The sequence below is a fragment of the Acidobacteriota bacterium genome, assembly GCA_026393675.1.
Classification (GTDB): domain Bacteria; phylum Acidobacteriota; class Vicinamibacteria; order Vicinamibacterales; family JAKQTR01; genus JBAXOX01.
On the sequence record JAPKZQ010000028.1, the window covers coordinates 1 to 57671 of the forward strand.

Annotated in this window: 43 protein-coding genes (1 of these 43 running past the window's edge); 19 read left to right on the forward strand and 24 right to left on the reverse strand. The window is 65.8% G+C overall.

Annotation, left to right across the window (positions count from 1 at the left end; translation table 11 throughout):
• From NT151_07430 to NT151_07455, 6 genes are all read right to left on the reverse strand, one after another.
• Positions 1–808: RCC1 repeat-containing protein (locus NT151_07430; protein MCX6538746.1), on the reverse strand; the 808-nt coding region annotated here is incomplete at its 3' end.
• Positions 778–1029, reverse strand: a complete 252-nt coding sequence (locus NT151_07435) for a delta-60 repeat domain-containing protein (GenBank protein MCX6538747.1) — start codon at positions 1027–1029, stop codon at positions 778–780. The genes NT151_07435 and NT151_07430, both read right to left, overlap by 31 nt.
• Positions 1030–1687: 658 nt before the next feature.
• Positions 1688–3721 (reverse strand): M13 family peptidase, encoded by a 2034-nt coding sequence (locus NT151_07440; protein ID MCX6538748.1) that lies wholly within the window; start codon positions 3719–3721, stop codon positions 1688–1690.
• 318 nt (positions 3722–4039) lie between these two features.
• Entirely contained in the window at positions 4040–5767 is a 1728-nt protein-coding gene (locus NT151_07445) for a hypothetical protein (GenBank protein MCX6538749.1), read from the reverse strand.
• Positions 5768–6499, reverse strand: a complete 732-nt coding sequence (locus tag NT151_07450; protein ID MCX6538750.1) for an ABC transporter ATP-binding protein — start codon at positions 6497–6499, stop codon at positions 5768–5770.
• A gap of 94 nt (positions 6500–6593) precedes the next feature.
• Positions 6594–6803 (reverse strand): type II toxin-antitoxin system VapB family antitoxin, encoded by a 210-nt coding sequence (locus NT151_07455; GenBank protein ID MCX6538751.1) that lies wholly within the window; start codon positions 6801–6803, stop codon positions 6594–6596.
• A gap of 190 nt (positions 6804–6993) precedes the next feature.
• Between NT151_07455 and NT151_07460 the strand changes: the two genes are divergently transcribed.
• From NT151_07460 to NT151_07495, 8 genes are all read left to right on the forward strand, one after another.
• The gene (locus NT151_07460; protein ID MCX6538752.1) at positions 6994–8565 is read left to right on the forward strand and encodes a VWA domain-containing protein; all 1572 of its coding nucleotides are present in this window, start codon (positions 6994–6996) and stop codon (positions 8563–8565) included.
• A gap of 215 nt (positions 8566–8780) precedes the next feature.
• Positions 8781–9131, forward strand: a complete 351-nt coding sequence (locus NT151_07465) for a metalloregulator ArsR/SmtB family transcription factor (protein MCX6538753.1) — start codon at positions 8781–8783, stop codon at positions 9129–9131.
• A complete protein-coding gene (locus NT151_07470) occupies positions 9128–9697 on the forward strand; it encodes an NADH-quinone oxidoreductase subunit B family protein (GenBank protein ID MCX6538754.1) in 570 nt (189 codons plus the stop codon). The genes NT151_07465 and NT151_07470 overlap by 4 nt, the downstream gene beginning before the upstream one ends.
• Positions 9694–11751 (forward strand): proton-conducting transporter membrane subunit, encoded by a 2058-nt coding sequence (locus tag NT151_07475; GenBank protein MCX6538755.1) that lies wholly within the window; start codon positions 9694–9696, stop codon positions 11749–11751. The genes NT151_07470 and NT151_07475 overlap by 4 nt, the downstream gene beginning before the upstream one ends.
• A 15-nt stretch (positions 11752–11766) precedes the next feature.
• Positions 11767–12837, forward strand: coding sequence for a respiratory chain complex I subunit 1 family protein (locus NT151_07480; protein MCX6538756.1), 1071 nt, complete (start codon positions 11767–11769; stop codon positions 12835–12837).
• Positions 12838–12843: 6 nt separating this feature from the next.
• Positions 12844–13500 (forward strand): hypothetical protein, encoded by a 657-nt coding sequence (locus NT151_07485; protein MCX6538757.1) that lies wholly within the window; start codon positions 12844–12846, stop codon positions 13498–13500.
• A gap of 4 nt (positions 13501–13504) precedes the next feature.
• Complete coding sequence (locus NT151_07490) at positions 13505–14971, forward strand: proton-conducting transporter membrane subunit (GenBank protein ID MCX6538758.1); 1467 nt, start codon at positions 13505–13507, stop codon at positions 14969–14971.
• Positions 14968–16602: an NADH-quinone oxidoreductase subunit C gene (locus tag NT151_07495; GenBank protein ID MCX6538759.1), complete on the forward strand. Its 1635-nt coding sequence runs from the start codon at positions 14968–14970 to the stop codon at positions 16600–16602. Before NT151_07490 ends, NT151_07495 begins: the two co-directional genes overlap by 4 nt.
• A gap of 62 nt (positions 16603–16664) precedes the next feature.
• Here NT151_07495 and ppk1 read toward each other — a convergent pair whose 3' ends face one another.
• The 11 genes from ppk1 to nadA all read right to left on the reverse strand — a co-directional run bounded on the left by ppk1 (position 16665) and on the right by nadA (position 34611).
• Positions 16665–18884 (reverse strand): polyphosphate kinase 1, encoded by a 2220-nt coding sequence (gene ppk1 / locus NT151_07500; GenBank protein ID MCX6538760.1) that lies wholly within the window; start codon positions 18882–18884, stop codon positions 16665–16667.
• Positions 18881–20437: an HD domain-containing protein gene (locus NT151_07505; GenBank protein MCX6538761.1), complete on the reverse strand. Its 1557-nt coding sequence runs from the start codon at positions 20435–20437 to the stop codon at positions 18881–18883. Before NT151_07505 ends, ppk1 begins: the two co-directional genes overlap by 4 nt.
• A gap of 190 nt (positions 20438–20627) precedes the next feature.
• Complete coding sequence (locus NT151_07510; GenBank protein MCX6538762.1) at positions 20628–22844, reverse strand: hypothetical protein; 2217 nt, start codon at positions 22842–22844, stop codon at positions 20628–20630.
• A gap of 157 nt (positions 22845–23001) precedes the next feature.
• Positions 23002–23691: a response regulator transcription factor gene (locus NT151_07515; GenBank protein ID MCX6538763.1), complete on the reverse strand. Its 690-nt coding sequence runs from the start codon at positions 23689–23691 to the stop codon at positions 23002–23004.
• On the reverse strand, positions 23691–25781 hold the full coding sequence (locus NT151_07520) for a sensor histidine kinase (protein MCX6538764.1): 2091 nt from the start codon (positions 25779–25781) through the stop codon (positions 23691–23693). The genes NT151_07515 and NT151_07520 overlap by 1 nt, the downstream gene beginning before the upstream one ends.
• A 171-nt stretch (positions 25782–25952) precedes the next feature.
• Positions 25953–28160 carry a tetratricopeptide repeat protein gene (locus NT151_07525; GenBank protein ID MCX6538765.1) on the reverse strand — a complete coding sequence of 736 codons (2208 nt, stop codon included), beginning with the start codon at positions 28158–28160 and terminating at the stop codon, positions 25953–25955.
• A 93-nt stretch (positions 28161–28253) separates the two neighbouring features.
• The gene (locus NT151_07530; protein MCX6538766.1) at positions 28254–28937 is read right to left on the reverse strand and encodes a response regulator transcription factor; all 684 of its coding nucleotides are present in this window, start codon (positions 28935–28937) and stop codon (positions 28254–28256) included.
• Positions 28934–31018 (reverse strand): HAMP domain-containing sensor histidine kinase, encoded by a 2085-nt coding sequence (locus tag NT151_07535; GenBank protein ID MCX6538767.1) that lies wholly within the window; start codon positions 31016–31018, stop codon positions 28934–28936. The genes NT151_07530 and NT151_07535 overlap by 4 nt, the downstream gene beginning before the upstream one ends.
• 77 nt (positions 31019–31095) lie before the next feature.
• Positions 31096–32652 carry an L-aspartate oxidase gene (gene nadB, locus NT151_07540; GenBank protein ID MCX6538768.1) on the reverse strand — a complete coding sequence of 519 codons (1557 nt, stop codon included), beginning with the start codon at positions 32650–32652 and terminating at the stop codon, positions 31096–31098.
• Positions 32653–32674: 22 nt separating this feature from the next.
• Positions 32675–33559: a carboxylating nicotinate-nucleotide diphosphorylase gene (gene nadC / locus NT151_07545; protein MCX6538769.1), complete on the reverse strand. Its 885-nt coding sequence runs from the start codon at positions 33557–33559 to the stop codon at positions 32675–32677.
• 116 nt (positions 33560–33675) lie between these two features.
• Positions 33676–34611, reverse strand: a complete 936-nt coding sequence (gene nadA / locus NT151_07550; protein ID MCX6538770.1) for a quinolinate synthase NadA — start codon at positions 34609–34611, stop codon at positions 33676–33678.
• Positions 34612–34654: 43 nt separating this feature from the next.
• On the opposite strand from nadA, the gene NT151_07555 reads away from it, so the two are divergent.
• From NT151_07555 to NT151_07575, 5 genes are read left to right on the forward strand one after another with little or no spacing between them, the layout of a single operon-like run.
• Entirely contained in the window at positions 34655–34843 is a 189-nt protein-coding gene (locus NT151_07555) for a DUF5808 domain-containing protein (protein MCX6538771.1), read from the forward strand.
• Positions 34844–34855: 12 nt separating this feature from the next.
• Positions 34856–36304, forward strand: a complete 1449-nt coding sequence (locus tag NT151_07560; GenBank protein MCX6538772.1) for an alpha/beta fold hydrolase — start codon at positions 34856–34858, stop codon at positions 36302–36304.
• A gap of 31 nt (positions 36305–36335) precedes the next feature.
• The gene (locus tag NT151_07565; protein ID MCX6538773.1) at positions 36336–36785 is read left to right on the forward strand and encodes a CoA-binding protein; all 450 of its coding nucleotides are present in this window, start codon (positions 36336–36338) and stop codon (positions 36783–36785) included.
• Positions 36782–36991: a hypothetical protein gene (locus tag NT151_07570; GenBank protein MCX6538774.1), complete on the forward strand. Its 210-nt coding sequence runs from the start codon at positions 36782–36784 to the stop codon at positions 36989–36991. Before NT151_07565 ends, NT151_07570 begins: the two co-directional genes overlap by 4 nt.
• A complete protein-coding gene (locus NT151_07575) occupies positions 36988–38352 on the forward strand; it encodes an amidase (GenBank protein MCX6538775.1) in 1365 nt (454 codons plus the stop codon). Before NT151_07570 ends, NT151_07575 begins: the two co-directional genes overlap by 4 nt.
• 27 nt (positions 38353–38379) lie before the next feature.
• On the opposite strand, the gene NT151_07580 is transcribed toward NT151_07575, so the two are convergent.
• On the reverse strand, positions 38380–40356 hold the full coding sequence (locus tag NT151_07580) for an O-antigen ligase family protein (GenBank protein ID MCX6538776.1): 1977 nt from the start codon (positions 40354–40356) through the stop codon (positions 38380–38382).
• Positions 40357–40514: 158 nt separating this feature from the next.
• On the opposite strand from NT151_07580, the gene NT151_07585 reads away from it, so the two are divergent.
• From NT151_07585 to NT151_07600, 4 genes are read left to right on the forward strand one after another with little or no spacing between them, the layout of a single operon-like run.
• Positions 40515–41333, forward strand: coding sequence for an ABC transporter permease (locus NT151_07585; protein ID MCX6538777.1), 819 nt, complete (start codon positions 40515–40517; stop codon positions 41331–41333).
• On the forward strand, positions 41333–42103 hold the full coding sequence (locus NT151_07590) for an ABC transporter ATP-binding protein (GenBank protein ID MCX6538778.1): 771 nt from the start codon (positions 41333–41335) through the stop codon (positions 42101–42103). The genes NT151_07585 and NT151_07590 overlap by 1 nt, the downstream gene beginning before the upstream one ends.
• Before the next feature lie 41 nt (positions 42104–42144).
• Complete coding sequence (locus NT151_07595) at positions 42145–43140, forward strand: glycosyltransferase family 2 protein (GenBank protein MCX6538779.1); 996 nt, start codon at positions 42145–42147, stop codon at positions 43138–43140.
• 57 nt (positions 43141–43197) lie between these two features.
• Positions 43198–44982, forward strand: coding sequence for a hypothetical protein (locus NT151_07600; protein MCX6538780.1), 1785 nt, complete (start codon positions 43198–43200; stop codon positions 44980–44982).
• A gap of 17 nt (positions 44983–44999) precedes the next feature.
• On the opposite strand, the gene NT151_07605 is transcribed toward NT151_07600, so the two are convergent.
• Together NT151_07605 and NT151_07610 are read right to left on the reverse strand one after the other, a co-directional pair.
• The gene (locus NT151_07605) at positions 45000–47990 is read right to left on the reverse strand and encodes a hypothetical protein (protein MCX6538781.1); all 2991 of its coding nucleotides are present in this window, start codon (positions 47988–47990) and stop codon (positions 45000–45002) included.
• Between the two features lie 445 nt (positions 47991–48435).
• Complete coding sequence (locus NT151_07610) at positions 48436–49299, reverse strand: glycosyltransferase family 2 protein (GenBank protein ID MCX6538782.1); 864 nt, start codon at positions 49297–49299, stop codon at positions 48436–48438.
• A 140-nt stretch (positions 49300–49439) separates the two neighbouring features.
• On the opposite strand from NT151_07610, the gene NT151_07615 reads away from it, so the two are divergent.
• Positions 49440–52370, forward strand: coding sequence for a M12 family metallo-peptidase (locus tag NT151_07615; GenBank protein ID MCX6538783.1), 2931 nt, complete (start codon positions 49440–49442; stop codon positions 52368–52370).
• Between the two features lie 17 nt (positions 52371–52387).
• On the opposite strand, the gene NT151_07620 is transcribed toward NT151_07615, so the two are convergent.
• The 3 genes from NT151_07620 to NT151_07630 form a co-directional block, all read right to left on the reverse strand.
• The gene (locus NT151_07620) at positions 52388–54754 is read right to left on the reverse strand and encodes a hypothetical protein (GenBank protein MCX6538784.1); all 2367 of its coding nucleotides are present in this window, start codon (positions 54752–54754) and stop codon (positions 52388–52390) included.
• 5 nt (positions 54755–54759) lie between these two features.
• A complete protein-coding gene (locus NT151_07625; protein ID MCX6538785.1) occupies positions 54760–55323 on the reverse strand; it encodes a hypothetical protein in 564 nt (187 codons plus the stop codon).
• 228 nt (positions 55324–55551) lie between these two features.
• On the reverse strand, positions 55552–56259 hold the full coding sequence (locus tag NT151_07630; protein MCX6538786.1) for a glycosyltransferase family 2 protein: 708 nt from the start codon (positions 56257–56259) through the stop codon (positions 55552–55554).
• 100 nt (positions 56260–56359) lie between these two features.
• Between NT151_07630 and NT151_07635 the strand changes: the two genes are divergently transcribed.
• Complete coding sequence (locus NT151_07635; GenBank protein ID MCX6538787.1) at positions 56360–57439, forward strand: alpha/beta hydrolase family protein; 1080 nt, start codon at positions 56360–56362, stop codon at positions 57437–57439.
• An 89-nt stretch (positions 57440–57528) separates the two neighbouring features.
• Here NT151_07635 and NT151_07640 read toward each other — a convergent pair whose 3' ends face one another.
• Positions 57529–57671, reverse strand: the 3' portion of a protein-coding gene (locus NT151_07640) for a hypothetical protein (protein MCX6538788.1). 61 nt of this gene lie beyond the right edge of the window; the window shows 143 of its 204 coding nt (coding positions 62–204); the start codon falls outside the window, past its right edge — the gene reads right to left on this strand; it ends in the stop codon at positions 57529–57531.

Genomic DNA, 57671 nt, shown 5'->3' on the forward strand with positions numbered 1-57671 from the left:
CGCCCAGTTGCCCACTGTTGTTGTAGCCCCAGCACTTCACGCCGCCGCCGCTCGTCACCGCGCACGTATGGAAGTAGCCCGCGGTCACCGCGATAACCCCGCTCGTCAACCCGCTCACGTCCACCGGCGTGAGATGCTGCGTCGTCGTGCCGTGGCCCAGCTGACCAATCGAGTTGAGGCCCCAGCACTTCACGCCGCCGCCGGCGGTCAGTGCGCACGTGTGGTAGCCGCCCGCGTCTACCGCGCTGACCCCGCTCGTCAACGCGCTCACATCCACCGGCGTGACCCGCTGCGTCGTCGTGCCGTCGCCCAGCTGCCCCAAGTTGTTAGAGCCCCAGCACTTCACGCCGCCGCCGCTCGTCACCGCGCACGTATGGCTCGTGCCGTCGCCCAGTTGCCCACTGTTGTTGTAGCCCCAGCACTTCACGCCGCCGCCGCTCGTCACCGCGCACGTATGGAAGTAGCCCGCGGTCACCGCGATAACCCCGCTCGTCAACCCGCTCACATCCACCGGCGTGAAACGATGCGTCGTCGTGCCGTCGCCCAGCTGGCCATATTGGTTAGAGCCCCAGCACTTCACGCCGCCGCCGCTCGTCACCGCGCACGTATGGAAGCGGCCCGCGGCCACCGCGCTCACGCCACTCGTCAACCCGCTCACGTTCACCGGCGTGGAACGACTCGTCGGCGTGCCGTCACCCAGTTGGCCATCGAAGTTAAGGCCCCAGCACTTCACGCCGCCGCCGACGGTCAGTGCGCACGTGTGGTAGCTGCCCGCAGCTACCCGGAGTGGCGTGGGTCGTTCGGCCACGTGGGTGACCGCGTCATGGTGCCGGCGCCGCCGCCGAGCATCGTGAAGTAGCCGCCGACTAGGATCTTCCCATCCGCCTGCACCGCAATGGCGCTGCTGTTGCCATTCGCGCCGGGATCGAAAGCCGTGTCGAGCGACTGTGCGCGGGCGACGGCGCAGGCGCCGAGGAGGATGCACACGACGGCCATGATGCGCGTAGTACTCCGAACGCTGGGCGTCATGGTTTTCTCCTGGCTTGCCCTATCCGGTGCGCTGAAGGTCGAGATGATCCGCGTCCTGGCCTTATGCGTGAATCGGACATAAGAGACGCTCGGTCGCCAAGACGACGGTCTGGCGAGCCGTGTCGCGGGGTGGCAGCGTCAGCGAACCCTGCCCAGAAGTGCGTGTCGTCGGGGGCGGGAGCCCACTGTTGATGGGCTGTCGAACGGGAAACGGTCGCGGCGCTCTACGCGGGCACTACGTCACGATTGGCCGAATCGGGCAAGTCCCAGAGCCTATCCGCAACCTGGGACCAATGGTGAACCTGATCTAACTGCGAGTCAAGACGGATAGCGGCTCTGTGCCGGAGACTGTCTATCGCAGACGCCGCAGCGGCCGAGGCTGTCATCCCTATCTGCCAATCGCTCCACTAAGCCCGGTCCGGGCGCCGTTCAATTCCAAGATGGACTGCCGCATTCCCGGAAACTACTGATTCCTGAAACGCGGATTGCCTCGACAAATCGCTTTGATATCTCTGGGAATTCAGGCAAAACCGTTGGCCGCTCCGCCGGGGATTTCTGAGACGGGCCCGGGCAGGCAACTGCTCGGACGAAGCGGGGCGGCCACGGGGGGCCGCCCCTACGAGAGTGCGCGTTGGGAACGCAGGGAGAGCGGCCGACCCTACCAGATCTTCACGCGCTGGGCGGGGTCGATATACAGCTTGTCGCCGGGCTTCACGCCAAACGCGGTGTAGAACTCGGGGATGTTGCCAAGCGGCCCGTTGCCGCGCACCTTCGCCGGCGCGTGCACGTTCGAGAGCACCTGCTGCCGCAACGCGTCGTCGCGCTCCTTCGACCGCCACACCTGCGCCCAGCCCATGAAGTACCGCTGGTCGCCGGTCAGCCCGTCAATGACGGGCGCGGGCTTGCCGCCAAGCGACGTGTGGTAGGCGCGATAGCCAATCACCAGGCCGGTCAGATCGCCGATGTTCTCGCCCAGCGTCAGCTCGCCGTTCACCTTGAGGCCGGGCAGCACCTCGTACGCGCCGAACTGCGCCACCAGGCGCGCGGTCCGCTTCTGATACTCGGACGCGTCATCCTTGGTCCACCAGTCGCGCATCGTGCCAGTGCCGTCGAACCGCCGGCCCTGGTCGTCGAACCCATGCCCCATCTCGTGGCCAATCACCGCCCCAATCCCCCCATAGTTCACCGCATCGTCGGCCGCTAAGTTAAAAAACGGCGGCTGGAGAATCGCCGCCGGAAAGACCACCTCGTTGCGGACGGGGTTGTAGTACGCGTTGATGGTCTGCGGCGTCATGCCCCACTCTTCGGGATCGATGGGCTTGCCCACCTTGGCGAGCTGGAAGGCGAATTCGGCCGCCTGCGCGCGCATCATGTTGCCCACCAGATCGTCGCGGACCACCTGCACCTTCGAGTAGTCGCGCCACTTGTTCGGGTAGCCGATCTTCGGCCGGAAGGCGGCCAGCTTCTGCTGCGCCTGCGCCCGGGTCTCGGGGCTCATCCAGTCGAGATGATCAATGCCGTCCTTATAGGCGAGCCGGAGATTGGCGACCAGTTGCTCCATCCGCGCTTTCGCCCGGGCCGGGAAGTGACGGGCGACGTAGAGCTTGCCGAGCATCTCGCCGAGATTGCCGTCGAGGGCCGCCACGGCCCGCTTCCAGCGCGGGCGCTGCTCGGGCGTGCCACTCAGCGTCTTGCCGTAGAACTCGAAGCGCGCGTCGACGAAGGCCTTCGGCAGATACGGCGCAAAGCCGCGGATGAGGGAGGACTTGAGATACGGCTTCCAGCGATCGACGGGCCACTCGTTGACGGCGGCCGCCACGGCCTTGACGTAGGAGGGCTGCCCGATGATGAGGGCCGGCGCCGACGCGATCTTCAGCTCGCCCGTCCACGCGGCCCAATCGAAGCCGGGGAACTGCGTGGCCAGGTCGGCGGTCGCCACCTTGTTGTACATCTTCACCATGTCGCGCGTTTCGACGTTGGTCCACTGGCTTTTCGCCAGGTGGGTTTCGAGCGCCATGATGTCGGTGGCCGCGACATCGGTGGATGGGAGCCCGGCGAGCTTGTGCATCGCCTCGAGGAACGCCACGTACTTCGTGCGGTACTCCGCCAGTTTCGCATCGTCTTTCGTGTAGTAGTCGCGATCGGGCAGGCCGAGGCCGTTCTGGTAGACGAAGGCCGCCGTGTTCTTCGGATCCTTGAAGTCGCCCTCGCTAAACGCGGCAAGCGGCGTATCGCAGCCGAGCACGTACATATGGGCAAAGGCTCTGGCGAGGTCGGACTTGGTCTTGATCGCGTCAATCGCGGCCAGCTCGACAAAGAGTGGCGTGGTGCCGAGTGATTCGACCTTCGCCTCGTCCATGAAGCTGGCGTAGAAATCGCCGATCTTGCGGGCGTCGGATCCAGGGGCGCCGCCCGATTTGCCTGCCTCCTCGACAATGGCGCGCAGGTTTTCCTGCGCCTTGTCGTACAGCACCTCGAAGCTGCCGTAGGAGGGTTTGTCGGCGGGGATGGGCGTCTTGTCGAGCCACGCGCCGTTGACGTAGCGGAAGAAGTCGTCCTGTGGCCGCATCGATTTGTCGAACGCCGTGATATCGATGCCCGAAACCAGTTGTGGCGCGGCCGGTTTCTGGGCTGCCACGGTCGAAATCCCTGCCATCCCAGCCAACACGCACCACGCGATCATCCGCTTCATCACAGATCCTCCTATCGGGCGCGATGAATCGCGCCCACGTCGCCCCGTGCCAACGGGACGACGGTTCCTCCGCGTCCCCGCTCACGCAAGCCGGCAAAACACGTTTCCGGCCGGAGGCGGGCCGCTCGACGCCGGCTGCCGCTTAGGCGGACGAAGACGCCAGCTGATCCCTTTGGCCTGCAACGCGTTTTGCAGACTGGGCGCTGTCGGCTTGGTTCGAGGGCCCGCTCCGGAACCCGCCCTCCCACCGGCACAACCGCGCACAGCTGCGGTGGGCAGGCGTCTTCGTCTACCGACTACCGACTACTGTCTACCATCTCACTCCACCGGGTCGACCGCTGTCACATCCGTGCGATCGAGCACGCGGCCGAGCAGCTCCGTCACCACCCAGCATTCGACGATGACGACAAACGCCACCAGCAGCGCCGGGAGCACGATCAACAGGGTGCCGGTGTACCAGTAGACGGTAGCGATGAGCAGTCCGGCAACCACGGCGCCTGGAAGCAGCGACAGCATGAGGGTCACCAGGATGCCGGCCATCATGAGCAGGCGCTGCCCCATCGCGTCGATGCCGCGGGCCCGCGACGTGCCCAGCGACACCCATGCCGGAAACATCACGGCGAGACCGTTGAGCACCACGGTTTGCGAGAGGATGATGGGCGGCGCGAGAATCGCCGCCGCCAATGCATACGATACGAGGTCCAGGGTCCGCGGTGTCGCGTCACCCATGCGCGCGAAAAGTCCCGTGCCGAGCAGCGCGCCCAACATGATGAGCAGAAAGGTCACGGCGGACATCACGATGGCAGGCGCCAGCACCTCGCCGCGGACGATGGCGGCGCCAGATACGGGCCACGTTTTGAGCATGGCGAGATGCGCGAGGTCCTGCCGCAGGTCGTTGCGCATCATCTGCGGCCCCATCAGGACAAGCATCGCGGCCAGCCAGATGGACATCCCGGCGACGGCGGTCGCAACGCCGCCGGCGCGTCCGGAGGCCTGCGCAGCCATCCCGAGCACGATGACGATGGGCAGCAGGCGCAGCAACGTCTTCGCCGACACGTAGCGGCCGAGCAGGATGAGGTTTTTCCAGAGAATCGCGGTTTCGGGCGGCCCCACCAGCCCCAACTGGAACGGCGTGGCCGTCGCGCCGCGGGCCACCGCCTTCGGGGCGGCTTTCGAGAGCGCGCGCTTCTCGGCGTGCTCGGCGGAGGCTTCCTCGAACGACGTATCCGAGCGCAGTACCCACGCGTAGTTCAGTGCGATCAGGGCCAGCACCCACGGCAGCACCGCAAAAAACTCGGCGGGCGATGACGCGAGCGGGAGGCTCGCCAGCGTGCGAAATGGCCAGAGCACGATGCCGGCCGCCCCTGTCGTGCCCAATCGCTGCAGCTCGGCGAAGACGGCGCCGGGCTCCGACAGCGCGACAAGCGCCGACCAGCCGTTGATGACGGTTTCGACCAGCACGCCGACGGCGCCGAAGACGATGACGAGCGGCACCCACTGGTGCCAGATGCCGCTCTTGCCGTGTTGCGCGAGGCTGCTCCGGCGGAGCGCGACCCCCATCAGATGCAGGCGCACCACCATGAAGATCAACCAGAGGCCGATGACCGTCATCCAACTGTTGGCGAGAGTGGTTGGCCGCACAAACAGCGTGATAAGCGCCGAACTGAACAGCATGCCCAGCTGCGACCGCACCAGCCGGAAGTGCAGCAACTGGCGGCGGGTGACCGGCGCAGTGAACAGGAACTGCACCTCGGCGCGCGAGAAGGTGATGGGTTTGCCTGCACCGGGCCATACCCACGCGATCGCGGCGATCACCAACAGGACCACGCTCGCGACCACCTGGATCGGGCCAGCCAGGTTCCCCAGCCCAGGGAAACCCCGACTGCCGCGCCGCACGTCCGAACGCGGGCGGAACACCATGAAATAGAAATAGAGCCCGCCGACGATGAGGCTGGCGAGATAGCGGGGCTCGCGCAGGCGCCGGATGCGGCGGCGCATGCGGTTTTTGAACGAGCAGAACGTCAGGTAGGCGAAGGTGCCGATCATCTACGGCTCGCGCGCGGTGGCCGTGAGGAAGATCTGCTCGAGCGACGAGCCGGCCGCAGCCAGCTCCGGCTGCGCCTTGAGTTGGTCGAGCGTCCCGTCGGCGATCTTCCTGCCGTGATCGATGATGATGACGCGCGTGCAGATCTCCTCGACCATGTGCAGCAGATGCGACGACACCATCACGGCCGCGCCGGCCCGGCCGCGCGCCACGATGGTCTCCTTCATCCGCCGGATGCCGAGCGGGTCAAGGCCGGTCAGCGGCTCGTCGAACAGCAGCACCGCCGGATCGTGCAGCAGGCCGCACGCGATGGCCACCTTCTGCTTCATGCCGCGCGAGAGTTCCACCGGCAGCGACTGCTCTTTCCCGGTGAGTTCCAGCTCGTCGAGCAGCCGCTTGGCACGCGCCTCGACGTCGAGCACCTTGTAAAGCCGCGCGGTGAGGCGCATGTGCTCCATCACCGTGAGGTAGTCGAACAGTTGGGGCTCATCTGCCATGAACGCGAGCTGGGCCTTGGCGGCGACCGCGTCCGAGACGATGTCGTGGCCACCGATGGTGATGGTGCCGGTGGTGGGGGCCTGGATGCCGACCAGGCAGCGCAGCGTGGAGGTCTTGCCGGCGCCGTTCGGGCCGATGAGGCCGACGACCTCGCCGGGACCGACGCCGAACGAGAAGTCGTCCACGGCCTTGAACGAGCCGTACGTCTTGGTCAGGTGCTGGACGTCAATCACCATGATGCAGTTTACAACGGAACGTCCGGGGAGGCCGGTTGACCTGAACGGCGCATTGTCGGCAGGGCCGCCACCCACACCGAGGTGTCGACGACGATCATGCGGACTGCCGCCTCTGGCGCCGCCGGCTCTTCGGGAGATCGACATCCAGGCGCACCTTGCCCAACAGCGACTTGAGTTCGTCGATGCGGCGGCCGCGCAGCAACTCGCGGAGCGCCAGCACGACGGTGTCGGTCTTTGATCTGAGCCCGACCGCCTGGCGTGCTTCTTCGAGGAGATCGGCGGGAAGATCCAGGGTGATGCGCATACGATTCAGCGTGATTCGCACGCTTATTGATGTCAAGTCATCTGCGTGAATGATGCGTTCAAGCGGGAGCAGCGCTCTCGATGTGACGTCGATGAACAGGTGCGCCGGGTTGAGCTGACGATGCGATAATGGCGCGGTCAGGAACGTCGCTTCCGAGCCATTCTGCCCCCGGAAACAGAGGCATTGGAGCGTGCTGACGCGAACACGCTTTCGTGTGGCGGTCGGGGTCGCGATGGCGTCCTTCTGGTGGCTGGCGCCGATGGTGGCCCAGGTCCAGCAGCCCCGCGCGCCCGTCCCGTTCCGCGCCGGCGTGACGCTGGTGCCCGTCGACATCCGCGTCGTCGATGCGGATGGAAATCCGGTCACGAATCTCAAGGCGGCGGATTTCACGATCTTCGAGAATGGGGTCAGACAAGACATCGCGCACTTCTCCACCCAGTCCTCTCTTGCGGCGACACCGGAGACAGCCGGCTCATCAGCACGGGCGCCACGGACGTTCTTCATCGTGCTGGGACGTGGCCGCCTGAATGACCCAGGCAAGGGCCTCGATGCCATCATTGAGTTCGTGCGCTCGCGCCTCGTGCCCGGGGATCGGGTGGCGGTGCTGGCCTTCCTTCATCTCGCGGAGTTGACCACCGATCGCGAAGCGGTCGTACGGCTGCTCGAGCGGTACCGCGCGCGGCACGAGGCGATCGACGACAAGCTCGACCGGGACGGCAAACGCATCCGGGCCGGGGCGCCCGATTGGCCGCTTGCACCCGACACTCAAGTCGACCTGGCCGCGCTGTTTGATGCGCCTGGTCTGCCACGCATCCAGCTTTTCCCCGGCGGCTCGGGTGGAAAGCAGATCAACTTCTGGGATGGGGGCTATCTCCGGCGGATGATCGAGTACCTGCGTTATGTCGAGGGCGAGAAACACCTCGTGCTGATGGTGGAGCGTGCGGTCAGTCAGGCCGACTCCTACGCTCAAAGCGCGGCGGCGGCGCGTGCGACGGTGTCGGTGATTCAGACAGGCGGCATGCGACCGCCAAGGCCCCTGTCGGGCAAGTATGGTGGCACGTTCGATTCGTCGCCCAATGCGACCGAGATGATGGGGTTTCTGGCCGACAGGGCCCTGGCAGAGGAGACGGGTGGCGTGGCGGGGTTCTATCAGAGCGCGGCCAAATCGCTCGACCGCCTGATACGAACGACGAGCTTCGAGTACCTGCTCGGCTACTATCCGGCGAAGCCTCCGGCCGACGGGGAGTATCGGGAGCTTCGCGTCGAGGTGAGGCGGCGCGGCGTCACGGCGCTCTATCGCCATGGCTACGAGGCCCAGCCGCCGCCGATTGAGCCGCTCGATCTGCGGCGCATCTTCGCCGAGGCCGGATTCCGAAACGCGCTGCCGGTCGACATCCGGCTGGCCAACATTCCCATGGACCTCAAGGCCCGGCTGAACCGCGGCCCCGGCGAGGCAATGACCATTGACGTCGACATCGCGATTGATCCGAAGTGGGTGACCTTTGTGCAGAAGGGCGAAGAATGGACCACCTGCATCGACGTGGCGGCCTTTGCGCGCGATGCGGGTGAGAAGGTGCTCGGGGAGCAGCGGGGCCGCATCGACCTGAAGCTCGACGCGAAGGCCTATGCACAACAACTGCGTGAGCGCATCCGGTACACAATCGCTGTCAGCGTGGCGACGGGTCATCCGGCGCACGTGAAGGTGCTCCTCTACGAATACGAAGGGTCTCGCACGGCCCATGCCACCGTGCGACTGCGGTAGTCATCCTGCGCGGCGTGGTCCGCGGTTGAGATCACGTCTCACCGTCGACACCCCCGACAACACGTCTCGCCCTGCGGCCCTCAGAGCGCGGACCGCATCGCCTTCACACCACAATCGCAGGGCCATCCGTCAGTCTGCGGCCGGCGATGGCGCGGTGTCGGCACAGCGCCCGGGTTGACACACCCCATGAATCTGTTATATATGAATATCTAGATATGCGATTGCCTGAGACGGAGCTGCAGGTCTTCAAGGCGGAGTTCTTCCGCGCCCTCGCGCACCCGGTCCGCATCCGCCTGCTCGAGGAGCTGCGCGCCGGCGACCGCAGCGTCCAGGAATTGCAGGAGGCGCTCGGGCTCGACCAACCGTCGGTGTCGCAGCAGCTCGCCATCCTGCGCGCCAAGAACCTCGTGACGGCCAGTAAGGCCGGCACCTCCGTCCGTTACGCCGTCCGCGACCCGCTTATCCACGAGTTGCTCGCCACGGCCCGCGCCATCTTCAACAACCGCCTGGTCGATACGCAGACGATGCTCAAGGAACTGAGACGAGAGGCGCGGCGCGTCGTATGAAGCTGTTCCAGAAGATCCGACGCGTCGGCACGGTGACCGAGCCGCTGCCCGAGGGCGACTTCGAAGCGATCACGCTCATCCGCGAGATCGATGCCCGGGCGCAACGGCTGCTGAGGCGCGCTGTCGGCATCCGCCACGTGGACGCCGGCTCGTGCAACGGCTGCGAAATCGAAATCTCGGGCCTGCTCGGCCCCGTCTACGACCTCGAGCGCTTCGGCCTCCATTTCGTCGCGTCGCCGCGCCACGCGGACCTGTTGCTGGTGACTGGCCCGGTGACCCGCAACATGGAGATTCCCTTGCGCAAGACGTACGAAGCCACGCCCGATCCGAAACTGGTCGTCGGCATCGGCGACTGCGCGAGGGACTGCGGCGTGTTCGCGGGCAGCTACGCGGTGGTGGGCAGCGTCGATTCGGTCATTCCCGTTGATGTCGTCGTCTCCGGATGCCCGCCCTCGCCCACCGACATCCTGCGCGGCATCCTCGTGGCGATTGGCCGGCTGGAGCTGCCGGCGAAGACAGCGGTCGATTCCCGCGCCGCGGCGACCTCGGGGGTGGAGCAGCAATGATCGCCGCCTTCCTGCTCCCGCTCTTCTGGTTGATGGTGGTCGGCTACGGGATCACCGCCTCTGGCCTGATCATGCCCACGCCGCGGTTGATCCGAGCGGTCACCGCCATCGGATCAGTGGTGGGCGGCGCGGCCGGGCTTACGCTCGCCTGCCTCGTCTTGTGGACCGATGCGTCGCTGACCCTCGAGGCACCAGCGCTCCTGACGGTTGCCGGTGGCTGGCTGTTCCATCTGGATCGGCTCGGTGCGCTCTTCCTCGCGCTCATCTCGGGTGTCGCGATCCCTGTCGGCATCTACGCCACCAGCTACACGGCGTCGTACGAAGGCCGCTACTCGACGCGCTGGATGGCCTTCAACTTCGGCGTGTTCCTGCTCAGCATGAGTCTGGTGACAGCGGCCGCCAACGCCATCACGTTCCTGCTCTGCTGGGAACTGATGGCGATCAGTTCGTTCTTCCTTGTCGTCACCGAGCACGATCGCGAGGAGTCGGTGCGGGCGGGCGTGTGGTATCTCGCGATGACGCACGCGGGACTGCTGGCGCTCCTTTCCGCGTTCTTTCTCCTCGGAGCGGACGGCCCCACCGCCGCGGGGTGGACCTTCGCGGCCATGCGCAGCGCCGCGCCGCAATTGCCGTCGAGCACGCGCAATGCCATCTTTCTGCTGGCCCTGCTCGGGTTCGGATCGAAGGCCGGCATGGTGCCCTTCCACGTGTGGTTACCGCGCGCGCATCCAGCCGCGCCAAGTCACGTGTCGGCGCTCATGTCGGCCGTGATGGTGAAGCTCGGCATCTACGGTCTTCTGCGAATCGGCCTCGACGTACTCGGAGGCGGGCCCTCGTGGTGGGGCACGCTCATCATCATTCTGGGCGCCGCCTCGGCGCTCACCGGCGTGCTCTATGCCCTGGTGGCGGATGATCTCAAGCGGCTGCTGGCGTACTCCACCGTGGAGAATGTCGGCCTGGTGTTGCTGGGTGTTGGCGCCGGATTCCTGTTTCTGAGCCTCTCGCAGCCGGAAGCCGCGATGCTCGCGATGGCGGCCGCGCTGCTGCACGTCATCAACCATGCCGCGTTCAAGGGCACGCTCTTCCTGAGTGCCGGATCGATCGTGCACGCGACGGGCACGCGCGACATGAATCTGCTGGGAGGACTCGTGAAGCGCGCGCCGTGGACGGTGGCGACATTCCTGGTGGGCGCGATGTCAATCGCGGCCCTGCCGCCGCTCAACGGGTTTGTGAGCGAGTGGCTGCTCTTCCAGTCGTTCCTGCCTGGCGTCGCCAGCTCGCGGGCCGCGATTGCGGGCCTGCTCACGCTCGGCGTCGGCGCGCTGGCGCTGACCGGCGGGCTGGCCGCCGCGACGTTCGTGAAGGCGTTCGGCATCTCGTGCCTGGCCATCCCCCGATCGAACGAGGCCGCCCAGGCGCACGAGAGCCCGCGATCGATGCGCGTGGGCATGGTGCTGATGGCCGCGTCCTGCCCGCTGCTCGCCCTCGCGACGATTCCCACGCTCACGACCATCACCGGTGCGCTCGCGACGCTCGCTGGTCTCGGAGGGCTCTCGGGGACGACGCCAGTGTTCCACCTGGGCGTGACGCTGCGCACGCCGAATGGGATGGCGACGATGTCGCCTGTCGCGATCGCGCTGGTTCTGGTGGCCGCGCTGGTCGGCACCTGGATTGTGGTGCGCGTGGTCGCGAGACGAACGGTGCGTATCGGCGACACGTGGGGATGCGGCCGCATCGGCCAGACGCCGCGGATGGAATACACCTCCACCGCGTTTGCCGAACCGCTGCGTCGCGTATTCGACCAGCTCTATCGGCCGAACGAGGACATGGCGGTTGGCGTCGTGCATCCCGAATCGCCGTACTACATCCAGTCGGTGACGTACCGGACGACGATCCATCCGTGGTTCCAGCGCGTCCTCTACGACCCACTGGTTGACGGCGTGGAGCGGGTGGCGGTGTGGACAAGGCGCCTGCAGTCGGGCTCGGTCAACGCGTATCTCGGCTACATCGTGTTCGTGCTCGTCTTGTTGCTGGTGTGGGTGATCGGGTTCTGACCCGCGGAGGATGTGGTGTTCAACGTCACAGGCGTCGTGATTGAAATCGCGCAGGCGCTGCTGGGCCTCGCGGTGGCGCCGGCGCTGGTCGGCCTGATTCGCTGGGTGAAGGCCCGGCTGCAGAACCGGCGCGGCGCACCCATCTGGCAGCCGTACGCCGAACTGCGCAAACTCCTCGGCAAGGAAACCGTCATCTCGTCAAACGCGTCGTGGATATTCCGCACGGCGCCCTACGTCGTGTTCGGCAGCACGGTGGTCGTAGCCCTGCTCGTCCCCGTGCTCATCACGCCGCTGCCTTTCAATCAGGTCGCCGATCTGTTTGCGCTGGTCTACCTGCTGCTGCTCGGGACGTTCGCGCTCGCGCTCGGCGGCCTCGATCCCGGCTCGCCGTTTGGCGGCATGGGCAGCAGCCGCGAGATGACGATTGCCGCGCTCAGCGAACCCGCGATCGCGCTGGCCATTCTGTCACTTGCGCTCGGCGCCGGTTCGACCAATCTCGGCGAGATGGCGGCGCGCACGATTGCCAACCCCACCGTTGCGCTCAGCCCCGGTCACATTCTCGCCTTTGCCGCCCTCTTCATCGTCATGCTGGCGGAAACCGGCCGGCTGCCGGTCGACAATCCGGCCACGCATTTGGAATTGACGATGATCCATGAGGCGATGATTCTGGAGTACTCGGGCCCACATCTCGCGCTGGTGGAGTGGGCGTCGTGGCTCAAACTGACGGTGTTTTTGACGCTCGCGGCCAACCTCTTCGTGCCGTGGGGGCTGGCGACTTCGCTCTCGCCGGCCGCGCTGGCCATTGCGTTTGCGGCCATCGTGGTCAAACTCGTGGTGCTGGCCGTCCTGCTCGCGTTCTTTGAAACCCGGGTCGCGAAGCTGCGGTTGTTCCGCGTGCCCGAACTGCTGGCTGTCTCGTTCGTGCTCGGCCTGCTGGCTGTCACGTCGTCTTTCTCGCTGAGTGCTTCGAGTCGCCACTCAGGCCCCGAATCGCTTTCGAACACCAGGGCTGGAGGAGCTCCCTCAGCACTCAGTCCTGAGGACGCGAATCAGCAGCCATCCCGGCGTATCGAAGGACTGAGGTAGCGCCGCGTGGACGGACTCTTCTCGCAGGTCGCCGTGCTGGGCTCAAGTGGCGTGCTGCTCTGCGCCATCGTCGCGTTGTGGCGGCACGGCATCGGGGCGTACATCTCGGCCTTCAAGTGGCAGTCGAACGTGCTGGCCGCGCTCACCGCGGCGGTGGCCTACTTCGGGCATGACTACGATTTGTATTGGGTCGCGGCGCTGATGATCGCGGTGAAGGGCGTGGCCATCCCACGACTGCTCACACGCCTGGCGCATCGTGTGGGCCAGAACCGCGAGAGCGAACCGCTCGTGAACACGGCGACATCGCTGGTCATCAGCGGCCTGCTGATCCTGCTCGCCTACACGGCGGCACGCCCGCTGCAGACGCTGTCGGCGGCGCCGACGCGCGCGGGCATCCCGCTCGCGATTGGCCTGCTCTTCGTCAGCCTGTTCGTGATTGTGAGCCGCAAGAAGGCCATCACGCAGGTGATCGGCTTTCTGATGCTCGAGAACGCGATCGCCCTGCTCGCCGTGCTCGCGACGTATGGCGTGCCGCTGGTGGTCGAACTGGGCGTGTTCCTCGACGCCCTGATGGGATTCCTGGTGATGCAGATTGTCCTCTATGACATCCACGACACATTCAACACGCTCGACGTGGACGTGTTGAATCGGCTGAAGCACTGACGCCATGGAGACACTGCTTCTCTTTGCGCTTGCCGGACCGTTTGCCTTGTCGGCCGTACTGGCCGCGCTGGGCGTTGGTGACCGCCGTGTGGTCGGCTGGATCATCGCGGCGGGCCGGGTGATCTCGGTGGGCGCGGCGATCGCGTTATGGACCATCGCGATTGGCGGCTCCCCGTTCGCGCCAGCGGCGGCGGGTCTCTTCCGCGTGGACGCGCTCTCGGCGCTGGTGGCCTGTTGCGTGGTCGTCGTCGGAACGATCTCGATGGCTCTCGGGCCTGGCACGCCGGGATCGGGGCACGACGACCCGGCCGCGCGCCGTAAGTTCCAGGCGTACGGCAACGTGTTCGTGCTGGCGATGCTGCTGGCGGTCACCGTCAACAACGTCGCGTTGATGTGGGTGGCCATCGAAGCGACGACGATCACGTCGGCACTGCTGGTGCCGCTCCACCGGTCGAAGGCGTCAGTCGAGGCGTCGTGGAAGTACCTGTTGATTGGATCGGTCGGCATCGCGCTGGCGTTTGCCGGCACGGTGCTCGCGTATTTTGATTTCGTCACGATCACCGGGCAGCGTCAGACCTCGCTTGGCTGGCCGCTCCTGATGCACTCGGCGCCAGTGCTTGATCCCGGCCTGCTGCGGCTTGCGTTCGTGTTCCTGCTGGTGGGCTACGGCACCAAGGCTGGACTGGCGCCCATGCACACCTGGCTGCCCGATGCGCACTCGGAAGCGCCCGCGCCGCTCTCCGCGATGATGTCGGGCGTGCTGCTGGCCGTCGCGCAATACGCGATTCTGCGCTGGAAGGCCGTGGTCGATCTCACGCCGGGCGGCGCGGCATTCACCAATCAGGTGCTGCTGGCCATCGGTTTGTTCTCGGTGCTGATCGGCGCGTTGAGCCTTGTCCGCCAGCAGAGTTACAAGCGGCTGCTCGCCTACTCGAGCGTCGAGCACAGCGGGCTGATCTGCATGGGCCTCGCGTTTGGACCGGCGGGCGTGTTCGCGTCTCTCTTGCACATGATGAATCACGCGCTCGCCAAGTCGACCAGCTTCCTGCTCTCCGGCCGCATTCTTGCCCGCTATGGATCGACCGACGTCGATGGCGTGCGCGGTCTGGTGCGGACCATGCCGGCCACCGGTGCGCTGTTTGCCACCGGTGTGCTGGCGTTGATGGGATTGCCGCCGTTCGGCTTGTTCGTCTCGGAATTTCTGCTGTTCCGCGCCGGGTTCACCTCGGGGCATGTCTGGGAAACGGGCGTCGCGCTGGTCCTCGCGGGGATCGGATTCGTCGGGCTCTCGTCTCACCTGCTGCGCATGCTTTACGGCGCCACACCCGATGGCGTGATGTCGGGTGAGCGGGACGCTCGGGCGCTTGCCCCGATTGTGGTGTGCGCGGTGGCGCTGGTTGTGCTCGGCCTGATCCTGCCGGAGGCCGTTGGCGCACTGCTGGGCCGCATTGTCGAAGGGATGACCGCATGAGCGAGATGACGCACGCGGTCGCCGGGCTGAGGAACGTCGCCTCACTTTACGCCTTGCGGGACGTCCGGATGCCGCGCCCGCGGGAACTTCACGCAATGGCTGATGCGGCGAGCATGCCGGCGGTGACGGCGGCACTGTGGACTGAGTGGGGTGCCGAACTGGTGTTAATGGCTGGCGAGGATCGACGCGCCCGTGATGGGGCGTTTCGCGTCCACTACTTGTTTGCGCATCACGAGGAGAATTGGTTCGCTCACATCACGACGCGGGTTGATGGCGCCAACCCGGTGATCGCGTCTTCCGCGATGAGTTGCTATCCCGCGTCGCGGTTCGAACGCGAGATGCGCGACCTGATGGGCATCGTGCCGCTCGATCATCCCGATCCACGGCCGCTCGCGCGCCATGGATTCTGGCCCGAGGACTACTTCCCTCTTCGCAAGGATGCTTTTGTGCCGGCGTTCGGTGATGAAGGCCGGCCGTTTCCGTTTGGCGAGGTCGAGGGCCCTGGCGTGTACGAGATTCCCGTGGGCCCTGTGCACGCGGGCATCATCGAACCCGGGCACTTCCGGTTCAGTGCCGTCGGCGAGACGATCATCGACGTCAAGCAGCGGTTGTTCTTCACGCACAAAGGCACCGAGAAACTGTTCGAGGGGCGCACGGCAGAAGACGGCGTGGCGCTGGCGGAACGCATCTCGGGCGACACGACGATTGGTCACGCGCTGGCGTTCTGCCAGGCTGTAGAATGCGCGGCCGGCGTCGACATCCCGCCGCGTTCGGCGCACCTGCGCGCCGTTCTGCTCGAGATGGAGCGGCTGTACAACCACGTGGCCGACTTCGGGATGATCATCAGCGACACCGGCTACGCGGTGGCGCAGTCGCAGTGCTATCGGATCAGGGAGCGACTGCTGCGGCTGAACGGACGGCTGACGGGCAATCGCCTGCTGCGCGGTGGCGTGATTGCGGGCGGCGTTGCGTGCGATGTTCTGCCCGCTGGCGCAGGCGCGGCTCTCGCGGGGCCGGCTTCGGCAGGGCGCGGGATCGCGGGCGCTGATCTTCTCCGGGACATCGGCGCGTGTGTGCGTGACTTTCTCGAGGTCGTCGACATCTGCCTCGAGAACTCCCTGGTGGCTGATCGACTCGATCGGGCTGGCGTGCTCGATGCGACGATTGGTCGCGACCACGCCGTGCGGGGCTATGTGGCGCGCGGCTCAGGCATCGACATCGACGTGCGGCGCGATCATCCACGGCCGCCGTATGATCGGCTGGCGCTTCATGTGCCGGTCGAGACGAGCGGCGACGTGCGGGCACGCGCCATGGTTCGCATCGCCGAGGTGAAGGAGTCGGCCCGCGTGATCCGCGTGCTGCTGGAATTGCTGCCGCCGGGACCCATCTCGGTGCCGATGACCGCGCTCCCACCCTACGAGCCGGCGTTCGCGCTGGTCGAAGGCTGGCGCGGCTGCATTGTTCACTGGGTGATGGCTGACGATGGCGGAAGGCTGCATCGGGTGAAGATCGTGGACCCGTCGTTTCTCAACTGGCCCGCGCTCTCCCGCGCGCTCGTCGACAACATCGTCCCCGACTTCCCGCTCTGCAACAAATCGTTCAACCTGTCGTACTCGGGCAACGATCTGTAGGGAAAGGCGGCTCCGGCGGCACCTACATCAGCCGCCCGATGTTGTTGCGTGTCCTCGGGACGTCAGCGTGGTGCGGGTTTTGAGGTGATCGGCTCGAAGGCGTCGGGTGATGCGGATTCGCGCCGTTCGAAGGCGCGTCTCGCCTGTTCGTAGAAGGCCGGTTGCGCGGAGAATGGCGCCTCGGAGGCGGGCCGCACCGCCACCTTCCACAAACCGTCCGGGCCCAGCCGCCGCCCTTTCACGTTGTCCTTGAACAACTGGTCCAGCGCGTCGAGCACCTTCTTGCGGCAGTCAATGGTGTCGACGGGAAACGCCAGCTCGATGCGCCGGTCGAGATTGCGCGGCATCCAGTCGGCGCTCGACAGATACACCTCGTTATCGCCGCCGTTGTGGAAGTGGAAAATGCGCGTGTGTTCGAGGAAGCGCCCCACGATCGACACGACGGAGATGTGTTCGCTCAGGCGCGCGACACCCGGTCGAAGCGTGCAGATCCCACGGACGTTCAAGTGGATGGTGACACCCGCGCCCGACGCCCGATAGAGCGCCTGGATCACGCGCTCGTCGACCAGCGAGTTCATCTTGGCGCGGATGAGCGCGGGTTGGCCGTCCTGCGCGCGGCGCGTCTCGCGCTCGATGAGCTTGAGCACCCGCTCCCGCAGTTGCGTGGGCGCCATCACCAGGTGCTGCATCCGCGGCGGATCCGAGAATCCCGTGAGCGCGTTGAAGAACGCCGACGCGTCGACGCCAACGCTTGGGGATGACGTCATCAACCCCATGTCGACGTACAGCCTCGCCGTGCGGTGGTTGTAGTTGCCCGTGCCCAGGTGCACGTACCGCCGGATGCCCTGTGCGGTGCGCCGGACCACGAGGCAAATCTTCGCGTGCACCTTGAGGCCGCGGATGCCGTAGATGACGTGCGCGCCAGACTCCTCCAGCGCGCGAGCCCACTTGATGTTGCGCTCCTCGTCGAAGCGCGCCATCAACTCGACGACCACCGTCACCTGCTTGCCCTGATCGGCTGCCCGCTCCAGCGCGCGGATGATCGGCGAGTCGGTGCCAGGCCGATACAACGTCATCTTGATGGCGAGCACGTCCGGATCGTCGGCCGCCTGATCGACAAGCGCGACGACCGCGTCGAACGAGTCGTACGGGTGATGCAGGAGCAGGTCGCGGGCGTCGAGCGTCTCGAAGAAGTGGCTTTCTTCGTGGGCGTCGACGAGCGGCACCGGCTTCTGCGTGGCCTCACGCAGACGCTCGAAGCCCGGGAGTTCGACCAGCGTCATCAACGCGCGCAGATCGACCGGACCTGCCACGCGGTAGATGTCCTGCGCGGCCGCATCGACCTGATCAGCCACGTCGGCGAGCAGTTCGTCGCTCACGCCATCCTCTACCTCGAGGCGCACGACGTCGTTGCGGCGCCGCTGGCGCAACTCCTCCTCCAGCGCCTCGACGTACGACCCGCCGCCTTCGTCATCGAGTTCGAGTTCCGCGTCGCGCGCGAGACGGATGGCCGCCGACTCGATCACCTGCTGGCCAGGAAACAGCACCTCGAGATGCGCGAGGATAATGGCCTCGAGCCACACGAATGTGACCGGCTCGGTGACGCCCGCGATTCGCGACTCGCCGCCGCGAGAGGCGTCGCTCCCAGGCTTGCGGCCGCCGCCATGCACCCTGACCAGCCGCGGCAGTCGCGACGGCACCTGCACGATGGCGAGACGCGGGGCCTTCTCGTCTTCGCCCGGCGCCAGTCGCAGCGCCAGGTTCAGGCTGAGCCCCGACAGCATCGGGAAGGGCCGCGACGCGTCGATCGCCAACGGCGTGAGGACGGGCAGCACCTCTTCCCTGAAGTACGCCGTCACCGCGGCGCGCTGCGACTGGTCGAGGTCGTCCAGCCGGGCGACGTGAATGCCCTCTTTCGCCAGCGCCGGCAGCAACTCGGAGACCACGAGCGTGTAGAGCCGCGCCACGAGCTGATGCGCGCGGGCCGACACCTCGGCCAACTGGCGGGATGGCGTGAGCCCCGACGGGTCGGGTTCGGCGTCGCCGTCGCGCACCGAATGGCGGAGGCCGGCCACCCGCACCATCACGAACTCGTCGAGGTTCGACGCCGTGATGGTGGCGAACTTCACCCGTTCGAGGAGCGGGGTTGTCGGGTCGGCGGCTTCTTCGAGGACGCGCTCGTTGAAGGCGAGCCACGACAGTTCGCGATTGAAGAACTGCCCCGGCTGGCGCTCGACCTTCGCGCGCGCCTTCGACGCTTTGCCCGCCCGTTTTGCGCTCACGTCTGCACCCCGGCGCCCCGCACCAGCAGGCGCTTGCCGAACACATCCAGAAACAGGTCCGCCCGGGCCTCGGCGGCCATCCGCTCGAGCGACAGATCGCCGGTGCCATCGACGTCGAGCACCCAGCCGTTCTCCTCGGGCCGGACGGTGAGGTTCTGGATTTTCTGCGCGTGCTCGGCATCAAGCGCATTGGCCACGCGGAGGATCGCCGCCAGTTTGTTGACGCGCACGCGGTCCTGGCGATCGAGCGCGATGTACGGCAGGTGCGATCGTTGCGGCAGCGCGCGGCGATGGTACCTGGCCACGTTGGCAATCACGTCTTTGTCGTCGGAGGTCAGGCCGAAGATCTCCGAGGCCGAAATCAAGTATTGCGCGTGCCTGTGGTGCGCGCGCAGACCCACGAACAGGCCGATGTCGTGCAGGAGCGCGGTCGCTTCGAGCAACAACCGATCGCGGCGCGACAAGCCGTGCTCTTCCTGGAATTCGTCGAACAGCCGCGTCGCCAGCCAGGCGACCGCGTGGGCGTGCTTGGCATCGTAGCGATACTTCTCGCCGAGTGCCTCGGCGCTGGCCACCACTTGGGTGCCGAAATCCGTCAGGTTGGCGTCGACATCGGCCCCGACCAGATCCGCGAGCAGTCCCGCGCGCAACGACACATCCGGCACAACGACCGTGGCGGCGGCCGTCTCGACCAGCAGCGCGCGGTACACGAGCAGCGCCGGCACGAGCGTTTCGGCATCCACCGGCGATAGCCCGTAGCGAGCAACCAGTTCGTCCTCGTCCAGCTTCTCGATACGTGAGCAGAACTCCAGGAACGCGTCGCGCGGGACCTCGCGCACGCGACCCTCTGGCGCATCGACGAGTTCCTGCGCGACAAACCGCACATCCTGACCGAGCGCGATCACGTACTCCGCCGATCGCAGCGGCATCTCGTTGCAGATGTCGGCGACGATGTTGGTGATGTGGCGGCTCATGACGCGAACGCCGCGCTCGTGTGGGCGCTGCGCGGCGGCGAGGCCCTGCCGCATGCGGACGGACCCCAGCGCATAGACGCCCGAGTACTTCGGCCGGGCGCCCTCGAGCAGCGTCAGGTCGGCCGATCCGCCGCCCACCTCGACCAGCAGCGTGTGCGGCGCGTCGAGGGCAGGATGACCCTTCAGGCGATCGCGAACGGCCAGGTAGGTGAGACGGCTCTCTTCCGAACCGTCGATGATTTCGACGAGCAGGCCTGTCCGAAGCTGCACGCGGTCGAGAAAAGTGTCTGAATTGGTCGCCTCGCGGACGGCGCTCGTCGCCACGGCCCGGTACCGCGCGACGCCATAGACATCCATCAGCCGTCGGAAGCCCGCGAGCGCCTTGAGCGCGGCTTCCATCGACTGCGCGCCAATCCGGCCACTCGAGAAGGTGTCTTTGCCGAGTAGGACGCCGCGAGACGCCTCTTCGATGAGAAACGGGCGTTCGCCGGGCCTGATCTCGGCGACAACCAGTCGCACGGCGCTGGCGCCGATATCGATGACCGCGACGGCTTCGGGTTTCGGGTCGGATTCGCTCATGCAGTGGACGGAGCGCGGCGGCGATAACGACCGGTCTCATCACCCGTTCTCGGGGCGTGATCTGGCCGCCGCACGCAGGTGATGAAACCGTCACCAGTACCCGTCATCCTATCCAGCATACACCGCCCGACCCGTGAGCGTCTGCCGGGCGGGGCGGTGGGAGGGGTGCTGGGCTGGGCGGTGAGGCCTTCTATTTCTTCACCGGGGCGGCCTTTCCCTGCTTGGGTGGGAGGAAGTTCTCCATCACCCAGACGCTGATGTCCTTTTCGCGCCATCGCACCGCGTAGGCGATCTCGCGACCGTTCGGGGACAGCGCGACTTGCACGACCGTCTCGTCCGGCGGGGCAAGCGTCTTCACGGCGCCGGTGGCCATGTCGAAGAGCCAGCACTCGGCCGGTACGGGCAACTCTCGCCCGTACCGCCAGCCCCAATCAACGAATACCAGCGAGCGGCCGTCGGCTGACCAATCGAGACCCCACGCGCCGTTGCCTTCGGGGTCGAACTCGTGGATGGTCTTCGCATCGCCACCCGCCGCCGGCAGGATCACCAGGGTCCGCTTCGGCGGTACGGCTTCCCTCAAGCCGAACGCCAGCCATTTCCCGTCGCGCGACACGGCGAATCGGCCGCCCAAGTCAGCGGGCTTGCCGCTGCGGAAGAGCTCGCGCTCGGCATGCTCGGCGATTCGATGCTCGACGATAGACAGCGGCCCCAGTTGGCCGTTCCCGTCACGGTACCTGATTGCCTGGTACACGATGCCGGCGTCCGGCGACCATCCGACAAGCGACGCGTCGGTCTTCGACGGGTCCCGCTTCGGCAACGCATCCGAGCCCGCCGCCAGGATCGCGTCGGCCGCTCCGGTGTCCGCGCTCACGCGGTACAGACCGGACCGCGTCCCGTCCGCGTCGAAGCCCTTCAGCAAGACGAAATGGCCGTCCGCACTCCAGGTGAAAGGGCCCTCGAAAATGAAGGGTAACGAGAAGGACTTCGTCAGGCCGGTGTCCACCGACCAGATGGACAGGACTACCGTCAGAAGCGGTTGTTCAGCGGCCGCATTGGCCAGATAGACGAGCCGCCGCCCATCCGGCGACCAGGACGGAAACAGATTCTGGAGGAATGTCGGCAGGCTGATCTTGGACGGCTTGCCGACGAGGGTGAAATCGGGGCGGATCTCCGCTCGATAGATTTCGCCCATCATGCGCGGGACAATCGAATAGAAGAGTGCGCCGCTGGCCGTCATCCCGAGGCTGGCAAATTCCGGCACCTGCCGGATCCGCAAGGGATCGCCCACGGTCTGTCCGTCCGCGACGCGGACCGCCAGGATGTCACCGGCCTGGGTCGCGAAGACGATGTGCTCGCCGTCGGGCGTCCATCCCACCGGCCGAACGTTCTTGTAGGATGTCGGCAGCAACGGCTTCCCGGCGCCGCCCTTGGACGGAATCACGATGGTGGTGTCTGAACCGTTCGAGTTGCTGGGACTGCTTCTGTACACGACATACGCGCCGTTGGGCGACACGAATGCGTCGTAGTCGAGTTTCGAGTCGCCGGCCGGCACGAGCGGGCGCTCGGCCCCGTCCGAAACCGAGATCCAGGCGAGCCGCGACGTGACCTTCGCGCCGACCGTGTTCAAGGCAGCAAGGATGGACCGGCCGTCAGGTGACCAACCCAGCACCTTCTCAACCCTTGTCCCGGCATCCGCATACACCGCCCTGATCGTCCCATCCCGGAGGTCAGCGACCCGAAGCTCAATCGAGAACTTGGACTGCGGCCCGACCTTGGCTTCCTTGGTCGACCACCAGCAGAACGCCACGAAGCGGCCGTCCCGAGACCACCTCGAAGACTCGCTCCACTCCGCCCACGATCGGTCCTTCGGGATGCTGGTCAGACGCCGGGTCGTACCGGCGGCCAGTTCGCGGATGACGAGATCGCCGGTGACCTTGTCCTCTCCAGACAGGAAACGACCGTCTGGCGAGACGGCTTCCCAGAACCCATTCTGGCTGTCGGGCCACACCTGCCTGACGACAGGCCCGGTGCTGGCCGTCGTCGTCTCGACTCCGCCAAGTCGCGCCAACCTGGCTTTGGCTTGGCTGACCAGGTCGGCCTGGTCGGCAAAGTCGCGCACCACCGTTTCGTACGCCTTGCGCGCCTCACCGAGACCCAGGCGCTCGTAGCAGGCGCCAATGCGGAACTGCGCACGGGCTTTCTGCTCGCGCGTGGCGTCGGCCGCCGCCAGCACCTTCTTGTAGCTGGCGATCGCGTCCTCGATGCGGCCTTCGTTCTGCTCCTGGTGCAGCGCCTGGCCCATCAGCACATCGGCGGACACGGGTTTCTGCTGGGCGGCGAGCCCATACGCGCCGCACGCCACCATCACCACCACCACGCCGAGCAGCCATGCAGAGATGATCTTCATCGCGAACCCTCCTCACAGGTCGCACACAGGCTACGCCGTTCGGCGGCGCGCTGCGTCACGATCCGGTCACGTTCGCGATCCCGCTCGGACAAGATTGCCCGCGCGGCGTGACGGGCGGCGGCGTAGCAGGGAGCGACACGGCAGGGCGCGGCACGCATCAGTCACCCAGCCTGTACCCCACACCGCGCACGCCCACGACAATGACGGGCCTTGCGGGGTTGGGCTCGATCTTCGCGCGCAGCTTGTTGACGTGCGTGTAGACGACGCGATCGGTGAGTGCGATGCCTTTGCCCCAGACTTGGTCGATGAGCTGGTCGACCGACAGCACGCTCCCGCCGCTTTTCACGAGCGCGGCCAGCAGCCGGTACTCCGTGGGCGTGAGCGCCACCACTTGCCCGGCCCGCCGGGTCTCGTAGCGGTTGAAGTCGACGACCAGGTCGCCACGCTCGAAGGTGGCTGGCCCCGGCGCGGCGTCGGCCACGCGGCGCAGGACGGCCCGCACGCGCGCCATCAACTCGCGCGAGCCGAATGGCTTGGTCACGTAATCGTCGGCGCCCAGCTCCAGCCCGAGCACCTTGTCGGCTTCCTGCGCCCGCGCGGTCAGGACGATGATGGGTGTCTTCACGCCCGAGGCGCGCAGCGCGCGGCACACGGCGAAGCCGTCTTTCTTCGGCAGCATCAGATCGAGCAGGATGAGGTCGTAGCTGCCGGTGCGCGCGGTGCGCTCGCCCTCGAGGCCGTCTGCCACCACGTCCACCTGGTACCCTTCGGCTTCCAGGTCGTCGCGCAGCCCGACCGCGATCGCGTATTCGTCTTCCACCACGAGGATGCGGGTCGTCTCGCCCATCACGCCTCCTCCCCCCGCCACGCGGGCAGCCGCACAGTGAAGGTGCTGCCCTCGCCCACGCGGCTCTTCACGGCCACCGTGCCGCCGTGCGCCGCCACGATTCGCTGCACGAGCGCGAGACCCAGGCCGGTGCCCGGCACCGGCCCCGACCCCGCGTCGCGAGCGCGATAGAACCGTTCGAAGATGTGCGCCTGATCCTCTTCCGCGATGCCGACGCCCTCGTCTCGGACCCGAATTTCGACCGCCCCCGTGACGAGGCTCGCCTCCACCCACACGCGCGCCGATGCGGGCGAGTACTTCACCGCGTTGTCGAGCAGGTTCCCCACCACCGTCGTCATCGACTCCGCATCCACGCGAAGCCGCGGCAGATCCGGCGCGACAACGACAACGATCTCCTTGCCGGCCGCGGCGGGGCTGGCCTGGAACTCATCCACCGTGCGCCGCAACCATCGCTCGACCTCCATCGGCTCGAGGTGGAACTGCTGCCGGCCCTCCTCGATACGGGCGAAATTGAGGAGGTTTTCGACCAGGCGCCGGAGCCGCCCGCTCTCGCCCACGATCAGCCGGTAGTACTCGCGCTTGCGGTCCTCGTCTTTGACGCGCCCCATATCGAGTAGCTCCGCGAGGTGCGATATGGCGGAAAGCGGCGAGCGGAACTCATGCGACACCGCCGACACGAACTCCGACTTGAGACGCGCCACTTCCAGTTCCTGGCGCACCGTCCGGATGGCGAAGTACCCGGCGAGCGCCACCGACAGCAGCATCAGCGCGAGGGTCCCCAGGTAGACGCCGGTGCGCACCGTCACGCCCCGGCGGGCATCGCGTGCGGCATCAGGCCGGGCCGTGACCCGCCAGACCACCGGGCCGTCCTCCACGGTGATCGTGGCGGCGTCCTGGGCGGCAATCGTGGCCACGTCCTGCCCACTTCCGGCACGCCCGACCTCGCCGCCCGAGAGCGGGAATACCACGACGCGGTTAGTCGCGATCGACACCGCGTGGCCAGATGCGTATTTCGCAGCCAGCGGCGAGAAGACCCGGGTCGCCGCAGCGGCCGGTCCCAGGACAAGCAGCACCGCCTCGCCCTGGCCGGAGCTGCGCCAGGCGAGGACGATGGGCGACGCGCGGTCGGTGAGGACCAGGTGCCCGGCCGGCTCGCGGCGTCGCTCCGCGCGCCAGGCCAGAAGCGCGGCCTGCGCGGCCCCGGTCAGCGCGAGTTGTGAGGCTTCGCGGGCGATCAGGCGGGCGACGTCGGTGCGGCCGGCCAGCGGCTGCGTCCATCGGCGCGCGCTATCCGCGTAGAACTCGTAGAGCGGCTTCTCGAGTCTCCACTGCCCATCGACCAGCCCGGTGTAGAACCCGACGGCGCAGACGGCGGCGGCCAAATCACTCCCGGAGTGATTATCCCGGATCAGGGCGCAGCGGTCATACCACGCGCCCGCCACTGCGGGGCTGCTATCCGACGGATGCGCGTCGATGATCTGCTGCAGGACCTCGATCGCTTCTGTGGCGCGCCCCGCCTTGCGCAGCGATCGCGCGAGGCGCTGCTGCACGGCAAGGCGCAGTTGCGGGTTGGAGGCGGCCGGCGCGAGCATGGCGCGGTACGCCACGATCGCGCCTGCATTGTCCCGGGCGCGAATCTCGAGCGCTTCCGCCGCCCGAAGCGCCGCGGGCCACACAGGCTCGTCGACCCTGGGGCTTGCTGGCTCAAGTTCGTAGAGCAAGCGCCCACGCGGCCACGCCACTGCGCCATCACGGCGCACGAGCAGCAGGACGCTGCCGTCGCCGCTGGTTTCCCGCCCGCCCGCTGCTGGTGCAGCGGCCGCCGTAGCGTCGTCTCCGGTGACCGCCCGAAGGTCCGGGTCCGGCACCGTGCCCCCCGCGCTTTCCGCACCGGCGCCCTCGGCCATCGTCACCCGAAGGCCGCGCTCGAGACGCTCAAGCTCTGGGACGATCCGCTCGGCAACGCGCGATGCCGCGGCCGTTGCGGCGTCGCGGATCTCCTGGGCGGCGACGGTGCGCTCCTGGATCACGGTGCGCACCATGAACCACGCAAGCCCGGCTCCCGCGATGACGATGCAGGCGGTGAGCAAGACGAGAGGTCGCCAAAGCAGGCGCGGGCCGGAGTGGCGGATACCGGGTTGACCGATCGGCATGGTCGGCCCGGTTATAGCACAGTGAGGCGGAGGGCGGTGGCCCGATGCTGCCTGCACCGCCCGCCGCACCACGAACATGACCGGACCGTGACCGCGCCGTGACGTTCTCTACTTTTTCGGCGGAATGGCCTTCCCCTGCTTGGGCGGGAGGAAGTTCTCGAGCATCCATACGCCCTCGTCCTTCGCCTTGGGGCCGCCGATGTAGGCGATCTCTTTGCCGTCGGGGGACAAGGTAATCTCCTGCACGTCCTCGGACGCGAGGGTGAGCTTCGTCACGACTCCCGTGGTCGCGTCACACAACAACCGTTCCTGCTGCCCGTCGCTGCGCGACGCGAAGATGACCGACCGGCTGTCAGCCGTCCACCTGACGACCCCCTCGGCTGTCGTAGGAAACGTGGTGAGGGTCTTCGCGGGACCACCGGCGGCTGGCACGACCATCACCGTAATCTTGCGCGCCGTGTAGTCAACCAGCGTGAACGCGAGCTGGCTGCCGTCGGGGGACACATTGAAGCCGCTCAATTTCGTCCCTGTGGTGCCGCTCTTGAGCAGTTCCCGCTCGGCATGGTCGGCGACGCGATGCTCGACGATGGCCCCCGGCCCGAGTGCGCCGGTCTCCAGAAAGCTCATCACGCTCTTGTAGACGACGCGTCCATCTGGCGACCAGCCGATCGGCACCACGTAGGTATTCGAAATGCGACCCGTCCCGAACACCCCAGACGCCGGCGGCAGCACGGCCTCCACCGTTCCGCTCTCGGCGTTGACTCGGTACACCCCGAGCCAACTGGCGTCATCTTGCCCTGCTGCGTAGACCCAACGTCCGTCGGCGCTCCATGTCGTCGCAGTCCACCCCCACCTGAACGCACTGAACGGCAGGCTGAAGGACCGGGTCTGAGCATGCTCGGCCGACCAGATCGACAAGGTCCTCGATGGCTTGCCGTTGGCCCAGCTCACGTAGGCCAGCCGGCGGCCGTCCGGGGACCACGACACCGAGCCGTTCAATTGGCCCGTGGAGACGTCCACTCTCGATGGAGGGTCCACGCGCCCGGAGGTCGCGTCGAAGCTGGCCCGGTACAGGTTGAGCCTGGGTTCCCGCCTGCTTTGATAGAGAAGCGCGCCGGCCTGCGAGACGCCAAGCGACGAAAACTCCGGCAACGCGCGAATGAGAATAGGCTGTCCAACCGCCTGGCCGTTCATCACACGCACCACCATCAGGCCGTCGGATCCGCGCTCGCGCGATATGAACAGCACGTGCGTACCATCGGAGCTCCACCCGACCAGCGAATCGGAGGACGCGACTGGAATCAGCATGCGTGGCGGTCCGCCCCCGGCCGCCATGATGGATACCCCCGTGTCTTCTTCCAGAATGCGAAAGACGATCCATGCGCCATCGGGCGCAAGAAGAGCCTCGCCGCCGAGGCGCTCGCGCGTGCTGGCGCTGGCGAGCAGTTGCACGGCTCCACCGCTCGTGGTCACCCACGCCAGGTGCAGCCGACGCGTTGTCGGGAGCGCATCCTCCACGATGGCGAGCACGCGCCGGCCGTCAGGAGACCAGTCCTCCGGCGAGGACAGCCGGAATCGCGAATCCATCGGGACGATTCTCGATGTGGCGTCGGCGACGTCGGCGATGCGAAACTCATATGGCTTCTCCCCCGAATACCAGCCGTAGGCCACATAGCGCCCATCGCGCGACCAGACAGGAGAGTCTGCTCCATCCTCCTTCCAGCGATCTTTCGGAATGGCGGTCAACCGCCGGGTCGTGCCGGTGGCGAGGCTGCGGACAACGAGATCGCCCGTCTCGTCGTCGACACCGGCGACCGAGCGCCCGTCGGGCGAGATCCGGTTCCAGGTCACACCCTCGCTTGTGGCCCAGATCTGGCGAAGCACGGGACCGCCGCTGTTGGCGCGTCCGGCCGGGTCGGCCAGTGCCGCAAGGCGGGCCTTCGCCTGCGCGGCCAAGTCGACCTGGTCGGAGTAGTTTGCGATGACGGCCTCGTAGGCCCGGCGTGCCTCCGACAATCCGAGGCGCTCGTAGCAGGCGCCGATGCGGAACTGCGCGCGGGCGCCCTGCGCCTTGGTCACGCCGGCCGCCTTAAGGACTCGGCCGTAGGTGGCGATGGCGTCGGTGAGGCGCCCCTCGACCTCCTCCTGATGAAGTGCCTGTCCAAGCAACGCGTCTGGCGATCCCGCCGCCAACTGGGGCGGCGACGTCTGCGCGACGGGCCGCTGCTGCGCGACAAGCGCCATAACCGACACAAGCATCACCACTATCACTGCTGCCGCTGCCATCGCCGTCGCCGAACGTGACCGTTGCGTCATCGTGCGTCCTCCTATGACAGCCACAGCGTACGGCCGACGCGGCGTCGCTTGCTCCACGGTTTGGGCTGGACTGGTTCAGGATTCGCGATGATTTCAGCCATCAAACCGGTATCCCAATCCGCGCACGCTCGTGATGAGGTCCGGCGCACCAGCGGCGTCGAGCTTCGCGCGCAGGTTGTTCACGTGGGTGTAGACGACGCGGTCGGTGAGCGAAATGCCGTCGCCCCACACAAGCTGCATCAATCGATCGAGCGACACCACTTCGCCGCGATGCTTGACGAACACCCTAAGCAGCTTAAACTCGGTCGCCGTAAACGCCACGACGCTGCCGGACGCGGTTGCCTCGCCGCGCCGGAAGTCCACGCTAATGGTCCCGTGCACCCAGATCTCACTGTCGTCCTGGCTCGACGGGGCACCGGCTCCACGCCTGAGCACCGCCCTGATTCGCGCGCTCAGTTCGCCGAGCGAGAAGGGCTTGGTCACATAGTCGTCGGCGCCCAACTCGAGCGCGACGATCTTGTCCACCTCCTGGGCGCGCGCCGTCACGACGATGATGGGCGTGCGAAGCCCGGCGCTCCGAAGCCTGCGGCACACGGTCAGGCCGTCGCGCTGCGGCAGCATGATGTCGAGCAGGATCAGGTCGAAGCGTTCCGCAAGCGCGGCGCGTTCTGCCGACACGCCGTCGCCAACGACGTGCACGTCGTAGCCTTCGAGTCGAAGGGAATCGGCAAGCGCTGTAGCGATACTGGGCTCGTCTTCGACGATGAGGAGTTTCATGGGCGTAGGGTGATCGTGACGGTGGTGCCTTCACCAACCTTACTGTCGAGTGTAATGGTGCCGCCGTGCGCCTCGACGACGTGCTTGACGAGGCTGAGGCCAAGACCGGTGCCGGTGACCGCGGAGGCCGCGTGGCCCCGGTAGAACCGTTCGAACACGTGCGGCTGCTCGCCCGGCGGGATGCCCACGCCTCGGTCGCGCACGGTGATGACGACAGTCGACGCGGTAGTCGAAGCGTCGAGCCAGACCGTGTCGCACTCCGGCGAGTACTTCACGGCGTTGTCGAGGAGGTTCTGGATTGCGCCGGAAAGCGCCTGAGCGTCGGCCACGATTGGCGGCAGATTGTCCGGCACCGATGTCGCGACGGTCTTGCCCTTGGCTGGCAACGAACGCTGGAATTCATCGGCTACCGCGCGCAACCAGGGGCTGATGTCGATGGGCTCCCGACGGTACTCCTTTTGTCCATCCTCCATCCGCGCAAAATCGAGCACGTGCTCGACGAGGCGCGAGAGGCGGCGGCTCTCGCTATGTATCAGTTCGTAGTATTGCTGACGCCGCTCCTCGTCGCGCACCTGGCCGCCGACCAGCAGCTCCGAGAGCTGTGAGATGCCCGTCAACGGCGACCTGAACTCGTGTGACACGGCGGCCACGAACTGAGACTTGAGTCGCGCGACCTCGACTTCGCGCTTGAGCGTCCTCACCACCAGGAAGCCGGAGGTGAGCAGCCCACCCACCATGACGACCAGCATGGACACGTACAGCCAGCGGCGCTGGGCGACCTCCGCGTTGATCGCGTCTGGTCGGCGGGGATCGGCGCGCACGCGCCAGAGGAACTCGCCGTCCTGCATCGTCTGCACGCGCGACGCGGTTGCGCCGTCGGCAGCATGGGTGATTCCGGGTTCGGAGACGATGGTCGTGCCGTCGGGTGCCACGAGCGAGAGACTGACATCGGCTGACGAAGCCGCCGAGAGCACTGCGGGCCACACACGGGTGCGCAGAGCGTTGTCGCCGAGCAGCACCATAGCCGTTTGGCCGTTCCCCGCGGGAGTCGTACGCCAGAACACCATGGCGTGCCCTGCGCTGACAGGGAGCACAAGATGCCCGGCGGCGTGTTGGCCTGCTGCCCAAATCGCCGCGAATGCGCTTGCGGCCACATCGGTCAGCGCCAGTCTCTGCTGTTCCGCATCGAGACGTTCGGCGACACCCACGGCTTGAGTTGCCGAGGCCTTGGCGAGCCATGCGCGCGCTTGAATCGAGTAGTAGAGATAGCGGGACTTTTCGAGCCGCGGCCAGCGTCCGCTGGAGAGCGCGGCGTGGAAGTCCGCAGCAACGCGCGCGAGGTCCTTTGACGATCCGAGCCGCTCCTCCAGCGCGCAGCGTTCGAAGCCGGCGATCAGACCGGCGGGCACGCTGCCGATCATCGCGCCCGTCTCCCGTCCGAGCGCTTCGTAGTACCGACCCGCCTCCTCCCGATTTCCGGCCTTCGCCAACGTCCGAGCCAGCCTCTGCAGTGCCCACGGCCTCAGCGTCCGATCCGGCGCCGCGAGCAGCGCCCGATACGCGTCGGCCGCGCGACCGAAATCACCTGCCTGCAACTCCCATCGCTCGCCTGCGCGAAGAGCGGCCGGCACGGCCCCGATCTGCGAGGTGTCCTGAGAGACCGCATCGAGCAGATAGAGCACGCGCCCGGATGGAACAGCGTCCTGACGGTGCGGACCAACGACCATCGCGACGGCATCGGGCGAGGATTCCAGCACACCCGCGATGAGACGCGGGAGCCTGGCCACGACGAGCGGGTCGCGGGCGTCGATGCGGTCCACGGCGCCCTGCCAATCAGCAAGCGCGTGATCGAGATCCAGCGCTGCGCGCCCGGCTGCGCGATCGAGCCGTTCGCGGGCTTGGGCCTCGGCCAGGCGCGTGTCCTGCGCGAGGGTGCGCAGGCCCAGGGCGGCCAGCAACACCGCTGGCGCGACGACCAGTGCGCCCAGCACGAGAAGCGGGCGGCGACGAGCCGTGGCGTCGCGTGCAGACGAAGGCTGGCGCAGGTGCATCAGCGCCGACTTATAGCACAGTCGTTGCATCGCACCTGCCGCGACGCGCTGACCAGTGCAAAACCGGGATGAATCTTGAAGGGATCCCGTCAAGATTCTGTCAGGAGTCAGTCCACGCGGTAGTGACAGCCGCGGCTTTCGCGTGCTTCCGTTGCGGCCAGCAGCACGACCAGCGCAGTCTGGATGCCGTTTCTCAGGCCAATCAATCCGTCGTTCAGTTCGGACCGTGCGTAGAACCGGCCGACCTCGAGGTGCAGCTCGCGCAGAATCTGCTCCGCCCGGTCGAGCCGCTTGCGCGTCCTCACCAGCCCCACGTAATTCCACATCGTCTGCCGGATGGTGAGCCAGTCCTGCGCGACCAGCGCGGGATCAACCGCTTCGGTCTCGTACTGCCACGGCGCAATCTCGGGCAGGTAGAAGTCATCTCCGGACGCGACAGCGCGGGCGACATCCTCGCCGGCGCGCGTGCCCCACACCAGGCACTCGAGCAGCGACGTGCTCGCCAGTCGATTCGCGCCGTGCAGACCCGTGCACGACACTTCGCCCACCGCGCGCAGCCGATGCATACTCGACCGGCCCCACTGGTCGACGGCAATGCCGCCGCAGCTGTAGTGGGCCGCCGGCACGACCGGGATCCGCTGGCTCGTGATATCGATGCCGACCTCCCGGCACTTCGCGTGGATCCCGGGAAAGCGCGTGCGAATCCAGTCGGCGGGTTTGTGCGAGATGTCGAGATACGCGCAGCGCGCACCGGTCTCGTGCATCATCTGGTGAATGCCGCGCGCCACGATGTCGCGTGGAGCGAGCGATCCATCCGGATGGTACGCGAGCATGAACTCGCGTCCCTCCGCATCGATGAGCCGGGCTCCCTCTCCGCGCAGCGACTCCGAGATCAGGAAGCGTTCGCTGCCGTGATAGAGGGTCGTCGGGTGGAACTGGACGAACTGCATGTTGATGCAGCGCGCCCCGGCGCGGTACGCCATCGCGACGCCATCACCGCAGGCGCCTGCCGGGTTCGTGGTGTGCAGGAAGATGCGTCCGAGACCGCCGGTGGCGAGAATGGTCTCCTTCGCCATCAGCAGTTCGACGTGCCGCGCGGCGTGGTCGAAGACATACGCGCCGACGCAGGTCGGCGGCGCATACACGTCCAGCAGGTTGCGCGAATGATGCGAGAGCGTCAGCAGGTCGATGGCCGTCCGACCCGCGAGAATCGTGATGTTCGGCTCGCGCCGGACGGCGGCAATCATCGACTCTTCGATGGATCGGCCCGTCATGTCCTCGGTATGGATGATGCGGGCCACTGAGTGCGCCGCTTCGGCGGTCAGGTCGAGCTGGCCATCGGTCGCGCGGTCGAACGGCACGCCGACATCGTCGAGCAGAAGTTCCTTGACCAGGCGCGGGCCTTCGCGGCTCAGCAGCTCGACGGCCGCCGGATCGCACAAACCGGCTCCGGCCGTCATGATGTCGGACGCCAGCTGCTCCGGGGAATCGAGCACGCCGCGATAGATGATCCCGCCCTGCGCGTGCCAGGTGTTGCTCTCCTCGGCGCGGTCGGCCTTGTTCAGCATGATGACGCGCACGCCGCCGCGGGCGGCCATCAGCGCAGCCGCACATCCGGCGAGCCCGCTGCCAACCACGAGGACGTCGGTTTCGCGCCTGTCCATCTGTTTACGTTAGTGCGGGAGGCTATTCCAGGTCGAGCCCGATATCCACCGACGGCGCCGAGTGCGTGAGCGCGCCCACCGAGATAGTATCGACGCCCGACTCGGCGTACGCGCGGATGTTCTGCAGCGTGATGCCGCCCGACGCTTCGATCCAGCAGGCGGCGCCGCGCGGCTGCGCCCGGATCCTGGCCACGCAGGCTGCGACCTGTTCCGGAGTCATATTGTCGAGCAGGACGGCATTCACCCCGCACTCGAGCGCGACGGCGAGCTGGTCCGGCGTGTCGATCTCGACCTGGATCGGCATGATAGTGCGCGCTGTGCCCCTGGCGGCTCGCATCGCCCGCCCGATGCCGCCGGCCGCGGCGATGTGGTTGTCCTTGATCAGCACGGCGTCAAAGAGGCCGATGCGGTGATTGCGTCCGCCGCCCGTCCGCACCGCGTACTTCTCAAACACGCGCAGGCCCGGCATCGTCTTTCGCGTATCCGAGACTGAAGCCATCGTGCCGGCAATCGCGTTCACATAGCGACGTGTGATCGTGGCGATGCTTGAGAGTCGCTGGAGCAGGTTCAACGCCAGCCGCTCGCCCGTCAGGATCGGCGCCACGCGGCCTTCGAGCGAGACGATCTTCGTGCCGGCGGCCACTTGCGCGCCATCGTCCACCTTCGACTCGACGGTCAGCGTGGTGTCGAGTTCGCGGAACACCGCCCGTGCGAGATCGAGGCCGGCGACGACGCATGCCTGGTGCGCGACGATCCAGCCGCGCCCGGTTGCATTGGGCGGCACGACGCGCTCAGTTGTTACGTCTCCCGCGCCGACGTCCTCGTCGAGGAAGCGCCGGATCTCGCGCCGGATCATCTCCGGGTCGAGATCGGTCACACTGCTCCGACGGAACGGGTCAGCAGTCATGATGGAGCTCCCGGAATTGGGGTCTGACCCCAATTCCGCCGTTTTGTCGCCATTGCGCTGTGCAAAGTGTCCACTTCTTGAGAAATGGGGTCTGACCCAATTATTGCCCGACCCAATCATTGCGCGCTGAGGTCGAGCATGCGCTGCAGGGGCGCCAGCGCCCTGATTCGCAGGTCCTCCGGTATCGTGATCTCGGGTGTCCCGTCGCGCATGCACCGGTACACCTTCTCCAGCGTGTTCAGCCGCATGTACGGACATTCATTGCACGCGCATCCGTTGTCGGGCGGCGCGGGAATGAACATTTTGCCGGGGCACGCCTTCTTCATCTGATGGATGATGCCCGACTCGGTGACGACAATGAAGCTCGGGGCCGGGCTCTTCTTCGCGTACTCGAGGATCGAGGTGGTCGATCCGATGTGGTCGGCCAGCGCGAGCACGCGTTCTTCGCACTCCGGGTGCGCGAGCACGAGCGCGTCGGGGTGCTCGACCTTGAGCCGGACGATGGCGCGCTCCGAGAAGATCACGTGCACCGAACAGGCGCCAGGCCACAGCAGCATGTCGCGCCCGGTCTTTTTGATCAGATAGCGACCCAGTTGCTGATCGGGTGCGAAGATGATCGGCCGACCGACGGGCACGTGCGCGATCATGCGTTCGGCGTTACTGGACGTGCAGATCACATCGCTCAGCGCCTTCACGCCGGCGCTGCAGTTGATGTAGCTGATCACGTAGTGATCGGGGTGCGCCCGGACGAACCGCTCGAATTCGGGCGCCGGGCAACTGTCCGCCAGCGAGCAGCCCGCGGCCAGATCGGGCAGCACGACCAGCTTGCCGGGATTGACGATCTTGGCGGTTTCCGCCATGAAGTGGACGCCGCAGAAGACGATGACGTCGGCGCGGGCGCGGGCCGCGGCCTGGGCCAGGGCGAGGCTGTCGCCAACGACGTCGGCGATGTCCTGGATGTCGGGCTCCTGGTAGAAGTGCGCCAGGACCATCGCGTTGCGTTCGCGCTTGAGGCGTTCGATCTCGGCAAACAGGTCGACGGTGAGGTCCACCAACGCATTCTATCAGCGGTCGATGCGAGGATGCCGGCAGTGGGTGCTGGGCGTGTTTTATGTCAACCGCGACGACGCATCGATCTTCGTCGAGAAGCGGTTTGGCGTCGGCTACACTATCAACCTTGGCAACACGAAAGCCCTCGTGTTTATCGTGGTATTCCTGTTCATCATCGGGGCCATCCTCGGCATCTCGCCGTCGAAGCCGCAGAGCCACGCACCAATGAAGTAGCCGGAGGCTGTCATGCGCCGTGTGATGTCGCTTGTCGCGCTGGTCACCCTGATGTCGAGCGTCTTTTCCGCGGGTCGCGCCATGGCCCAGCCTGGTGTGGCCGGGCGCTGGGAAGGCAACATCAGCATCCTTGGAACCCAACTCGGCATCGTCGTGGTGCTGGCGGCGGATGGCACCAACTACAAGGCAACCATTGACATCCCGCAGCAAGGTGCCAGGGGCCTGCCGCTGATCCACGTCAGGGTTGAGGGCACGAAGATCCACTTCGAACTGATGGGCGGGCCGGGGCTGGCGGTCTTCGATGGCGAGCAACGGGGCGACACAATCTCGGGCACGTTCCAGCAGGCCACCGTTGCCGGGACATTCGACCTGATGCGGGGCGCGGCGGCTGCTGCCGCCAGAGCGGCGGCCGCCCAGGCTGCGCCGGCTGTGCCTCCGCCCTACAAGGAGGAAGAAGTGACGTTCAAGGCTGGCAGCGTGACACGCGCCTGCACGCTGACGCTTCCTGTCTCCAGCAAACCGAGTCCCGCTGTCGTCATGATTACGGGGAGCGGCGCCCAGAATCGCGACGAGGAGATTCTCGGCTTCAAGGTCTTCCAGGTGATTGCCGATCACCTGACGCGTCACGGTGTCGCCGTGCTGCGCTGCGACGACCGCGGCGTCGGCGGTTCGACGGGCAGCACCTCGCAGTCGACGTCGGCGGACTTCGCCGACGATACGCTTGCCGGCGTGAAGTATCTGCAAGCACGCGCGGAGATCGACAAAACGCGCATAGGCCTGATGGGGCACAGCGAGGGCGGCCTGGTGGCACCGATGCTGGCCGCCCGGGTCTCGGACATCGCGTTCATCATCCTGATGTCTGGCCCTGGGCTGCCGGGCGAACAGATCATGCTTGCGCAGTCGGAATTGGTGGGACGCGCGGCCGGCCGCACCGATGAGCAGGTGCGCCGCAATCAGGAGATCCAGCGCAAGATGTTCGCGTCGGTCCGCAGTGGGACAGGCTGGGACGAGGTCGAAGCGATGATTCGCAGCGAAATGAACGCCGGGATCGCCGCGATGCCGGAGGCCCAGCGGAAAGCCATTGGGGAATCGGAGAAGTTCGTGGAGGCCCAAGTCAAGGGCCAGCTCGACGGCGTCCGCACGCCCTGGTTCAAGTTCTTCCTCGAATTCGATCCGGCCACCGTCCTCGACAAGGTCAAGTGCCCGACGCTCGCCATCTTCGCCGAACACGACGTGCAGGTGGCGGCCGGGCCGAATCGCGCCGCCATGGAGAAGGCGTTCGCACGCGGCGGGCTCAAGAACTACCGCATCGAGGTGTTCCCCCGCGCCAATCACCTCTATCAGGATTCGCCCACTGGCAGCGTGATCGAGTACGGGATGCTCAAGAAAGAGTTCGTGCCGGGATTCCTCGATCTGATCAGCACCTGGATTGGCGAGCAGGCGGGAACCGGCAAGCGGTAAACTGCATCCGTCCCGATCGGAGGCCGCAGCCATGGTGTCGCGTCAAGTCATAGACGAGGTGCTTTCACAGAAAACGCTCGCGCTTGTAGGCGTGTCGCGCAACGGCGCGGGATTTGGCAACACGATCCGTAAGGAACTCGCGGGTAAGGGCTACTCCATCCTGCTGGTGCATCCCGAGGCGGAGACCATTGCCGGCGTGCCTTGCGCGCGGAGCCTGAAGGACGTGGCCTCGCGCGTCGGAGGCGTCATCCTGGTCACGCCGCCGGCATCGACCTCGGCGCTGGTGCGGGAAGCCGCGGAGGCGGGCATCCGGCGGATCTGGATGCAGCAGGGTGCCGAATCGCCCGAGGCAATCCGGTTCTGCGAGCAACAGGGGCTGGCCGCCGACACGAGGATGTTGACGACGATGCTTCCCATTGGCGACGGTGTGGCGCTGTCGGTAAAGCGCGATGGTGCGCCACGCGAACAGGCACTCCCATGACCCTTGACCACTGGCTCGAAAGCGCGTGTGCCGATGCCGATCGGCGAGGACTACCAGATCTGAAGCCGCTGTTGACCACGCTTGCGCAAGCGACGCGGGTGCTACGCGCGGCCGACTGGAACGATCTGGTCGGCGCCGTCCGGCAACAGACCGATGATGGACGGCTCGGTGCCACGGCGCGGCCGCCGCAGGGAGCCGGGCAATGAACGCGAAGGCGCTCCACTTCCGCTCAATCACTGAATTGGCGCCGCTTCTCGCCACTCGACAGATCACGTCGGAGGCGCTGACCGAAGCATGTCTCGCCGAGATTGCGGGCAACAGCGAGCCGCTTCGCGCCTTTATCACCGTCACGGGTGACGAGGCACTCGAGCGGGCGCGGGCGCTCGATCAGGAGTTGGCCGCCGGACAGTGCCGCGGGCCGCTGCACGGCATTCCGATCTCGCTCAAGGACCTGATCGACATGCGGGGCGTGCCGACCACGGCGGCATCGCAGGTCCGGCAGGGTCATGTCGCGTCGAAGGATGCTCCCGTCACGGCGAGGCTGCGCGAGGCTGGCGCGGTCGTTGTCGGCAAAACCAACCTGCACGAGTTTGCGTTTGGCACGACGAGCGAGGATTCGGCGTACGGTGCGGTGCGCAATCCGCATGACCCGGCGCGATCGCCGGGCGGTTCGAGCGGCGGTTCGGCGGTGTCGATTGTGACGGGCATGTCGGTCGCGTCGATTGGCACCGACACCGGCGGCTCGATTCGCATCCCGTCGGCCGCGTGCGGCACGGTGGGCCTGAAGCCGACGTGGGGCGACGTGCCGTGTGACGGTGTCGTGCCGCTCAGCGAATCGCTCGACCACGTCGGGCCGCTCGCAAGGAGCGTCGCTGATGCCTGGCTGCTCTACCTGGTCATGCGGGGAGACCGGTCCGCCGCGCTCTGGCCGCTGCCTGCTCGATCCGACGTGAAAGGCCTCCGCCTCGGCATTCCGCGTCCGTACTTTCTCGACATCGTCGACGACCAGGTCCGGCAGCGATTCGCCGAAGGCCTGGCGTGGCTGCGGCAGGCCGGGGCCGAGACGGTCGATGTGGTTGTCCCCCACGCGGCAGAGATCGGGGCGATCTATCTCCACACGTCGCTGCCCGAAGCGTCGGCGTATCACGCCAGCATGATCGAGCAGCACCCTGAACTCTATACGCCGAATGTCCGGCTCCGGATTGAGATGGGGCGGTACCTGCTGGCCGAGGACTACGTGCGCGCGCAGCGTGGCCGCGACGTGCTGCGGGCCGAGGTCGATACGGCGCTGGCCGGTTGCGACGCGCTCGCGTTGCCGACGCTGCCGATACCCGCTCCGCTTATCGGCGCCAACTCTGTGGACATCGCGGGGAAGAAGGAACCGGTTCGCAACATGATGCTGCGCCTGACGCAGCTCTTCAACCTCACGGGTCATCCGGCGATTTCGCTGCCGATGGCCCAGACGTCGGCTGGGCTTCCCTGCGGCATGCAGTTGGTGGGACGCCGTCACGCCACCGAGGCGCTGCTGGGCGTCGCGTCCGCGTGCGAAGCGCACCTGGCGGGGTAGGCGCTCCTGACCGCCTGGTCGATGCGGCTACTTGGCGCGGATCGTTCTGACGCGAACCCGGGGTGCGTTCGAATCACTCGGCGATAATCCGGGCCGGCTGTCGCCGCTGGTTCGTCTCACGGTGAGGTCGATCCGACGGAAGGGGTGTGTCGATCCCGTGACAGGCAGGATCAGCCTCATGTCCCGCCAGAATCCGTCACGAAGCACGACGCGATTGGCCAGGCGCCCATCGATCCTCAGCTCCAGCTCCAGCGAATCGTCATCGGTCGCCGAACTGGCAGAGAGGTACAGGCTCTGCGCGTGGGTGGGCACAAAGACCGTGGCGCGCGGGCCGGCCCACTGAAAGCGCTGCTTCGAGACGGGATCAATCTCGCCCGTGGCAAACCCGTACTGCACGCCGGACAAGTTCACTTCGTCACGGGCTAGATACGCGCGAAAGGGCACCGACACGACGATCACCAGCGCGACGACCGCGACCACACGCGGCCGCCATGTGGCCCGGGCGGGAATCCCAGCCTGCGCGGGCAATCGCTGCGCCGCATTCGCGGATTGGCTGTCCACCGTATCGGCTCGCGTCACGGCGAGCGCGAGCGCGATCCAGAAACTGCACGCGAACGCGCCGATGAGCAGCGGGTGTCCCGTCAGAAACGTCAGGATTGCGGTCGCGAGACCGAGGAGCAGGCCGCGCAAGAGCAGATCGGCACCTGCCAGAAGTCCACGGCGGGCGCGGCGCCACGCGGACGCGAGCAGCCAGAGGAAGATGCCCAGTCCCGTCATCCCCAGTTCAACGCCGATTTGGATGAAGTTGTTGTGGGCATTCTCGGCGGGGTATTGAGCCTTGAGCCTGGCGGGCATGAAGGCTGTCGAGCGACCATAGTACTCGGCGATGCCCTCGCCGAAAAACGGTGCCGACCGGAACATGCCCCAGCTGGTCTGCGCGAACATCCAGCGAATCTGCAATGTGGTCACCACCGACGATTCAGGCCCAGGTCGCGACGCGATCACGCCGCCAATCGTCGTGATGAGAACCACAGCCACAAGGATCAGCCGCATTCTGGCATGTCGCCCGACGCTGAGCGCCACCACGGCGGCCAGCATCAGCAGGATGGAGAACTGTGCTGCCCGCGATCCCGACAACCACAGTGCAGCGACGACCGGAATGATGCTAAGTACCCACGCAGGCCGCCATCGCCCCGCCATCATCCCAAGCGCCCAAAGTACCGGCAACGCCAGCACGAAGTGCGAGCCCGCGGCATTCCAGTCGGGGGTATGCACGCTGATCCGAATCGCTGTCGCAGCCCGAAACAGGAATCCCACCGGGTCTGCCGCCCGCATCAGTCCCATGGCCAGACGCACTAACGACAGCACGGCAGCCGAGGTAATACCGACCGCGAGCATGCGGGCCACGGCGATCTGGAGATCAGGTCGCCGCCTCGCCAATTGCAGTACGGCCGCGACCAGCAATCCGCCTTCGACCAGAAGCGCCGCGTGATACCAATTGTGCGTTTCGTAGTACGTCCCGCCGAAGTAGTCATGGGCGAGGAGGTCGGTGGCCAGCCGGATGTACTGCCAGGGTGGCGCGGTTGCACTCTGGACGGCGGCGGACGTCACGACGAGCGAGGCGGAGACGGTGAGCGCGAACAACGCGATCGGCGCCGACAGGCTGTCGCCCTTGTCCAGGATCGACTCGCGCCTGACCACGGTGCGCGCCAGCCAGCCGACCAGAAATGTCAACACGAGCGCCTCGGTGGTGCGTTCGTGCGGCGCGCCGGCCAGGTCGCCGATTGGGCCCCCCAGCGTTGCCAGCGCCGCGATCACTAGCAATCCGTACGTCGGACGCATCGCGGACAGCACGGTGAGGCCCGCGTAGGCGACCTTGGTGACGATGGGAACGCGATCGAGCCAGAAGAACGACTGCCAGAGCAGTCCGAAAACCGGGAGTGCGAGCGCGCCGGCCCACGGCCACCGCCACGAACGGGAGGGGATAAAGGGGCCGGGACTCATCGGATACTTCGTCTCATCGCGATTACAAAACTGTAATCTTGGTTGCCTTGGCCCCAGCAGATTACATTCTTGTCATTCAAGAGAGGGCCTCCGAGCAAAGACTCCCGACCCCTCTTGCTCTCTTGCAGTGGGGCCATGATAGTCTATTCGAGCTTGACATGACCGACATGGTGGACCGCGCAACGGAGCGCTCGACAATCTGGAGCACGATTGCGGGGCTCGCTCGCTACCGGGAACTGCTAAAGAACCTCGTCCTCAAGGATCTCAAGCTCAAGTACCGCGGCTCGGTGCTCGGGTTCCTGTGGTCGCTGCTCAATCCGCTGATCATGATGGGCGTCTACACGGTCGCCTTCAAGTACATCCTGGGATCCAAAGTCGAGGGCTTCGTCTTCTTTCTGCTCCTCGGCATTCTCCCGTGGGGCTTCTTTGTCGGATCGACCACCATGGCGACCCGATCAATTACTGACAGCGACGACCTGATGAAGAGCGTCAGGTTTCCGTCGGCCGTCCTCCCTGTCGCGACCGTCCTCTTCAATCTCGCTCAGTACCTGTTGACCATCGTGGTGTTTTTGCCGCTGATGCTTGTTGCGTACGGCGTGCCGCTGGCGGCACCCATGCTGTTGTATCCGGTGTTCCTCATGCTGCAGGTGCTCTTTACCATCGGCGTCGCGTTGGTGCTCGCCGCAGGTACCGTGTTCTTTCTGGACGTCCGGCATCTGCTGGAAGTGGCCCTGCCCATCCTGTTCTGGGTGACGCCCATCGTCTACCCCCTGTCGCAGGTCCCTGGGCAGTGGCGGCCGCTCATCCTGCTCAGTCCGCTCTCGCCCTACATCGGGGCCTATCAGCAGATCTTCTACTATCACCAGTGGCCCAGCGCGGAGATGTGGCTTGTCGGAACCGTCTACGGGTGTGGGGCGCTTCTGGTCGGCATGCGGTTTTTCCTGGCCGTGGAAAACCGGCTCTCGGAGCAACTCTGATGGACGGGGGCATCATCGCTCGGGACCTCTCCAAGCGGTTTCTGCTTCGCCACAACAAGACGGTTGATCTCAAGAGTCGCTTCCTGGCCATGTTTCTCGAGAGCAAACGCGAAACCGTCGAGGAGTTCTGGGCTCTGCGGGACCTGTCGGTGTCGATCAGCAAGGGCGAGGCGGTGGGCCTGGTCGGGAGGAACGGATCCGGTAAGAGCACGTTCCTGAAGCTCGTCGCCGGGATCTACCGGCTCACATCGGGTCATCTCTTCCTGCCACGCGACGCACGCATCGGCACGATGATCGAGCTCGGCGTCGGCTTCGAGCACGAGCTCACGGGCCGGGAAAACGTGTTCTTGAGCACCTCGATTCATGGTTTGTCCCGCGCCGAAACCGAGGCGATCTATCCTGCGATCGTCAACTACTCGGGACTCGAGCACTTCATGGACGTCCCGATCAAGAACTACTCGTCCGGCATGCACATGCGGATTGGCTTCGCCATCTCGGCCAACCTCGATCCGGACATCCTGCTGCTCGACGAAATCTTCGCCGTGGGCGACGCGGATTTCCAGCAGCAGTGCGTGCGCACGATCGCCGACTTCAAGAAACGCGGCAAGACGATCCTCTTCGTGTCGCACGAGCCGGATGCGGTGCGTGCCATCTGCGATCGTGTCCTGGTCCTTGATCACGGCCGGCTGCTGTTTGATGGCGCCGTCGATGAGGGCCTCGCGCACTATGCCGATCTGGCGGCGCAACACAGTCGCCAGCCTGGATTGTGAACGCGCCGGAGAGTGACTGTGCACGATCAGTCCGCCCTGTCATGAGCGAATTGTCCACGCGTCTTCTCTCGGGTGTGGCGGAGGATGGCGTTCCGGATCGACGCACCATGCCGGCGAATCGAAGAATTGCGGCGCTGATCCTCAGCTTCTGTCCGGAGGAGACGATTCTGCGGGAGATGCTCGTCTCGGTGTGTCCACAGGTTGACCAGGTCCTGGTCATCGATAACGGCTCCAACTGGTCCGCCGACTCCCTCCTCGCAAGCCTGACCGATGACGAGCGCAGCCAGATCGAATTTCTCTGGCTGGAGTCGAACATCGGCGTTGGCGCCGGACACAACCGCGGCATCGCGTGGGCAAGAGCACGCGGTTTTACTCACGTGCTGCTGCTGGACCAGGACAGTGTCCCCAGACCGGACATGGTAGGCAACCTCGCGGCGGCCCTTGAGACGTTGAACGTTCAGAACATCAGAGTGTCGGCGGTCGGGCCTCGGCGCGTGGACCGCTACAGCGGCTGGATGTCCGGTTTTGTCCGGTTGGGCCGGTTGAAGCTGCGGCAGGTGTTCTGCGACGCCGCCCGACCCGGCCAGGCGCTGGAAACCGACCTGCTCATCACGTCCGGCGCGCTCATTCCAATGTCCGTGCTCGACGAAATCGGCGACATGAACGAGGACTTCTTCATCGACCACGTCGACGACGAGTGGATCTTCCGGGCGACATCGCGCGGCTACCGCTCGTTCGGCGTGTGCGACGCCATGATGGAGCACAGCATGGGAAGCGGAACACTGCGCTTCTGGCTGGGACGCTGGCGCAACGTGCCGATTCACAGCCCTGAGCGCAACTACTATGTCTTTCGCAACAGCGTCATCATGTACCGCATGCCCCACGCGCCGCGGCGCTGGATCTACAACGATCTCGAGCGCCTGTTGTTCATGGCCATTGTGTACCCAGTATTCACGCCCCATCGCTGGCACCGCCTCCGAATGATGGCGCGAGGTATCTGGGACGGGCTGCATGGGGTCACTGGCCCCCTGCCCTAGACGCACCGCGAGGGTTGAGGATGTGGTACCTCCCGAACGTGGTACTCTGAAGCACGCATGACGCTTTCGTTTGTGTTCGTTGCCGGCTTCGTCGTGTCCGCGACGCTCTCGATGCTGGTTCGCCGCGTCGCCGCCAGTCACGGTGCTGTCGTCCCGCCTCGCCCCGACCGCTGGCATCGCGTACCCACACCCACGTTCGGCGGCGTCGCGCTGGCGGGGACCACGCTGGTTGTGACCCTGGTCGCGCTGGCGGTGTGGGGGATTCCGATGGCCTGGCACCAGGTGGTCATCGTGATGTCCGCGTCCGGCATCCTCTTTGTTGTTGGCATCTTCGATGACAGGCTCGAACTCACCGCGCTCACGAAACTGGTCGCCACGCTGACGGTCGGATCATTCCTGCTCTACGGACTGATGGTCGCCGGCGGCTCGCCGGTGCCGTGGTGGCAAACGACAATCCTCGTGGTGTGGTACTCCGGCCTTATCCATGCGTTCAATCTGCTCGACAACATGGATGGGTTGGCCGGGGGTGTGACGCTGGTCGCGACGATCGGTCTGACGACGGTCTTTGGCGGAGTGCTTGGACCCTTCTTCGTGACGGTCCTGGTGGCGCTCGCCGGCGCGATCGGAGGCTTCCTCATCTGGAACGTGAAGCCGGCGCGGTTGTTCATGGGCGATTGCGGCAGCCTGTTTCTCGGCTCGATGATCGCCGGCTGTTCCCTCGTGGTGCTCGTTCGCCCGGGTGTCGTGCTGCCGTTCGACGGATTCGTAGTCGCACTCTTACTCGTGGTCCCCCTGTTGGATTCGTCATTCGTGCTGGTGCTCCGGCTTCTCGCTGGCCGCAACGCGACGCGCGGTGGCATCGATCACTTCTCGCACCGATTGGTGTCTCTGGGCCTCACTGAGCGGATGGCCGTGGCCACGCTCTATGGCGTGGCGGTGGCCGGGAGCGTCACGGCCTGGCTGATTTACCCCAATGGCCTTGGGCGCATGCCTGTCGCGGTGCTGTTCGTCGTAGCCGTTGTGCTGTTCGGCGTGTACCTGGCCAGAGTGCCCGCGTACGACGGCGAGGATTTCCGGGCCTTACAGAAGACCACGTTTGCGCCGTTCCTGAGGGATCTGACGTTTCGATGGCATGCCATCGAGATGCTGCTCGACGTGGTCGTGATCTCCGCGGTGCTGTACGGGTCGTATCGCATCCGATTCGAGGGCGAGGCGCTCGACAATTTCCTCAAGATCTTCAGCGTCTCGCTGCCCGTCATCCTCGGGTGCAAGCTGCTGGCACTCTACCTCGCCGGGGTGTACGACCGGATGTGGTGGTCGTTCAGCATCCGCGATCTGTTCGCGATCGTGCGCGGGGTACTCCTGGGTTCGGTGGCGTCCATCCTCGCCGCGGCCTATTTCGACCGACTCGAACGATTCTCCCGCGGCGTGTTCGTGATCGATGCCGCGCTACTGACACTGGCCCTCGTCGCGGTGCGCGCGTCGTTTCGCCTGATGGGCGAGGCCGCCACGATTCAGAATGGGCGCGCGAAACGCGCGCTCATCTACGGCGCGGGCTCTGGTGGTCAGTTGCTCGTGCGGGAGATGCGAGCCAATCGGGAATGGAGCCTTACACCAGTCGCATTCCTTGATGATGATGCCGCGAAACTCCGGAGGCGGCTGATGGGCGTTCCCGTGAGGGGTGGGGTCGACTCGCTCGAATCCGTTCTGGCTCGTTGCCGAATCGACGAGGTCGTGTTCAGCACGGCATCGGTAGATTCAGCACGCGAAGCCCGGGTTCGCGCGATCTGCGCGAGCCGCGGGATTCGTGTGCGGCGATTCCGGCTGGAAATCACGGAGTAAGAACCCGGCCGGGCTTCCTACGCTCCGCCGCCCCAGCTGCAGTTGGTCACCACCTCGCTGAAGATCAGGATGCCGCTGTCCGTCGCGATGTACACCGAGCAGTCCGGGAACTTCACCTTGCCGTCAACGATCGTGTACGTAACGCCGTTGTAGGTGAGCGTACGGCCGCTCACGGTCCCGGTGCGCGGGCCCCCATTGCCAGGATTCACAAACGTGCTCCCGCCAGTGCCGGCCCCACCAGTGCCCGCTCCGGCAGTGCCTGTCCCGCCAGTGCCTGTCCCGCCAGTGCTGCCGTTGCCCGTCGAGGTGCACCCTGATGCCGACCCGGCCGGAATCAGGATGCCCATGTTAAGCGCGATGTACATCGTGCAGTCCGGGAACGTCACTTTGCCATTCACAATCGTGTAGGTCGCGCCGTTGTAGGTGAGCGTGTTGCCAGTCGCCGGCCCGCCAGTGCCCGGGCCCATAAACGTGCTCCCGCCAGTGCCGGTTCCGCCAGTGCCGGTTCCACCAGTGCCCGTCCCGCCAGTGCCGGTCCCACCAGTGCCCGTCCCGCCACTGCTGACGCTGCCCGTCGAGGTGCACCCTGATGCGGTCCCGGCCGGAATCAGGATGCCCATGTTAAGCGCGATGTACATCGTGCAGTCCGGGAACGTCACTTTGCCATTCACAATCGTGTAGGTCGCGCCGTTGTAGGTGAGCGTGTTGCCACTGACCGACCCGGTCGCCGGCCCGCCAGTGCCCGGACCCACAAACGTGCTCCCGCCAGTACCAGTTCCGCCAGTGCCCGTTCCGCCAGTCCCGGTTCCGCCAGTGCCGGTCCCACCAGTGCCCGTTCCGCCAGTCCCGGTCCCACTAGTGCCCGTCCCGCCAGTGCCGGTCCCGCCAGTGCCTGTCCCGCCACTGCTGACGCTGCCCGTCGAGGAGCACTCTGATGCGGTCCCGGCGGGAATCAGGAAGCCGCTATTGAGCGCGATGTAGATCGTGCAGTCCGGGAACGTCACGCGCCCGTTCACAATCGTGTACGTCGCCCCGTTGTAGGTGAGCGTCGTCCCGCTGACGGCCCCGGTCGCCGGGCCGCCATTGCCCGGGCCGACAAACGTGCTCCCGCCAGTGCCCGCTCCGCCAGTGCCCGCTCCGCCAGTCCCGGTGCCGCCAGTCCCGGTTCCACCAGTCCCGGTCCCGCCAGTGCCGCTGCCGCCGCCCGTCGTGCAGGGCGACGTCGTCTGGCCCGCGATCAGCAGACCGTTTGCCAGGACGAGGTAGTTTGTACAGTCTGGGAAGTACACGCGACCGTCCACAATCGGATACGCCACGCCGTCATACGTGAGCGTCGTGCCACTGACCGTCCCGCTGGTCGGCCCGCCCGACGACGGACCCGCGAACGGGACGGAAGGCCATCCGTCCTTAACGTCGTTGACCAGTTCGCGCAGCGCCGTCTCAAACGGGGTTCCCATCACCTCGGAGTTGGGCAATCCCCACATGAAGGGCTGAAGCAGGCTCGGCCGGTACTTCTTGATGAGCGTCATTTCCGATCTGAAGAGCTCCAGATCGGAGGAGACGCCGGTATCGAGTTTCAGTACTCCCGGATGCCATTCGATCAATCCCCACCGAAGATTGCGCTCCGCGATCTTTGGCGCCACGACCGCGAGCGTGCGAGAGATGACGTGGTAACTCAGATCGTCACCGTTCCCGATCCAATCAACGTTAAACGCGGTGATCCCCAGCGACCCGTACGGCGAGATGTCGGCGGTCCACCACGAACTCATCGAGCTGTACCACCGTTCGTTCGGATCTGCCGCCGATCTGCCGAACAGATAGTCCGCCGGGATCTGGTACGAGTACCAGCGTTCGCGAGGAATCGTGTACGCCGTGGCTGCATCTGCCTGAGATGTCGTCATCCACTTCGCAAACTCCACGTTGTAGCGCTGGATCATCGATTGCTTGAACGTCACCCACAGATCCCACCACGTGTTGGCACCAATGGGCCTTGGCGTGCGGGGCGGATCAAAGCCGCCGGGCGTATCGGCGGGGAACTTGTTGAAACCGGCTGACGAGTACGTCGCGAGCGAAATCGCATGCGGGTCGTTCGACAGGTACTGATCGTCGAGGCTCCAACCGAAGTACCGCAGATTCCATGTCGTGAAACTCGTCCCGAAATCTCCATTGAGCGTGTGGCCATCGCCATTGGTATCATCGCCTGGCGTTAGATCGCCAGCATAGCGCGCCCCGAGGGCGTAGCCCTGGCCTGCCAGTTCTCCACCGGGCGCATACAGGCCCGCATGGCGAATCCAATCCCGGAACTCCGCCACCGTGAAGGGCGAGTAGTCGGCAAAGATCTGGTTATACGCATCGGTGCTGTTTGGATTCGCGCGGACTTCCGCCAGTTCAACTTCGCCATCGCCAGACGCGGCGACGAGCGTGTCCGGGTAGTCGCGCATGAGCCTGGCGACTTCCTTGGCGACTTCCCGCATGTACGCCTGCTGGACGACATACCTCTTCCGGGCGTACCGCGAATACGACCACCACCCTGGCGCCAGGACGTTGTCCGCGTACCACTGCATACTGCGGATGTCCTCGGCTTCTGAGGCGCGTTGCACAGGGTCGTAGTTGGCTTTGACCGCATCCAGAATCGCGAGGGAGACAGGAAAACCGCCGGCATGCCCTCTCGCAACGACGGAATCGATGGTGGCAATGCTGTCGGCAATCGCGGCCCTGACTGCCGTTGGATTGGAGGTGTCGACTGTCCAGTCGTTCATCGACAAGAAGATATAGACGGAGAAGCCGACCCTGACATACGACCCCTCGCCATCAGGCGCCAGCCTCGAGCGCAGTTCTGCAATCGCGGCTGCGTCATTGCCCGGAAAAACCGTCGAGAAGGGCATGATGTACAGCACGTCGTTCTGGTTCACCGTCTGCGCGGCGGCACCGCCGGCCGATGCGACCAGAGCCAGAATGGCAAGTAGGGCGAGAACCAGAAGGCCCCTCGAAGAGTAGGTGTAAGTCATAAACCCCTGACTATTTGCTGATGAAAGTCGCGGGTACACGGACCCTCACACTGGAGGAACCTGTCCGACGATCGAGCATAAACCCACGATCCGGCAATCAGCGATTCGTGGTGTCTGAAACGAGCCACCCGCCAAACTACTGCCGCTCACGAAACGCGGGCGGGTGTTGGGCCGGCCGGGGCCGATACGGTCGAAACACTCTTCAGAATCTGACCCAAGCTGACTCCGAGGGGGTCGGCCATGTCCCCACCCAGCGACAGTCCTGATCGCCCGCATTCATCATTGTCGGACTATCGTGCGCTGCCCTGCACCCCTTTTGTCTGTCAAGCAAGTATTATGCCGCAAACGGGACCAACTGCGGCTTCGCCACGAAAGAGACGAGAGAGAGGGCTGTGGCGACAATGTCAAGGCTGTCGCTCGCCTTCGCCGTCAAATGCCGTCGCCGTCAGACCCGGTTGAGTCGCCAGATGCACCGGAGACCCAGCAGGCCACACGCCAGCCACCGCAGCGGATTCAGTGGTGATGGCGCCACATAGGTGACGTAATAGAGATACGCGCTGCGATGGAAGGCTCGAATCGCCAACGCCTTCGCCGTGCGGCTCGATTGTCTCCCCGAGTGGGCCACTCTCGCGTCGGGCCGGTACCGGATGTGCCAGCCGGTTGATCGCAGCCGCCGGCAGAGGTCGGCATCTTCCCAGTACATGAAGTAGCGCTCGTCGAAGCCCCCGACCTGCAGAAACGCCTCACGGCGCACCAGCATGCACGACCCATGTACCCAATCGACCTCAACGCTCGACTCGCCGGCCGCCAGTTGAGGCTCGGTCAACACGTTTCTCCGCGCCAACGCGGCGTTCGGGAAGCGGCGCCTCAGCCACGCCGATCGGCCGAAGAAGCCGGTCAACATATTCGGGTCGCCTCGCGCACTCCCTTCGATCCGGCCGTCGTCATCAACGACAGCCGGACCTACGACCGCGAAGTCGTGGTGAGCGTTCAACTCTTCGCACAGTTGGCCGATGGCGCCCTCCAGCAGACAGCCGTCGGGATTCAGCAACAGCACAAAACGCCCGGACGTCGCGTAGACGCCCTGGTTCACCGCGCGACCGAAGCCAATATTCTCGGCGTTGCGAATCAACGAGACGCGGGGGGCGAACCCCGCCACGACGGTCTCGCTGCCATCGATCGAGTGATTGTCGAGCACGACGGCCTCCCAGGCTGTTCGACCGAGGTGCGCGTCAAGCGACCGGAGGCATCGCTCCAGATACGCTCCGGCGTTGTAGTTGACGATGATGACGGAGAGGTCCGGTTCCATGGTGAGCGCCACGCCTAGTATTTCGTACTTCGCCGTATTGAACTCGCCTTTCGCACTTCGGCATGCCTCTTGCGTCGGATGGGCTGTAGAATCGATCCTAGAGCGATTTCTCGATTCGGGCGCCCAGGGTGGGAGGAGTCATGAGTTTCCGCAAGTCGACCATCGCCGGCCTCTTCATGCTGGCCGCCCTCGTCTTCGGATGGTGCGGCGATGTCCCACTTTCGGCCGTCCGGCCTCAGGACGGAATCGAGGGGCTGTTTGTTGGCACGACCCCTCGCGCCTTGCGCAACGTGACTACGGATCCGACGGTGGTCCGGTCGAGGCAGGTCACCATCGACTTCGCAGCGCTGGCGGATCCGGGCGTCGCCGATGCCCGAATGGCCGCGCGACCTGCGCTCCTGCTGAATCTGTTCGACGATGCGTCGTTCACGGCCGTGCGTGATCGGATCGACCAGACGGAGAACGGCTTTACCTGGGTTGGGCACATTCCCGGCATCGAGATGAGCACAGTGACGCTGGCATCAGTCGACGGCCTCGTCTCGGGCAGCATCGTCATGAGGGAAGCGGTCTACGCTATCCGATACGTCGGAGGCGGCATCCACGAGGTCGCCCAAATCGACCAGTCGAAGTTCCTGCCGGAACTGAACCCGATTCCTGTCACGCCTGCAGACGCGGGCATGACTGTGACCCAGGACCCTGGCGGCCCGGTCGTTATGGGCGACGATGGATCGACCATTGACGTGCTGGTGCTCTACACGCCTGCGGCAGCAGTTGCGGCCGGCGGCACGACGGCGATGGCGACCCGGGTCAATCTCGGGATCAGCGAAGCCAACACGTCCTACATCAATAGCGGGATCGCGCAGCGGCTCAGACTGGCGAACAGCCAACAGGTGAATTACAGCGAGAACAATGACCTGGCGCAGGACTTGTACGCCGTCAGCAACTCCAACGGCTCGACGGCACTTGGCGACTCGGCCGCATCGCTCCGCAATACGTACAATGCCGACCTCGTGATGCTCATTACGTCACCGTCCGCTCCGAATGCGTGCGGCATCGCGTGGCTCATGACATCGGTCTCGGTCAACAGCATGGCCCCCTACGGCTTCAGCGTGGTCGAACAATCCTGCATCAGCCCGAACTACTCGTTCGCGCACGAACTCGGCCACAACATGGGGGCGCGGCACGACTGGTATGTCGATGCCGGCAAGACACCGTACACGTATGCCCACGGCTATGTCGATCCGCCGAACCGATTTCGGACCGTGATGTCCTACAACGACGTGTGCTTGGACCAGGGATTCAATTGCACGCGGCTTTTGTACTGGTCGAACCCGAGTGTCCATTCCCCTGGCGCGAACGGGAGCGCCGCGATGGGCATAGCCGGCGGCACGAAATCCGATTGTCCGACCGGGACTACCTCCAACATCTCGTGTGATGCTGACGATCACCGAGTGTTGAACAGTACGGCGTTCACGGTCGCGAACTTCCGGTCCTCGGTGCGCCTGACGCCAGTTGTCACCTGGGTGGCTCCCGATCCAATCAAGTACGGAACGGCGCTCTCGGCGACCCAGTTGAATGCTACCGCGTCGGTGCCGGGGACGTTCGTCTACACGCCGGCTGCGGGGGCGGTCTTGACGGCGGGGACGCAGACCTTGTCGGTGACGTTTACGCCGACCGACACGACCAACTACACGACGGCGACCACGTCGGTGACGATCGTGGTAACGGCCAGCGGCGGGGGGGGAAGTGGTGGCGGCGGGTTTGTCGGCCCGGGCAATGGCGGGCCGGCGACCGGGTCGGTCAGCGGGACGACGCTCACCTACAACGGGGCGACGTATCTGATCGTGAACGGGAAGGTGACGTTCCCGGATTGCACGGTGTATATCGCGATGACGAGCGGGCTGCTGATCCCGGCCGGGATGGCGCCGGGCTGCGTGCCGGCCGGGGGCTCGACGCCGACGATTACGTGGGCGAACCCGGCCTCAGTGGTGGCGGGGACGGTCCTGAGCACGACGCAGTTGAATGCGACGGCGACTGTGCCGGGGACATTTGTCTACACCCCGGCGGCCGGGACGGTGCTGACGGCGGGCACGCGGACCTTGTCGACGACGTTTACGCCGACCGACACGGCCAACTACATGACGGCGACCAAGACGGTGACGATCGTGGTGACGGCCAGTGGCGGCGGGTTTGTGGGTCCGGGCAATGGCGGGCCCGCGACCGGCTCAGTCAGCGGCACAACGCTCACCTACAACGGCGCGACGTATCCGATTGTGAACGGGAAGGTGACGTTCCCGGACTGCACGATGTACATCGCACTCAATAGCGGCATCCTGATTCCGGCGGGGACGGCGTCCGGATGCACGCCGAGCGGGGGTGGTGGCGGGAGTGGGACGACGCCAACCACGCCGACGATTACGTGGGCGAACCCGGCGTCGGTCGTGGCGGGGACAACGCTCGGCGCGACGCAGTTGAATGCGACGGCGAATGTGCCGGGGACCTTTGTCTACAACCCTCCTTCTGGGACGGTACTGACGGCGGGAACCCAGACCTTGTCGACGACGTTTACGCCGACCGACACGACCACTTACTCGACGGCGACCAAATCGGTGACGATCGTGGTGACAGCGAGCGGCGGGAGCGGGGGCAGCGGGTTTGTGGGGCCGAGCAATGGGGGTCCCTCCACCGGATCAGTCAGTGGCACGACGCTCACCTACAACGGCGCGACGTATTCGATCGTGAACGGGAAGGTGACGTTCCCGGACTGCACGGTGTATATCGCGATGACGAGCGGGATGCTGATTCCGGCCGGGACCGCATCAGGGTGCACCCCGGCGGGCGGCGGAGGGAGCGGCGGTAGTGGCGGTGGTGGTGGCGGGTTTGTGGGCCCGGGGAATGGTGGCCCGGCGACCGGATCAGTCAGTGGCACGACGCTCACCTACAACGGGGCGACCTATCCGATGGTAAACGGGAAGGTGACGTTTCCGGATTGCACGATGTATATCGCGCTCGATAGCGGCATCCTGATTCCGGCAGGCTTGGCACCGGGGTGTACACCGAGCGATCGTTGAGTCAGGCCGACGTCGCGTCAGTAGTATCGCATCAGGATGAACCGCAGGGCGTAGGCATGAATGCCCGCAACGAGCACGAGGAGGAGCCACTCCCGGGCGATGCCAACGGTTCGAAAACGGCCAGGGAGTTCCGTCCGCGGGAGCCACGCGACGACGCTCCAGCAGACGCCGAGCGTGGACAAATACAGCCCAACCAGATAGCGGCCGTGGAGATTCCTGTGCAGATAGTATGTCGACACGGCATAGCCCACCAGTGCCACGCCCCATCCGAGTGCCAGGAGACTCAGCCAGATCGCCCGGCGGACGTGTCGCGCGTGTGCGATGCACGCCATCGTTGAGACGACACCCGCTGCAGCAACGACGACAAGCAGCGTCACAAACCCATCCCCGGGCATCGTATCGACCCACCCAAACCCGCCCCAGAACCACAACGACAACCAGAGATCTTGGTTTGTCAGGCGAAATCCGCTCACGGCAACCTGCAGAACCTGGGAGGCGTACACGCGCGCGGATTCCGGTCTGACCATCTCAGCGTTCCACATCTGTGGAAACCGTGTGAACGCCGACGCGATCAGGCTCGCAATGACCGTGGCCGCCACGCCGTACCCCAGCACACGAACCAATCCGAGCACGACTCCACCTGGAGGGCCAAGCCTTCGACGAAGGACGGCCATGGCCCGCTCGACCGCGAACCCGATGGGTGCCACCACGACCAGCATCCACGGGTGGCGCCTCAACAACTCCGCAGCGTCTCTGAATCGCTCGGACATCTGGCCGGCATCCGGCGGCCACAATCCCGCCCTGAATCCTGGCGTTGCCATGAGTGGATACACCACCAGCCCGGCAGCAAGTCCAGCCCAGAACCACATCGAGCGCCGCCTGTCGTCACCGGTCGATTGATCGCCGGCGGATCCGAGGATGGCGCGCCCGACACACAACGCGCCAACGACCGCCATATACGGCAACGCATTCCTGCCGGATGCGAGCGCCAGCGAACATCCGATGCCGAGAGGGAACCCGAGCAGATAGCCGCGTCGGGTGTCGAGAAACAGGCCCACCGCAACGGCGGCGACCAGGACGTAGAACGACGTGAGGAGTGAGAATTCCGACATGGCGGTCGCGAAGAACGGCAACGTCGGCACCAACAACAGCGCCAGGCAGACAGCGTGGGGCGAGGCGGCTTCGCCGCCAGATACGACCAGCAGCATGGCCGTTGCGACACCCAGGAGGAGCGCGAAGAGCGCCGCGTTGGCGAGCCTGACGGCGAGCAGCGCCCCCGGCGCGTCAAACGGCGCCAACAGGTGCGCCAACCCGGTCCACCAGAGGAACGAGGTCACGCTGCGGTCGGCGACCGGTTGTGCAAACACCACTGGCGGCCACGGCCGCGCGAACGGCCGTTCCATATTGAACGGCCGAAAGCGTTCGTCGTCGTGAAACATGAATCGATCAAGATGACCGATCTTCGCCAGCGTCGCGGTCTGGTCCGCGAGCTCTGGCCGGTTGGCCAACTGCGCAAACGACAAGAGATGATCAGGTTCGTCGGGAGCCTGCAGCGGCGGCACCAACACGGCATACAGGAGGGCGATCCCCAGTCCGACTCCTGCGACGCTTCCTGACAATGCGAGGATCCGACCAGGGCGTGGCGGCAACGAGCCGGCCCCTCCGGGCGACAGCAACAGGCCTCCGGCACACACGCAGATCAGCGCCAGCGCCACGGCAGCCCATAACCAGACGCTCGAACCCGATACCTGCCACACGTAGCCGAGCAGATCGACCCGGCGTCGTTCGCCGCCGACATAGGTATCCGCATACCTGGCCCAGGCCACTGATATGGGCCCACCTGGGCCACGATCGCCCGCAGGAAGGGTGATCCAGCTCGGATCAAGCGAGCCGACCGGCACCACGGACGTCATCACGCCGATGCGCTCTCCTCCCCGAATCACGAGCCGCAACGCCAATTCGCCGGTCGGACGCCCATGAATGAAATGCCCACACTCGCGCCCGCGATGGAACTCAAGATACCGGTGCGAGGTAAACGTGTCGCCAACAGCCGTCCGATAGACGCAATCGGTGCCCCCGATTTGTATGTCGCCGCTGATCAGTTCGGGCGTGGCACCGTAGAGTTCCATCGCCAGGCGAAGCTCATCGTGCGCTGCAAGAGGCTCGGGCCTGGCCAAGTCGAGACGGGCGCCGGCGAGTCTGGAGCCGTCAGGTAGCGCTTTGGAGCCCAACACCACAGAGTCCGCTGGCCACCCAAGGAGCCGCGGTGCGACGTTGGTTTCGACGGTGTTCGGCACACGCCCCGCGAGCGCGACGATCACGGGCGCGCCGAGCACAACGACGATCACCGCTGACCAGATGACGCGACGGAGGCGTGCCGGCACGCGCATCACGAGACAGGCACCGGAAGAGAATGGACCGCCTTGGCATCAGCGGCGACCGCCTTGCGGGCCGGGGGCGAAGTCACCGGCGTCGCGGGCAGGAGCGACAGGGATTCGGACGCCAGGAAATACTGGCCATAGCGGCTCGACCAGCCGTGGATTTTCGATTCGGTTCCGGGGAAGAAATTGGAGTTGTAAGACGCGGGCGTCCTGAGACGCGGGTCACCGTACGAATCGGGCCCGATGGCACCCACATAGCGCACATAGTCCTGGACCGCCCCACGCGCATCATCACGCCACGTGGGGTCTCCCGTGTTGGTGAACAGAAACCCCGCGGCGTTGGCCACCATCAACAGGTATGGGAGTTGGCCATCCTTCTGCTGCGCTAACCTCGTGTCGAGCACGAAGCCCTGCTGCCCTGCGGCGCGCTCCCGATCGAAGACGTTCTTGAGCACATCCTGAATCGCAGCGGGTATCGACTTGGGCCCATACCTGCTCGTGCCCAGCACGGCGCCAGGCTCGATCCGCCATAGCAGGCCCGTGAACACCACGATCGCGAATGCTCGCTTCATGATGAGGTCTCCGGAAACGGGCGGCCCACGGAATGCGTGTTCCCGCTATTCTCGCGTTTCGCGCCTTTCGATCCGGGCGCATCGTCACCGTCCGCGATCGACAAACTCGGGTTGCCCTGAACGTGTCGAAGGGCGACGTGACCATGATCGCCAGACTCCCGACACTAGCATACGGCACGGCCGGTGCGCGTCGTTGTGCGGTAGCTGAATCTGTGGCCGCCGCCTGTTCTATTTCGGCGCGTGCCACCACGCGTAGCGCAGCAGCGTCCAGACCGCCTGGAACCCGTCCTTGAGCCCGATCTTCTTGCCTTCTTCGTACGTCCGTCCGTAGTACGAAATCGGCACCTCGAACACCCGGGCGCGCAGGCGCGCGACTTTGATCGTGATCTCGGGCTCTACGCCGAAGCGCTGCGACTGGAGATCAAGGCGGACGGCCACCTCTCTGGTCATGGCCTTGTAGCAGGTCTCCATGTCCGTGAGGTTCAGCCCGCTGAAAACATTGGAGAGCAGCGTCAGGATCTGATTGCCGACGGCGTGCCAGAAGTAGAGGACACGATGCCCTGACGGCGTGCCGAGAAAGCGCGACCCAAAGACGACATCGGCCTCGCCCGCGAGGATCGGCCGCAAGACAACCGGGTACTCGGCCGGGTCGTACTCCAGATCCGCGTCCTGGATGATCAGAATGTCGCCGGAGGCTTCGCGAACCCCCCGGGCCACAGCCGCGCCCTTTCCAAGATTCTGGCGCTGCAACACGACCCGGATTCCGTCGCGCCCGTCCATCTCGGCGAGGATATCGCGCGTACCATCCGTCGATCCATCGTCGACGATCAGCAGTTCTCGATCGAGCGTCGGGAGTTCAGTCACCAGGACGCGTCTGACGATCTCGCGGATCGTCCGGCGTTCGTTGTAGACCGGCATGATGATGGACAGCTTCATCGACTCGAGATCTCCACGGCGACACGGGGCTGTCGGAAAGCGGATGATATCACGAGGGCGGGCGGCACCTTGGCTGTGCCGGCGCACGAATCCGGAGATAATGCTGATCGTGGGTCTTGCAAGCCAGATCTTTCATCGGTGGGAGCGCCAGCTCGCCTCGGCTGACCAGAACCGCGTCGTCCGTCCCTTCGACTGGGGCGTGGACTGGATTCCCGCCGCCGAACGCGGCCGCATCGATCACGATGATCCGTCGCTCGTCGTGCGGGCATGGGTCGAGCGCGCCATGCAGAACTCCGACGCCTGGTTTGCGGTCGAGCCCGCCCGGAGCTACGGGACCGCCGCGCTCCCGGCCGACGCGAAGCCCGGCGAGCGGATGGTGACCTTCGAGAGCGCGGTCACGACACCGCACCCGGAGAACAACACCGTCTACACGCGGTATTTTCCGGCGACGCCGAAGCTGCGCGCGGATGGGATGCCGGCGCCAAGGCGAGCGGTGGTCGTGACGGCGCAATGGAACGCCCGCGAGGACGGGCACGTCGGGTTGTGCCGGCTGCTGCAGCGCATCGGGATTAGCGCCTTGCGCCTGACGCTGCCGTATCACGATCGACGTCAGTCGCCCGAACTCGAACGCGCCGACTACATCGTCTCGAGCAACATGGCGCAGACGCTGCAGGTCTGCCGCCAGGCCGTCGTCGATATGCGGCGGGCGGTGGCATGGCTCGATCAGCAGGGATACGAACGCATCGGGTTGCTTGGCACCAGCCTCGGATCCTGCCTCGCAATGCTGACGGGCACGCACGAGCCGCTGGTCAAGGCGATGGCGCTCAACCACGCGTCGCCGTGGTTTGCGGATGTGGTCTGGGAAGGTATTTCAACCGCGCACGTGCGCGCCGGGATGGAAGGCCACGTCGATCTGACGCAGTTGCGCGAAATGTGGCGCCCGATCAGCCCGCAGTCCTACATGCATCGGATTGCGAACAGGCCTTCCCTGCTCGTGTATGGGCTCTACGACCTGTCGTTCCCGCTTCATCTGTCACGCGAGGTCGCGCGGGAATTCCGGAAACACAACCCCTCGACCCAAATCCGCGTGCTGCCCTGCGGCCACTACACGACGGCCGTCGCCCCATTCAAGTACCTGGACGCCTACTACCTGGCGCGGTTTCTCCACCGGGAATTGTAGGGGCGCGGGGCATCCGCCTTCGCGTGAAGCTTCGGCGGACCGCCGTAGCCTTGGCGAAGGTGGTCGCGGCCGAGCAGCAGGCGGACAGCCTACAGGTATCTGAGGATGCCCTGGAAGGCGTTGTAGAGGACCCCGGCCAGCGCGTGGATCAGCGGCGACACCTGTCCTGACTCGACGGCATCGGCTACAGTCACCGGGTCGGTGATGAGCAGCCAGATGGTCGCACTCGCCA

What these genes read in the sequence shown, in the direction of transcription:
- NT151_07450 (MCX6538750.1), bottom strand. Translation starts at nt 6,499, where the DNA reads ATGGTGATTGACGTCCAGCACCTGACCAAGACGTACGGCTCGTTCAAG.
- nadB (MCX6538768.1), bottom strand. Translation starts at nt 32,652, where the DNA reads ATGGACAGGCGCGAAACCGACGTCCTCGTGGTTGGCAGCGGGCTCGCC.
- NT151_07445 (MCX6538749.1), bottom strand. Translation starts at nt 5,767, where the DNA reads ATGATCGGCACCTTCGCCTACCTGACGTTCTGCTCGTTCAAAAACCGC.
- NT151_07490 (MCX6538758.1), top strand. Translation starts at nt 13,505, where the DNA reads ATGGAGACACTGCTTCTCTTTGCGCTTGCCGGACCGTTTGCCTTGTCG.
- NT151_07635 (MCX6538787.1), top strand. Translation starts at nt 56,360, where the DNA reads ATGCTGATCGTGGGTCTTGCAAGCCAGATCTTTCATCGGTGGGAGCGC.
- NT151_07565 (MCX6538773.1), top strand. Translation starts at nt 36,336, where the DNA reads ATGGTGTCGCGTCAAGTCATAGACGAGGTGCTTTCACAGAAAACGCTC.
- NT151_07600 (MCX6538780.1), top strand. Translation starts at nt 43,198, where the DNA reads ATGACGCTTTCGTTTGTGTTCGTTGCCGGCTTCGTCGTGTCCGCGACG.
- NT151_07525 (MCX6538765.1), bottom strand. Translation starts at nt 28,160, where the DNA reads ATGACGCAACGGTCACGTTCGGCGACGGCGATGGCAGCGGCAGCAGTG.
- NT151_07560 (MCX6538772.1), top strand. Translation starts at nt 34,856, where the DNA reads ATGCGCCGTGTGATGTCGCTTGTCGCGCTGGTCACCCTGATGTCGAGC.
- NT151_07630 (MCX6538786.1), bottom strand. Translation starts at nt 56,259, where the DNA reads ATGAAGCTGTCCATCATCATGCCGGTCTACAACGAACGCCGGACGATC.
- NT151_07605 (MCX6538781.1), bottom strand. Translation starts at nt 47,990, where the DNA reads ATGACTTACACCTACTCTTCGAGGGGCCTTCTGGTTCTCGCCCTACTT.
- NT151_07435 (MCX6538747.1), bottom strand. Translation starts at nt 1,029, where the DNA reads ATGACGCCCAGCGTTCGGAGTACTACGCGCATCATGGCCGTCGTGTGC.
- NT151_07590 (MCX6538778.1), top strand. Translation starts at nt 41,333, where the DNA reads ATGGACGGGGGCATCATCGCTCGGGACCTCTCCAAGCGGTTTCTGCTT.
- NT151_07510 (MCX6538762.1), bottom strand. Translation starts at nt 22,844, where the DNA reads ATGAAGATCATCTCTGCATGGCTGCTCGGCGTGGTGGTGGTGATGGTG.
- NT151_07495 (MCX6538759.1), top strand. Translation starts at nt 14,968, where the DNA reads ATGAGCGAGATGACGCACGCGGTCGCCGGGCTGAGGAACGTCGCCTCA.
- NT151_07440 (MCX6538748.1), bottom strand. Translation starts at nt 3,721, where the DNA reads ATGAAGCGGATGATCGCGTGGTGCGTGTTGGCTGGGATGGCAGGGATT.
- NT151_07530 (MCX6538766.1), bottom strand. Translation starts at nt 28,937, where the DNA reads ATGAAACTCCTCATCGTCGAAGACGAGCCCAGTATCGCTACAGCGCTT.
- NT151_07625 (MCX6538785.1), bottom strand. Translation starts at nt 55,323, where the DNA reads ATGAAGCGAGCATTCGCGATCGTGGTGTTCACGGGCCTGCTATGGCGG.
- NT151_07595 (MCX6538779.1), top strand. Translation starts at nt 42,145, where the DNA reads ATGAGCGAATTGTCCACGCGTCTTCTCTCGGGTGTGGCGGAGGATGGC.
- NT151_07470 (MCX6538754.1), top strand. Translation starts at nt 9,128, where the DNA reads ATGAAGCTGTTCCAGAAGATCCGACGCGTCGGCACGGTGACCGAGCCG.
- NT151_07505 (MCX6538761.1), bottom strand. Translation starts at nt 20,437, where the DNA reads ATGAGCGAATCCGACCCGAAACCCGAAGCCGTCGCGGTCATCGATATC.
- NT151_07455 (MCX6538751.1), bottom strand. Translation starts at nt 6,803, where the DNA reads ATGCGCATCACCCTGGATCTTCCCGCCGATCTCCTCGAAGAAGCACGC.
- NT151_07465 (MCX6538753.1), top strand. Translation starts at nt 8,781, where the DNA reads ATGCGATTGCCTGAGACGGAGCTGCAGGTCTTCAAGGCGGAGTTCTTC.
- NT151_07515 (MCX6538763.1), bottom strand. Translation starts at nt 23,691, where the DNA reads ATGGGCGAGACGACCCGCATCCTCGTGGTGGAAGACGAATACGCGATC.
- NT151_07580 (MCX6538776.1), bottom strand. Translation starts at nt 40,356, where the DNA reads ATGAGTCCCGGCCCCTTTATCCCCTCCCGTTCGTGGCGGTGGCCGTGG.
- nadC (MCX6538769.1), bottom strand. Translation starts at nt 33,559, where the DNA reads ATGACTGCTGACCCGTTCCGTCGGAGCAGTGTGACCGATCTCGACCCG.
- NT151_07610 (MCX6538782.1), bottom strand. Translation starts at nt 49,299, where the DNA reads ATGGAACCGGACCTCTCCGTCATCATCGTCAACTACAACGCCGGAGCG.
- NT151_07475 (MCX6538755.1), top strand. Translation starts at nt 9,694, where the DNA reads ATGATCGCCGCCTTCCTGCTCCCGCTCTTCTGGTTGATGGTGGTCGGC.
- NT151_07535 (MCX6538767.1), bottom strand. Translation starts at nt 31,018, where the DNA reads ATGCAACGACTGTGCTATAAGTCGGCGCTGATGCACCTGCGCCAGCCT.
- NT151_07575 (MCX6538775.1), top strand. Translation starts at nt 36,988, where the DNA reads ATGAACGCGAAGGCGCTCCACTTCCGCTCAATCACTGAATTGGCGCCG.
- NT151_07570 (MCX6538774.1), top strand. Translation starts at nt 36,782, where the DNA reads ATGACCCTTGACCACTGGCTCGAAAGCGCGTGTGCCGATGCCGATCGG.
- NT151_07585 (MCX6538777.1), top strand. Translation starts at nt 40,515, where the DNA reads ATGACCGACATGGTGGACCGCGCAACGGAGCGCTCGACAATCTGGAGC.
- NT151_07615 (MCX6538783.1), top strand. Translation starts at nt 49,440, where the DNA reads ATGAGTTTCCGCAAGTCGACCATCGCCGGCCTCTTCATGCTGGCCGCC.